This window comes from Vibrio owensii (genome assembly GCF_002021755.1).
Lineage (GTDB): Bacteria > Pseudomonadota > Gammaproteobacteria > Enterobacterales > Vibrionaceae > Vibrio > Vibrio owensii.
Map to the genome: position 1 here is coordinate 634,387 of NZ_CP019960.1, position 57,671 is coordinate 692,057.

Annotated in this window: 50 protein-coding genes and 1 tRNA gene (2 of these 51 only partly in view); 25 read left to right on the forward strand and 26 right to left on the reverse strand. The window is 45.5% G+C overall.

The window, feature by feature from the left end; genetic code table 11:
* The 4 genes from A9237_RS19385 to A9237_RS19400 all read left to right on the forward strand — a co-directional run.
* Nucleotides 1-4,946: the final stretch of a tandem-95 repeat protein gene (locus A9237_RS19385; RefSeq protein ID WP_078609170.1), read on the forward strand. It extends 18,052 nt beyond the left edge of the window; 4,946 of the gene's 22,998 nt are visible here — the last part of the coding sequence; the start codon falls outside the window, past its left edge; it ends in the stop codon at nucleotides 4,944-4,946.
* A gap of 167 nt (nucleotides 4,947-5,113) precedes the next feature.
* On the forward strand, nucleotides 5,114-5,467 hold the full coding sequence (locus tag A9237_RS19390) for a hypothetical protein (protein WP_005375589.1): 354 nt from the start codon (nucleotides 5,114-5,116) through the stop codon (nucleotides 5,465-5,467).
* A gap of 121 nt (nucleotides 5,468-5,588) precedes the next feature.
* Nucleotides 5,589-7,589, forward strand: coding sequence for a HAMP domain-containing methyl-accepting chemotaxis protein (locus A9237_RS19395; RefSeq protein WP_078609172.1), 2,001 nt, complete (start codon nucleotides 5,589-5,591; stop codon nucleotides 7,587-7,589).
* A 300-nt stretch (nucleotides 7,590-7,889) separates the two neighbouring features.
* Nucleotides 7,890-8,369, forward strand: a complete 480-nt coding sequence (locus A9237_RS19400; RefSeq protein ID WP_005388254.1) for a Dps family protein — start codon at nucleotides 7,890-7,892, stop codon at nucleotides 8,367-8,369.
* Between the two features lie 108 nt (nucleotides 8,370-8,477).
* On the opposite strand, the gene A9237_RS19405 is transcribed toward A9237_RS19400, so the two are convergent.
* Nucleotides 8,478-9,092 (reverse strand): HAD family hydrolase, encoded by a 615-nt coding sequence (locus tag A9237_RS19405; RefSeq protein WP_021707668.1) that lies wholly within the window; start codon nucleotides 9,090-9,092, stop codon nucleotides 8,478-8,480.
* A 124-nt stretch (nucleotides 9,093-9,216) separates the two neighbouring features.
* Between A9237_RS19405 and A9237_RS19410 the strand changes: the two genes are divergently transcribed.
* On the forward strand, nucleotides 9,217-10,212 hold the full coding sequence (locus A9237_RS19410) for a S66 family peptidase (RefSeq protein WP_078609174.1): 996 nt from the start codon (nucleotides 9,217-9,219) through the stop codon (nucleotides 10,210-10,212).
* Between the two features lie 28 nt (nucleotides 10,213-10,240).
* Here the strand turns inward: A9237_RS19410 and A9237_RS19415 are convergent, their stop codons facing one another.
* From A9237_RS19415 to A9237_RS27395, 4 genes are all read right to left on the reverse strand, one after another.
* Entirely contained in the window at nucleotides 10,241-11,317 is a 1,077-nt protein-coding gene (locus A9237_RS19415; protein ID WP_050903175.1) for a PQQ-dependent sugar dehydrogenase, read from the reverse strand.
* A 149-nt stretch (nucleotides 11,318-11,466) separates the two neighbouring features.
* Nucleotides 11,467-12,615 (reverse strand): L-threonine dehydrogenase, encoded by a 1,149-nt coding sequence (gene yiaY, locus A9237_RS19420; RefSeq protein WP_005442614.1) that lies wholly within the window; start codon nucleotides 12,613-12,615, stop codon nucleotides 11,467-11,469.
* A gap of 334 nt (nucleotides 12,616-12,949) precedes the next feature.
* Complete coding sequence (elbB, locus tag A9237_RS19425; protein ID WP_078609176.1) at nucleotides 12,950-13,600, reverse strand: isoprenoid biosynthesis glyoxalase ElbB; 651 nt, start codon at nucleotides 13,598-13,600, stop codon at nucleotides 12,950-12,952.
* Nucleotides 13,601-13,612: 12 nt separating this feature from the next.
* Nucleotides 13,613-13,759, reverse strand: a complete 147-nt coding sequence (locus A9237_RS27395) for a hypothetical protein (RefSeq protein WP_163000656.1) — start codon at nucleotides 13,757-13,759, stop codon at nucleotides 13,613-13,615.
* A gap of 129 nt (nucleotides 13,760-13,888) precedes the next feature.
* On the opposite strand from A9237_RS27395, the gene yddG reads away from it, so the two are divergent.
* Nucleotides 13,889-14,791: an aromatic amino acid DMT transporter YddG gene (gene yddG / locus A9237_RS19430; RefSeq protein ID WP_078609178.1), complete on the forward strand. Its 903-nt coding sequence runs from the start codon at nucleotides 13,889-13,891 to the stop codon at nucleotides 14,789-14,791.
* Nucleotides 14,792-15,408: 617 nt separating this feature from the next.
* On the opposite strand, the gene A9237_RS19435 is transcribed toward yddG, so the two are convergent.
* Together A9237_RS19435 and A9237_RS19440 are read right to left on the reverse strand one after the other, a co-directional pair.
* Nucleotides 15,409-16,302 carry a cation diffusion facilitator family transporter gene (locus A9237_RS19435; RefSeq protein WP_078609180.1) on the reverse strand — a complete coding sequence of 298 codons (894 nt, stop codon included), beginning with the start codon at nucleotides 16,300-16,302 and terminating at the stop codon, nucleotides 15,409-15,411.
* A 175-nt stretch (nucleotides 16,303-16,477) separates the two neighbouring features.
* The gene (locus A9237_RS19440) at nucleotides 16,478-17,356 is read right to left on the reverse strand and encodes a LysR family transcriptional regulator (protein WP_009704717.1); all 879 of its coding nucleotides are present in this window, start codon (nucleotides 17,354-17,356) and stop codon (nucleotides 16,478-16,480) included.
* Nucleotides 17,357-17,405: 49 nt separating this feature from the next.
* Between A9237_RS19440 and A9237_RS19445 the strand changes: the two genes are divergently transcribed.
* On the forward strand, nucleotides 17,406-18,104 hold the full coding sequence (locus A9237_RS19445; RefSeq protein ID WP_038882285.1) for a class I SAM-dependent DNA methyltransferase: 699 nt from the start codon (nucleotides 17,406-17,408) through the stop codon (nucleotides 18,102-18,104).
* 63 nt (nucleotides 18,105-18,167) lie between these two features.
* Here the strand turns inward: A9237_RS19445 and A9237_RS19450 are convergent, their stop codons facing one another.
* Nucleotides 18,168-20,138 (reverse strand): acetoacetate--CoA ligase, encoded by a 1,971-nt coding sequence (locus A9237_RS19450; protein ID WP_078609182.1) that lies wholly within the window; start codon nucleotides 20,136-20,138, stop codon nucleotides 18,168-18,170.
* A gap of 221 nt (nucleotides 20,139-20,359) precedes the next feature.
* On the opposite strand from A9237_RS19450, the gene phhA reads away from it, so the two are divergent.
* Both phhA and A9237_RS19465 read left to right on the forward strand, forming a co-directional pair.
* A complete protein-coding gene (phhA, locus tag A9237_RS19460; RefSeq protein ID WP_009704714.1) occupies nucleotides 20,360-21,154 on the forward strand; it encodes a phenylalanine 4-monooxygenase in 795 nt (264 codons plus the stop codon).
* Nucleotides 21,144-21,482 (forward strand): 4a-hydroxytetrahydrobiopterin dehydratase, encoded by a 339-nt coding sequence (locus tag A9237_RS19465; RefSeq protein WP_078609186.1) that lies wholly within the window; start codon nucleotides 21,144-21,146, stop codon nucleotides 21,480-21,482. The genes phhA and A9237_RS19465 overlap by 11 nt, the downstream gene beginning before the upstream one ends.
* A 94-nt stretch (nucleotides 21,483-21,576) precedes the next feature.
* Here A9237_RS19465 and A9237_RS19470 read toward each other — a convergent pair whose 3' ends face one another.
* Complete coding sequence (locus A9237_RS19470) at nucleotides 21,577-23,346, reverse strand: choice-of-anchor I family protein (protein WP_078609188.1); 1,770 nt, start codon at nucleotides 23,344-23,346, stop codon at nucleotides 21,577-21,579.
* 232 nt (nucleotides 23,347-23,578) lie between these two features.
* On the opposite strand from A9237_RS19470, the gene A9237_RS19475 reads away from it, so the two are divergent.
* Nucleotides 23,579-23,923 (forward strand): HopJ type III effector protein, encoded by a 345-nt coding sequence (locus A9237_RS19475; protein WP_078609190.1) that lies wholly within the window; start codon nucleotides 23,579-23,581, stop codon nucleotides 23,921-23,923.
* Between the two features lie 52 nt (nucleotides 23,924-23,975).
* Here the strand turns inward: A9237_RS19475 and A9237_RS19480 are convergent, their stop codons facing one another.
* Entirely contained in the window at nucleotides 23,976-24,284 is a 309-nt protein-coding gene (locus tag A9237_RS19480; protein ID WP_017188880.1) for a cysteine-rich CWC family protein, read from the reverse strand.
* Between the two features lie 159 nt (nucleotides 24,285-24,443).
* Here A9237_RS19480 and A9237_RS19485 point away from each other — a divergent pair, with 159 nt between their 5' ends.
* The 3 genes from A9237_RS19485 to A9237_RS19495 are packed head-to-tail and all read left to right on the forward strand — an operon-like array spanning nucleotide 24,444 to nucleotide 25,642.
* The gene (locus A9237_RS19485) at nucleotides 24,444-25,124 is read left to right on the forward strand and encodes a DUF3313 domain-containing protein (RefSeq protein WP_078609192.1); all 681 of its coding nucleotides are present in this window, start codon (nucleotides 24,444-24,446) and stop codon (nucleotides 25,122-25,124) included.
* Between the two features lie 18 nt (nucleotides 25,125-25,142).
* Nucleotides 25,143-25,358, forward strand: coding sequence for a DUF3820 family protein (locus tag A9237_RS19490; RefSeq protein WP_005433583.1), 216 nt, complete (start codon nucleotides 25,143-25,145; stop codon nucleotides 25,356-25,358).
* A gap of 41 nt (nucleotides 25,359-25,399) precedes the next feature.
* Complete coding sequence (locus A9237_RS19495; RefSeq protein ID WP_020195304.1) at nucleotides 25,400-25,642, forward strand: hypothetical protein; 243 nt, start codon at nucleotides 25,400-25,402, stop codon at nucleotides 25,640-25,642.
* 163 nt (nucleotides 25,643-25,805) lie between these two features.
* On the opposite strand, the gene A9237_RS19500 is transcribed toward A9237_RS19495, so the two are convergent.
* A complete protein-coding gene (locus A9237_RS19500; RefSeq protein WP_078609194.1) occupies nucleotides 25,806-26,144 on the reverse strand; it encodes a cytosolic protein in 339 nt (112 codons plus the stop codon).
* Between the two features lie 510 nt (nucleotides 26,145-26,654).
* Entirely contained in the window at nucleotides 26,655-26,903 is a 249-nt protein-coding gene (locus A9237_RS19505; RefSeq protein WP_005442576.1) for a hypothetical protein, read from the reverse strand.
* Between the two features lie 172 nt (nucleotides 26,904-27,075).
* Between A9237_RS19505 and pcp the strand changes: the two genes are divergently transcribed.
* From pcp to A9237_RS19530, 5 genes are all read left to right on the forward strand, one after another.
* Entirely contained in the window at nucleotides 27,076-27,714 is a 639-nt protein-coding gene (gene pcp, locus A9237_RS19510) for a pyroglutamyl-peptidase I (RefSeq protein WP_078610224.1), read from the forward strand.
* Between the two features lie 176 nt (nucleotides 27,715-27,890).
* Nucleotides 27,891-28,154 (forward strand): hypothetical protein, encoded by a 264-nt coding sequence (locus A9237_RS19515; RefSeq protein WP_009704690.1) that lies wholly within the window; start codon nucleotides 27,891-27,893, stop codon nucleotides 28,152-28,154.
* Nucleotides 28,155-28,218: 64 nt separating this feature from the next.
* Nucleotides 28,219-29,205, forward strand: coding sequence for a CobW family GTP-binding protein (locus A9237_RS19520; protein ID WP_078609196.1), 987 nt, complete (start codon nucleotides 28,219-28,221; stop codon nucleotides 29,203-29,205).
* 165 nt (nucleotides 29,206-29,370) lie between these two features.
* Entirely contained in the window at nucleotides 29,371-30,990 is a 1,620-nt protein-coding gene (locus tag A9237_RS19525; protein WP_078609198.1) for a sensor domain-containing diguanylate cyclase, read from the forward strand.
* Between the two features lie 164 nt (nucleotides 30,991-31,154).
* A complete protein-coding gene (locus A9237_RS19530) occupies nucleotides 31,155-32,447 on the forward strand; it encodes a DEAD/DEAH box helicase (RefSeq protein ID WP_009704686.1) in 1,293 nt (430 codons plus the stop codon).
* Between the two features lie 60 nt (nucleotides 32,448-32,507).
* On the opposite strand, the gene A9237_RS19535 is transcribed toward A9237_RS19530, so the two are convergent.
* From A9237_RS19535 to A9237_RS19545, 3 genes are all read right to left on the reverse strand, one after another.
* On the reverse strand, nucleotides 32,508-35,480 hold the full coding sequence (locus A9237_RS19535) for a DUF6701 domain-containing protein (RefSeq protein WP_078609200.1): 2,973 nt from the start codon (nucleotides 35,478-35,480) through the stop codon (nucleotides 32,508-32,510).
* A 327-nt stretch (nucleotides 35,481-35,807) separates the two neighbouring features.
* On the reverse strand, nucleotides 35,808-36,647 hold the full coding sequence (locus A9237_RS19540; RefSeq protein ID WP_054823800.1) for an arginase: 840 nt from the start codon (nucleotides 36,645-36,647) through the stop codon (nucleotides 35,808-35,810).
* 6 nt (nucleotides 36,648-36,653) lie between these two features.
* On the reverse strand, nucleotides 36,654-37,388 hold the full coding sequence (locus tag A9237_RS19545) for an IclR family transcriptional regulator (protein WP_005442559.1): 735 nt from the start codon (nucleotides 37,386-37,388) through the stop codon (nucleotides 36,654-36,656).
* A gap of 448 nt (nucleotides 37,389-37,836) precedes the next feature.
* Here A9237_RS19545 and A9237_RS19550 point away from each other — a divergent pair, with 448 nt between their 5' ends.
* The gene (locus A9237_RS19550; protein WP_078609203.1) at nucleotides 37,837-39,303 is read left to right on the forward strand and encodes an EAL domain-containing protein; all 1,467 of its coding nucleotides are present in this window, start codon (nucleotides 37,837-37,839) and stop codon (nucleotides 39,301-39,303) included.
* Between the two features lie 4 nt (nucleotides 39,304-39,307).
* Here A9237_RS19550 and modF read toward each other — a convergent pair whose 3' ends face one another.
* A complete protein-coding gene (gene modF, locus A9237_RS19555) occupies nucleotides 39,308-40,756 on the reverse strand; it encodes a molybdate ABC transporter ATP-binding protein ModF (protein WP_078609205.1) in 1,449 nt (482 codons plus the stop codon).
* Between the two features lie 359 nt (nucleotides 40,757-41,115).
* A tRNA-Ser gene (locus A9237_RS19560) sits at nucleotides 41,116-41,206 on the reverse strand.
* 330 nt (nucleotides 41,207-41,536) lie between these two features.
* Between A9237_RS19560 and A9237_RS19565 the strand changes: the two genes are divergently transcribed.
* Nucleotides 41,537-42,217, forward strand: a complete 681-nt coding sequence (locus tag A9237_RS19565; protein ID WP_005440645.1) for a MaoC family dehydratase — start codon at nucleotides 41,537-41,539, stop codon at nucleotides 42,215-42,217.
* Nucleotides 42,218-42,281: 64 nt separating this feature from the next.
* Here the strand turns inward: A9237_RS19565 and A9237_RS19570 are convergent, their stop codons facing one another.
* Nucleotides 42,282-43,109 (reverse strand): phosphate ABC transporter substrate-binding protein, encoded by an 828-nt coding sequence (locus A9237_RS19570; protein WP_078609207.1) that lies wholly within the window; start codon nucleotides 43,107-43,109, stop codon nucleotides 42,282-42,284.
* A gap of 299 nt (nucleotides 43,110-43,408) precedes the next feature.
* Between A9237_RS19570 and A9237_RS19575 the strand changes: the two genes are divergently transcribed.
* Entirely contained in the window at nucleotides 43,409-43,765 is a 357-nt protein-coding gene (locus A9237_RS19575; RefSeq protein ID WP_009704672.1) for a DUF3024 domain-containing protein, read from the forward strand.
* A gap of 38 nt (nucleotides 43,766-43,803) precedes the next feature.
* Here A9237_RS19575 and A9237_RS19580 read toward each other — a convergent pair whose 3' ends face one another.
* Nucleotides 43,804-44,598, reverse strand: a complete 795-nt coding sequence (locus tag A9237_RS19580; RefSeq protein WP_009704671.1) for an AraC family transcriptional regulator — start codon at nucleotides 44,596-44,598, stop codon at nucleotides 43,804-43,806.
* Between the two features lie 72 nt (nucleotides 44,599-44,670).
* Nucleotides 44,671-46,674 carry an exoribonuclease II gene (gene rnb, locus A9237_RS19585; RefSeq protein ID WP_078609209.1) on the reverse strand — a complete coding sequence of 668 codons (2,004 nt, stop codon included), beginning with the start codon at nucleotides 46,672-46,674 and terminating at the stop codon, nucleotides 44,671-44,673.
* A gap of 380 nt (nucleotides 46,675-47,054) precedes the next feature.
* Here rnb and A9237_RS19590 point away from each other — a divergent pair, with 380 nt between their 5' ends.
* A complete protein-coding gene (locus tag A9237_RS19590) occupies nucleotides 47,055-48,980 on the forward strand; it encodes a DEAD/DEAH box helicase (RefSeq protein ID WP_039839623.1) in 1,926 nt (641 codons plus the stop codon).
* Nucleotides 48,981-49,342: 362 nt separating this feature from the next.
* Complete coding sequence (locus tag A9237_RS19595; protein WP_005440661.1) at nucleotides 49,343-50,536, forward strand: acetate/propionate family kinase; 1,194 nt, start codon at nucleotides 49,343-49,345, stop codon at nucleotides 50,534-50,536.
* Nucleotides 50,537-50,631: 95 nt separating this feature from the next.
* Here the strand turns inward: A9237_RS19595 and A9237_RS19600 are convergent, their stop codons facing one another.
* From A9237_RS19600 to A9237_RS27400, 5 genes are all read right to left on the reverse strand, one after another.
* The gene (locus A9237_RS19600; RefSeq protein WP_078609211.1) at nucleotides 50,632-52,788 is read right to left on the reverse strand and encodes a c-type cytochrome; all 2,157 of its coding nucleotides are present in this window, start codon (nucleotides 52,786-52,788) and stop codon (nucleotides 50,632-50,634) included.
* Nucleotides 52,785-53,396 (reverse strand): cbb3-type cytochrome c oxidase subunit II, encoded by a 612-nt coding sequence (locus tag A9237_RS19605; RefSeq protein WP_009704666.1) that lies wholly within the window; start codon nucleotides 53,394-53,396, stop codon nucleotides 52,785-52,787. The genes A9237_RS19600 and A9237_RS19605 overlap by 4 nt, the downstream gene beginning before the upstream one ends.
* Before the next feature lies 1 nt (nucleotide 53,397).
* On the reverse strand, nucleotides 53,398-54,807 hold the full coding sequence (ccoN, locus tag A9237_RS19610; protein ID WP_078609213.1) for a cytochrome-c oxidase, cbb3-type subunit I: 1,410 nt from the start codon (nucleotides 54,805-54,807) through the stop codon (nucleotides 53,398-53,400).
* 15 nt (nucleotides 54,808-54,822) lie between these two features.
* A complete protein-coding gene (locus A9237_RS19615; protein ID WP_020197235.1) occupies nucleotides 54,823-55,185 on the reverse strand; it encodes a c-type cytochrome in 363 nt (120 codons plus the stop codon).
* A 386-nt stretch (nucleotides 55,186-55,571) separates the two neighbouring features.
* Nucleotides 55,572-55,742 (reverse strand): hypothetical protein, encoded by a 171-nt coding sequence (locus tag A9237_RS27400; protein WP_167371692.1) that lies wholly within the window; start codon nucleotides 55,740-55,742, stop codon nucleotides 55,572-55,574.
* 344 nt (nucleotides 55,743-56,086) lie between these two features.
* Between A9237_RS27400 and A9237_RS19620 the strand changes: the two genes are divergently transcribed.
* Together A9237_RS19620 and A9237_RS19625 are read left to right on the forward strand one after the other, a co-directional pair.
* On the forward strand, nucleotides 56,087-56,965 hold the full coding sequence (locus A9237_RS19620; protein ID WP_039975185.1) for a DMT family transporter: 879 nt from the start codon (nucleotides 56,087-56,089) through the stop codon (nucleotides 56,963-56,965).
* A gap of 74 nt (nucleotides 56,966-57,039) precedes the next feature.
* The gene (locus A9237_RS19625; RefSeq protein ID WP_078609215.1) at nucleotides 57,040-57,591 is read left to right on the forward strand and encodes a DUF2301 domain-containing membrane protein; all 552 of its coding nucleotides are present in this window, start codon (nucleotides 57,040-57,042) and stop codon (nucleotides 57,589-57,591) included.
* Here A9237_RS19625 and A9237_RS19630 read toward each other — a convergent pair.
* Nucleotides 57,588-57,671, reverse strand: the final stretch of a protein-coding gene (locus A9237_RS19630) for a hydroxymethylglutaryl-CoA lyase (RefSeq protein ID WP_078609217.1). The gene runs 813 nt beyond the window's last position; only the last 84 of its 897 coding nucleotides appear in the window; its start codon lies off the right edge, out of view; the stop codon is at nucleotides 57,588-57,590. The genes A9237_RS19625 and A9237_RS19630 overlap by 4 nt on opposite strands.

Genomic DNA, 57,671 nt, shown 5'->3' on the forward strand with positions numbered 1-57,671 from the left:
TGATTGCATCTGATAACTTCGAGTCTGGCTCGAACGGTTGGAACGCGAACACCGAAAGTTCACAAGGCTTCGAAACGGGCGACATGTTGGGTCGTATTGGTGGCACTGGTGGTGATGAAGCGGTCAGCAAAACCTACGAGATCCCAAGCGATGTCAACGAAGTGAATATCTCGTTTAGCTTCTACGAAATCGATTCATGGGATGGCGAGTCGTTCCAAATCTTTGTGGGCGGTGAACAGCTAACGACGTTAGAGAACTCAGCGTTCCGTACTCAAGATGGTACGACAACGCTTTACGATTCTGACGGTAACGAAGTAGGTGAAGTGATCCACGGAGCTTCTCAACGTGAAGGCTTCAGTGGTTGGAACGACCAAGCTCACCAAATCAATCTGACGGTTCCTGTCGAGGATGGTGAATTGCAACTTGGCTTCGGTTCAACCTTGAATCAAGACGTTTGGGATGAATCGTTTGGTATCGACAACATCGAAATCACAGTAGCGGACGCGGATTACCAAATCATTGGTACCGAAGATACGCCAGTGCCGCTTGATATCGATGCGGCGTTAACCGATACCGATGGCTCAGAAAACCTCGCTATCTTGATTGAAGATGTGCCAGAAGGCAGCTCGCTATCAGCGGGTGTTGATAATGGCGACGGCACTTGGTCACTACAACCTGGCGAGCTAGAAGGGCTAGAGTTTATTCCTTCTGCGGACTTCAATGGCGATGTGACGCTAACCGTAAATGCAACCTCTACGGATGTGGATACAGGTACAACGGCGACAGCGACGCAAGATGTGACGATTCATATCTCGCCAACCAATGATGCACCAGAAGTAACGGGTGACATCACTGCAGTCACTGCCGAAGACAACAGCATTACGCTAACTCAAGAGCAGTTACTGGAGCACGCTGTTGATATCGATGGCGATGACTTAAGTGCAATCAACCTGAGCACCAATGATGAAAATGCAACGGTTGAAATGAACGAGGATGGCAGTTTCACCATTACTCCGAGCGAGAACTTCTACGGTGACATTGAATTTAGTTACGATGTCACGGATGGCGAAGAAGTGGTTGCTGCTGGTCTCGACTTAACGGTGACACCAGTCAATGACGCGCCAGAGCCACAAGACCAAGCGTTCACCGTGGGTGAGGACGGTCTTCTTACCTTTACCGATGCTGACTTGTTAACAGGCGCGACGGATGTAGAAGGTGACAACCTAACAGTTGAAGGTGTTACTTACACTGGCACGGACGGTGTCCTAACCGACAATGGCGATGGCACGTACAGCTTCGCGCCGAACGAGAACTTCAATGGCGATGTGAACTTTACGTTCGATGTGTCAGACGGTACGGATACGACCTCTGCCAACATTGATGTGAGTGTGACGCCAGAGAACGATCCACCAGTTGCGGGCAGCACGTCTTACACGGTACATGAAGACAACTCGATCACCATCAGTGATGAGCAACTACTGGCTAATTCGTCTGATATCGAGGGTGATGTTGCGATCAGTAGCGTGAGTTACAGTGGCAACGATGGTGTGTTCCAAGACAATGGTGATGGTACGTACACCTTCTCTCCAAACGAAAACTTCAATGGCGAGGTCAGCCTAGACGTTGTGGTTGTCGATGATGAGGGTGCGACAGACTCAACCACTGCGGGTATTACCGTTCTTGAGGTGAACGATCCACCAATCGCAGGTGCGACAAGTTACTCTGTCAATGAAGACGAAGTCATTATCTTCACGGAAGAGCAACTGCTAGCGCAGTCAAGCGATGTGGAAGGCGACGTGAGCCTAGAAAGCGTCTCTTACAGTGGTAGTGACGGCATTCTAACGGCGAATGACGATGGCACTTACAGCTTCGCACCAAATGAAAACTTCAACGGTGGCGTAAGCCTAGACGTAGTCGTCGCTGATGAAGATGGTGCAACTGCGACAACCAACGCGAACATTGATGTATTGCCAGTCAACGATGCTCCGGTATCTGGCGACTTGGCTTACAGCGTCGATGAAGACGGTTCAATCACATTGAGTCAAGAGCAGTTACTGGCTCAAGCGGGTGACGTCGACAGCGATAATCTAGAAGCAGTGAACTTAACCGCGGTAGCCAATGCAACCGTTGTTGAGAACCAAGATGGTAGCTTTACGATTACGCCTGATGCGAACTTCAATGGCGATATCGACCTAAGCTTCGACTTGATTGATAACGATGGTGCGAGCGTGGAAGTGGGCGTTGACCTAACGGTGAACCCAATTAACGATGCGCCGCAATCAACGCCAGTGAATATTGCTGGCACCGAAGATACCACCATTCTTATCACGCAGGACATGTTGCTTGCTAACGCGACAGATATCGACAACACCTACGACGAACTGTCTGCTGTCGACCTAGTGATTGATGAGCAATACGGTGACTTGCTAGACAACGGTGATGGTACTTGGTCATTCACTCCAGCTGAGAACTTCAATGGTGATGTGCCAATGTCGTTCGGCGTCAGCGATGGTGATTTAGTGACGCCGGTTGAAGGCAATCTAAACGTCGAAGCGGTTAACGATGCACCAGAAGCGCCAACCATCCAGATGCAAGGCGAAGAAGATGTGGTCATGGTGATTGACCCAGCTTACATCGCTGATCAAGTTACGGATCTTGATGGTGACGAAATCAGCGTAGAAAGCATCACGGTTCGTGCGCCTGCAAACGCGACATTAACCCAGCAACCAGATGGTATGTACCACTTGGTAACCACTCAAGACTTCAATGGTTTGGTGGAACTGGGCTACACCGCGACGGATGGTGAAGAAGTGGTTGAAGGCTCGTTGAATGTGGATGTTATCCCAGTCAACGATGCTCCATTCAATGTGGGTAATGCCTTTATGGCAACCGACGAAGATGGCGCATTCACCTTCGACGCTGGCGACCTGATGAACTTGTTTGGCGATATCGATACTGAAAACCTAGTCGTATCACGCATTATCACCGCAGAAGGTGAAGATGGTGGTGAGGTAACAGACAACGGTGACGGTACTTGGACATTCACACCGACTGGCGATTTTGCAGGGGTTTCTGACTTGCAAGTTGTGGTAAGTGACGGTGAGTTTGAGACGGTACTTGATGTACCAGTGTTTGTTCGCCCTGTTGCGGATGGCGCAGTCATCACAACCGACCATGATGGTCCGTTAGTGTTCGGTGAGGACGAAACGGGTCACCTAGGCTTGAATGTCGGTCTAATCGACGATTCAGAAACGCTAAGTAACCTAGTGATGACTGGTTTCCCTGTTGGCTTCGAAGTTACGGATGGTGTGAACACCATTACCATTACGGAGCCGGGTCAATACATCGACTTGAACGAGTGGGATATTTCAGACCTGCAAATGACGCCTCCGGCTGACTTTAATGGCGAGTTCTTCGTAACCGTGACCGCAACAACGGTGGATTATGGTGACGAGCCAGAAGAGTTCGAAGATGGCATCGATTCAGGTGACTTCGAAACCCTAGCGGGTGAACCAGTTATCCTAACCGCTGATGACCTAATCGGATTGGCAGAAAACGTAGACGCTGACGCGGGTGATGAAGTGAAATTCGTTCACCTAGCTGATCGCAGCCAAGGTGAGATTGTCGATAACGGTGATGGCACATGGACATTCAATCCAGCACCAGGCTTTACTGGTGAAGCGGATATCGCTTACGTGATTGATAAAGACGGTGTGCTTCATGATGAGCAAACAGGTGTGGTCGTGAAAGAAGACGCGCCACAAGAGAATGCTTCTCCAGAAATCGACAGCATTTCTACCACAGAAATGGCAGCGGATGGCACCTTGTCGTTCACCAATGATGACATGCTATCGACCTTGAGCGATGCAGAAGGCGACAGCTTGAGCATTGAGTCAGTGAGCCTAATGGAAGGTCAAGGTGTGATAGAGACCGATAACCAAGGTAACTACCAATTCACACCAGCAGAAGGCTACACCGGAGATGTTCAAGTTGGCTTCATTGCAACTGACGGTGAAAACCGCATTGAGAGCTTCTTCAATGTCGACATCCAAGGTGAAGGTGAAACCACAACCAGCGAAGGCTACGCACTGGCTGATGATGGTTCACTAACACTAACGGAAGCACAGTTGATTGATGAGCTTGGCATTAGCCCTTCTGCAGAAGTGTTGGATGTCGCCGATGCAAACGATGCTGGTTTCTTTGCGAAATCAGGTGATGAAGAGTGGACATACTGGCCGAACGATGACTTCGATGGCAATTTGGCTATGGATGTTCAGGTCAACGACAACGGTGAAGTATCGACTCAGAATCTGAGCATCCAAGTTGCGGACGATTCAGCGCAAAGCGACGAGCCACAAATCCAAACTGCTCAAGCATCATCAGAGCAGCAAGTCGGCGAAGCGCAACAGCCTGAAGAGCAAGCAGCAAACGGTGCAGACAGTGAAGAGGAGAGCGCAGCTGATGTGACTGCAGCACCAGGCGATACCATTTCTATCTCGGTTCCAGATGAGGTCAGTGGTAACGAATCGGTGGATTATGCAGAAATGTCCGGTCTACCTGATGGTGCATCAGTAAGCAACGCACTGGATAATGGCGATGGTAGCTTCACATTAAGTGGCAACCTGAACCAACCAGTATCGGTTGACTTACCAGAAGGTTACGAAGGTACGAGCGAAATCCAATTCCAAGGTTACGACGAATTGGGCAGCGCGGTAGAAGGTGCGAGTGGCACAGTTGAAGTTGAAGTCGATGATCAATACACCATGCAAGGTTCTGCTCAAGATCAGCAACCAGACATGGCGGGTATGGAATCTGGCGGCAGCGACTGGACAAGTGCAGGAGGTCAAGATCAAGGTGTTGACTTCACGGATGACTCTGGCAGCTTCGACTCAGATACTCAAACGGGTACTGATCAAGGCAACGATTTCGATCAAAGCTCAATGTAACCAGTCCTAGACAAGGGCAGTGTCATTGTTGCCCAAACTAAAGCCATGCAGAGCCTACTTTGCATGGCTTTTTTGTTGGGTTTCTTTCTATGAGCTGTAGAAAAAAACTTGGAAATTGAAAAAAGTATTCTTATCTAATTAAAGAGTGAATTATAAGGAGGAGCGACATGTACCGTTATGTCAGTTCGCCAAAAGCATCGAAGTACATAGTGCCACCACCACAGCATCGTGAGTTGTCGAGTATCGATGTGCCGGAGTCAGAACTAGAGATGCGTGAAATTCTGAACAATTGGTTTGCCGATGGATTGGCGCCCATCATTCAAAATGAAGACAATTACATCTCTGCTAATGAGCAACAGCGCTTTGAACAGCTCAGCCGTACGGTGGGCGTGCTACTGCGTAATAAAGATTACTACTTTGCCACCAAGCGGATTCTCTCGTTGTGGGAGCAAGACTGCTTAGAAACGACTTACGTTAATTATCTGATTTTACGTAGTGAGCGCATACCATACTTCGAATAAGTCCCATTTATTGGCTTGAAATAGTGGTTTACATGGTTTTCTTGGTAACTTTTGATACCCGTATTTAACATTTTTGTAAACATCGTTATATTTAAGGCTCATCGTTGTCAGGAGTTTATGGATGAACCTTACGATATCAGGGAAGTTGCAGCTCAGTTTTGTGCTGCTAGCCGTACTTTTTATGGCATCAGCGGTATTAACGTATCGCAACGTCACCACCGTAGAGCAATACGCCTCTTCGTTACTTAAATCCGATTTACCGACCGTCGACACCAGTCGCGGTATCCAACAGTCCGTTCAAGCGTCGCTGTCTTCTATTCGAGCCTACATGTTGCTAGGTGGCGATGACGAGGCGAGCGCACGTCTGAGTGAGGACGTACGCAATATCATGGCATCTACAGACGAGTCGCTTCCAACTTTGCAGGCGTTGATCTCTGAACAGGATTTTCAAGCGATTCAAAGTCAGTGGGATGCAGTCAAAGTCTCTTTGAACAAGCTGATTGAACTTAGCCACAGTGATGAGAACTTACCCGCGCACAACCTCTTTATTAACGAAGCGGCACCCATTGCAGAAGTGGCACTTGATCAGCTTCAAAGCTTAATCAACGAAGAGTCAGGAAACCCATTTGGTGGAGACAGAAAGCGTCTGTTTAAAGTTTACGCCGACAGTTATACCTCCCTCGCCAATGCACTGTCTGCTTTGCGAGATTTCCTGTTGTACGGGCAGCAAGATCACCTAGACAAATACCACGACTTGATTAAGTACCACAATCAGTCTGTAGCGGAAATCGACAGCAAACTCGACAGACTTACCGATAACGACCAATCACTGTGGTCACTGTTTAAAGAAATGCAGCAACTGTACTTTCCTTTAGCAGAGCAGGTAATTGCATTGCGTCAATCGCCAGAGTGGAACGAATCAAACTTGTTAATGGCGAATGAACTGTTGCCAGCAGCGGATGCACTAGACCAAAGCTTAGAAACGATCGTATTGGCTCAGCAAAGTCGTGCTGATCAAAGTGGACAGGGCATTAATCAGTCGATCAAGAACGTACTCACCACTATGTTGATTGCTGCGGCATTGGTTTTGTTTGCCGCAGTAGCGATTTCAAAATACATGGGCAATACCATTGGTCGCCGAGTGAAAAACTTATCGGAGCGTGCAAAGACGATCGCTTCAGGGGACGTTTCTCAGCCTCCGTTAACTGTTGTTGGGAAAGATGAATTGGCAGACCTTACCGATTCGATTAACCGCATGAACCAATCGTTAGCGAGCATCGTGGCAGGGGTGAGTGAAAAAGCGCACCAAGTGGATACCAGCATGGGAGCTTTGTTGGAATCGGCGCAAGTCACTTCATCGAATGTTGAACAGCAACAGACCAGCATTGTTGAAATGGGAAGCCAATTGGATGAAATCGCTTTAGCCGCGCGTAACACCCTAGATCAAGCCAATCAATCGGTGCAGAAGCTTTCTGATTCAAAAGGTGAGATTGAACAAGGTCGTGATGCTTTAGAGCAAAACAAAGTCACCATGGAAAGCTTACATGGCAGCATTGAAACCGCGAGTACACAAGTCACACGGCTAAGCAAAGAGAGCGAAGCCATTGGTCGAGTTACAGAGGTGATTGAAGGCTTAGCAGAACAAACTAACTTACTGGCATTGAATGCCGCGATAGAAGCAGCGCGTGCGGGTGACCAAGGACGAGGCTTTGCGGTTGTGGCGGATGAAGTACGTATGTTAGCGACTCGCACTACTCAATCGACGACAGAAATCAACGGCATCATCAATGCGATTCAACGCTCGACCAATTCGGTGGTTGAGGAGATAGAACACAGCCAATCACTTGCGGAGCAGGGCGCTGAGCACATTGAAAAAGCGGTAACTCGTTTGCTTGTCACGACCGAGCAAATTGGTTCTTTGAATGAACAAATGGCAGAGCTTGCGGCAGCGGCAGAGCAGCAATCTCATGCGACCAACTCGATCACTGGATTGATGTCCGATATAACTCAATCAGTGGATGAGGTTTCGAATAACAGCCAACGTGCATCAGAGACATCATTGCAAGTAAAAGAGCAAGTTACTGAGCTGAATCAACAGATGGCAACTTTCAAAACGGCATAGATAAGGTTTACGTCTGTTCATCTACTTTTGAACGTTAACCAAATAGTAAAAAAGCCCCAATTCTTTTTACACAAAAAGGATTGGGGCTTTTTGTTGGATGATACGCCGATATTCGTCTACTTGCTCATTGGATTTGGCTATTTAAATCATAGCTAAAACCAAATTTTCTTCACCGAGTCAGAGTCGTAATATGACTCCATCGGCAGCAAATACTGCAAAAGAATTTTTAAACTTTATACCAATCCCGGTAAGAGAATAGTTCGTTACTACGATTGGTATCATCCTTCTAGGAGCAAGATTATGAACAAACAAGTAAGCCTAATTGGTCTAGACAGCGAACAATCAGCACAACTAGCTCAACAGTTAAATCAACTGCTAGCGCATTACCAAGTGTTGTACATGAACTCTCGCGGTTACCACTGGAACATTAAAGGTGCGCAATTCTTCGAACTGCACGTAAAATTTGAAGAGATCTACACTGATCTACAAACAAAAATCGATGAGCTTGCAGAGCGTATTCTAACTTTGGGTCACACGCCAGCGCACGCATTCAGCAACTACTTGGAAGCAAGTGAAATTAAAGAACATCAAAACGCGACTTCTGGTGAGGAGTGTGTACAAGGTCTGGTTCAAGGCTTTAGCGTTCTACTTCTAAAACAGCGTGAGATTCTACAAAACGCGGGTGAAGCAGATGACGAAGGTACAGCGGCATTGATGGGTGACTACATCCGTGAGCAAGAAAAATTAATGTGGATGCTTAACGCTTACCTACAAGGCTAAGCAGCGCATCACCCAAGCAATCCTTGGGAACGCATGAAACAATCGGGAATAAGTCATAAGGGGCACGTTGGTGCCCCTTTTTTTGTTTGCGTATTTTATATGTGTGCTTTATTTGCGTGGTAAGGATTCGAAACGGCTCAATAAATCACTGAGTTCATTAAGCGCCAATGAGGCTGAATCATTGAAGGTTTCTTGATTACCATGATGCACAAGACAAGACGGCATCTGTGCGTTATACGCTGCCTGCAAGTCGTAAAGGTAATCGCCGACATAAAGCACTTCATTAGGCATCAAACGCCACTCTTTCGCTAATACCTGCAGAGACAAAGGGTCTGGCTTGGGCGGGAAGCATTCACGAGTGATGACTCGCTCCACTGAGATTTGGTTGTGCTCGAGTTTGCGCTGCGTGGCGATTTGGCAGTTGCGCGTCACGATAGCGGTTTTGATTTCATTTTGATGCAAGTGGGCGAGCAATTCATGGCAGCCAATCATTGGAGCAGATTGCTCAGCATCAGAAATCTCGTAATCAAATATCACGTTATGAGCGTGCTCTCGATGATGAGGGTGCTCAAGTGCGTCGACAAAATCCAATAGATCTTCACTCTGCGGACAACCTAGCTGCTGTCGCAATTCGCCGAAGTTCATATCAGAACTCACCAAGGTGTTGTCTAAATCAAACACCACAGCTTTAATTTTATCGAGCTGTAAAGGGAATGGAATCATAATGACCTCGTACAACTTAACCGAACTATCGTTTTAAAAAACAAAAGGTTATTGTTAAGTTTAGATTCTTCTGCTTAGATTGTACGAAAATAAATCAACCATGTATCACAAAACAAGGACGCGCATGATCATTCCTAAACCATTACAAAAAGGCGACACCATCGGCTTTTTCTCGCCATCCTCCCCAGCCACGGTATTTGCACCAGCGCGTTTTGAGCGTGCCAAAGCGTATGTGGAATCCCATGGTTACCAGCTAAAAGCAGGCAGCTTAACCGGCAAAACTGACCAATATCGCTCGGGTTCGATTCAAGAGCGAGTAGAAGAATTGAATGCGCTGATTCGCGATCCTGAAGTGCGCTGTATTATGTCGACCATTGGCGGTTACAACAGTAACTCCTTGCTACCTTACATTGATTACGAGGCATTGAAGAAAGATCCCAAGATCATTGTTGGCTATTCGGATGTGACAGCTTTGCTTATGGGCATTTACGCACAAACTGGCATCGTTACTTTTTATGGTCCTGCCTTGGTGGCATCTCTGGGTGAATTCCCGCCACTGGTGGACGAGACCTTCGCTTCGTTTGAGTCGATTGTGAATACGTTAGATGGATTGGCGCATCAATACACTATGCCTCAAGGTTGGACAGATGAATGGATAGAGTGGAGTGAGCAAGACCGCGCAAAGCACACGCTAGCGAACCAGTGGCACTTTAAAGGCGAAGGCAAGATCATCGGACGCTTGATTGGCGGTAACCTCAATACCATGACGGGTATCTGGGCAAGCAAATTTATGCCGAGCATCGAACAAGGCGATATTTTGCTGGTGGAAGATTGCTTGCAGGGCATTGAAACGGTTGAACGTTCTTTTGCGCTGCTCAAGCTCTCTGGTGTGTTTGATAAAGTTGGTGCGGTTGTTCTTGGCAAGCATGAAAAGTTTAACGATAAAGGCACCGGTCGTGCACCTATAGACGTGTTATTAGAAGTACTTAACGGTCAACCACTGCCAATTTTGTATGACTTTGATAGCTGTCATACCCACCCAATGCTTACCGTTCCATTGGGCTCGACCATGACGCTCGATTTTGACAATGAAACGGTGGCAGTGAGTTTAAAGAGCTAGCTTTGTCTGACTAGCTCTTAAGAGAAAACTATTTCTCCTCAAGACGAAATATTTTGCCGCTGTCGGTAGAAAAGTAGATATAACCATCGGGGCTGATGGTTATATCTCTTACTCGCTCACCAAGATTCTCCATCAATCTCATTGATTCGGTGAGCTTGCCATTCTCAATAGAGACCACGTTGATGTGCGCCAGTTTCAATGCACCAGCGAGGATTTTTCCGTCCAACTCTGGGTATTTATCGCCACGGTACAAAATCATATTGCTGGGTGCGATAGAAGGGATGTACACCAACTTTGGATCTTCCATTCCCGGTAACGACTTAGCTTCCCCGACGTCCAACGGTCCCCAATATTCTTTACCATGAGAGACTTTAGCCCAGCCGAAGTTCGCGCCTTTCTTGATTAGGTTAATTTCATCGCCGCCGCGTGGTCCATGTTCAATCGACCACAGCTGTTTTGTTGCTTCGTCGTAAAACATACCTTGTGGGTTGCGGTGCCCGTAACTCCATATCTCAGGACGAGCTTCGGAAGGTTTGAATGGGTTGTCTTGTGGAACCGAACCATCAAGGTTAAGGCGCAGAATACTGCCAGCATGGGTTTGAGTGTCTTGCCCATTATCACGTTCACCACGGTCACCGATTGAGAAGTAAACTTTGTCGTCTACAAATGAAATTCGACTGCCGTAGTGGCGACCCGTGTCGGTGATGGCATCAGCAACAAAGAGATCTTTCCAACCTACAAGCTGATTGTTTTGCAATTGCGCCGTCGCTAACGCCACCGTATTGCCTTTGCTCGTGCGCTTGCTGTAGGTAAAGAAGAGTTGCGGGTTTTGCGTATCGGCATTCGGTGCGAGCGCGACATCCAATAAGCCAGCTTGCCCACTAGTGTTCACATCGGGGACGTTAAATAGCTTTTGAGGTTTGCCTAATGTGATATCCAGCAGCGAAACCGTACCGTTCTTTTCATTGACGATAACGCGTTGGTTATCTAAGAACTCGATTCCCCAAGGGATCTGAAATCCATTCGCCACTTCGTTAGCGCGGTATTCGGTAGCGTTGGCAGAAAAGGATAAACAAGCGAGTAGGGCAGCAGCAATCGTTCTCATGGTTCCTTCCAATATGAATCGTATTAATGCTTAAAAGCTAACACTAAAAGAGAACGTTTTGCAGAGCATGGATTGTATAAGAATGTAAAAAATCCCCGATACGAGATCGGGGATTGAATTAAGGCTAGAGAATTGTTTATGTAGCGAGATTACATCGCTTCTTCGAAGATCTTAGAGATTTCTTCGTGAGTTGCTTGTTTAGGGTTAGTGAAACCACAAGCGTCTTTCAGTGCGTTGTCTGCTAGCGTTGGGATGTCTTCTAGTTTCGCACCAAGCTCTTTAATACCTGCTGGGATACCCACATCTTTCGCTAGAGTAACGATAGCGTCGATTGCTGCCGCTGCACCTGCTTCAGCAGACATGCCTTCTACGTTTACGCCCATTGCTTTCGCTACATCACGTAGACGCTCAGGACATACTTGCGCGTTGTAGCGCTGTACGTGAGGTAGAAGAATCGCGTTACAAACACCGTGTGGAAGGTCGTAGAAACCACCTAGTTGGTGTGCCATTGCGTGTACGTAACCTAGAGAAGCGTTGTTGAACGCCATACCCGCCATGAACTGTGCATATGCCATTTGTTCACGAGCTTCTAGATCTTCACCGTTTTTCACGGCTGTGCGTAGGTAAGCTTGGATAAGCTCAATCGCTTTGATTGCTACCGCATCAGTGATTGGTGTTGCCGCGATAGATACGTAAGCTTCAATCGCGTGAGTTAGCGCATCCATACCTGTTGCTGCAGTTAGCGAAGCAGGTTTAGCTAGCATTAGCTCTGGATCGTTTACTGAGATAAGCGGTGTTGTGTGCTTATCAACGATAGCCATCTTGATGTGACGCTCTTCGTCAGTGATGATGCAGAAACGCGTCATTTCAGATGCAGTACCCGCAGTCGTGTTGATTGCGATAAGTGGCATCATTGGTTTTGCAGATTGGTCTACGCCTTCGTAATCTGCGATTTTGCCGCCGTTAGAAGCAACAAGCGCGATACCTTTCGCACAGTCGTGTGGTGAACCGCCACCTAAAGAGATAACGAAGTCACATTCGTTATCTGTAAGAAGTGCCAAGCCGTCGTTAACGTTGCTGATAGTAGGGTTTGGTTGAGTGCCATCGAACACAACAGTTGCTACGTCGCGTTCTGTTAGTAGATCTTGAACCTGCTTTACTACACCGATTTGGTTAAGAATCTTATCCGTAACAATCAAACCTTTTTTAAAGCCTTGAGATTGGATGCTGTCTGCTGCGTCTTTCAGACAACCAGCGCCCATTAGGTTTACGGTAGGGATAAAAAATGCACTTGTCATATTGGATTGCTCCGTCGTTATTTTTAATAATCTTTCTTAATCTGTCATTTACTCTTGCATACCCCGTTCTTGATTTAGATTGATCTAGGACAAGTTTAACCCCTTAGGGGTATCTTGAGGGCTGAAAGTGTGATGACAGTCTTGTTGCACAGTGAGATGGTGCAACACCTACTTAACGTAGCTGAAATATCTCATTTATCACGCAAACGATTGGCAAAAATAACAAGATTCGTACGGTTTATCTCTCAATTCGACTAAAGTATAAAAAATCCCCATTAATATGTGTTCTATCAATGGGGATTCGTATGGTGTGTTTTAAGCAAACGTTTTCGATTTAGGCGATTTTAACTAACTTATCTACTAGTTTTTCAATGCCTGATGCGGCTTGGTAGATATTCTCCGCTAACATATAAGCTGGTGTTGAAAGCACGTTGTGTTTTTCATCGAAATGGATTTCATCCACCTGACAATTGACGTGCTCACCCCCCATATGACCGAATGCTGCTGCAGTGGCTTCATCATTACCAATGGTTCCTTTTACACCTTGATCATAAATCATCGGGATAATAGTTGGTGCGATGCATAGATAACCTGCAGGTTTGCCCGCTTGAGCGAATGCACGACACGCTTGGGCGACGTGAGTATTAATCGAACATTCTGCGCCTGAGACGGCGAAGTCGGTTAAGTTTTTCGCGGCACCAAACCCACCTGGAAGCAGTAGGGCATCGTATTCATCAACGTTAAGTTTGGCGACATCGTCAATATTTCCGCGTGCAATACGAGCTGATTCGATCAAGACGTTACGTGTTTCATCCATTTCGTCACCAGTTAGGTGATTGATGACGTGGAGTTGGTCAATGTTAGGTGCAAAGCAGTGCCAAGTTGCACCTGCTTTCTCGATGGCGTAGAGCGCCAATACGGCTTCGTGGATCTCAGAGCCGTCGTAAACGCCTGAACCACTTAAAATGACTGCGACTTTTTTCATGATTGGATTCCTTTACTCTGAACGTTCCTTAGATTGTTCTTCATTATCTAGACCATGCGTTTCCGAATGTGTTTCAACGTTTTCACTTTCGTCGTCTTCCTCATAGTAGCGCACAACAAACGGTGTCAGCATGACACTCGAAGGCAGAAAATGTTTCATATCGACTCCAACCGCTTAATAGAGTGGTTTTTATACCGATTTTGGAAAAAGAGTACGTTGAAGCGGATCATTTTTGAGTTAAGCTGCAGTTTCCTTTGGCATTCATGAGCAGTAGGTCACATAGATAACATGCAATCCTATCAGTTTCGTTTCACCCTTTATGGTTGTATCGCCATTCTCTCTTGGAGCTGTTTGCTAGGCATCGCAAGATTGGTGACAGAAAGTTTGGGACCCGTGGGTGGATCAGCCATGCTGTATTCTCTGAGCTCCATTTTTCTGTTGATTGTGGTTGGCATCCCAAAACTGTCGTATTTCTCACCCAAGTATTTGGTTCTCGGTGGGGCTATGTTTGTCTGCTACGAGATCTTCCTCGCGCTGGCATTGGGCTACTCTAATTCTCGTTCTCAGGCGATTGAAGTTTCGATCGTCAATTATCTATGGCCGGCGCTAACCGTGTTGTTTGCTGTATTGGGCAGTAACAAAAAGCCGAACTGGCTACTGTACCCGGCAGTTATGTTGGCATTCATTGGTGTAGCTTGGACGGTCAGTGGTGATAACGGTTTATCACCGACGCAGTTATTGGCGAACATCAGCAGCAATCCGATTGTTTACTTTATGGCATTTGCAGGCGCAGTCATCTGGGCGGTGTATTGCAATCTGACTCAAAGACAACAATCGAAGCACAACGCGATTACTTTGTTCTTTATCGCGACAGCCATCTCTTTGTGGATCAAATACGCCTTTACTGATGAGCCGCCAATGGCATTCAGTTGGGAAGCGATGGGGTACTTAGTGGCTTCTGCTGCTTTAATGGCGGGTGGTTACGGATTGTGGAACATCGCGATTGTTGGCGGCAATATGGTGTTTCTGGCAACCCTGTCTTACTTTACGCCGATTTTCTCTGCTCTGTTTTCTTCGATTATTCTGGGTGTCACTCTAAGCCACAGCTTCTGGCAAGGAGTCGTAATGGTAACGGTTGGTTCGCTGATGTGTTGGCTGGTCACTAAAGAGAAGCGCGAAGCCGCTGGATAAGTTTTCTGTAGGAGAGGGCAAGTTCACAAGCCACAGTTCAATGTACCAACCCCTCCTAACCTCCCCTTGTATTTGGCATCCAAGCTCTCAACACCCCGAGCCAAAGGGGAGGGACTGTTCCTGCATCCGAGAATAAATCCATTGCCCACTATGAGCATTCGCCGGGTCAGTCGAAAAGCGGGTAGCTGAAGTTAGCAAAGAATAGCTCTCCCCCTTAATCGCCGTATTCAAATGCGAAGCAACGTAAGTCAATAAAAGGGGGAGTTGGAGGGGGTTACAAGTTCACAAGTCACAGTTCAACGTACCAACCCCTCCTAACCTCCCCTTGTATTTGGCATCCAAGCTCTCAACACCCCGAGCCAAAGGGGAGGGACTGGTCCTGCATCCGAGAATAAATCCATTGCCCACTATGAGCATTCGCCGGGTCAGTCGAAAAGCGGGTAGCTGAAGTTAGCAAAGAATAGCTCTCCCCCTTAATCGCCGTATTCAAATGCGAAGCAACTCAAGTCGATAAAAGGGGGAGTTGGTGGGGGTTGTAAGAGCATCAATCAAAGCAAGAAAAAAGCTCCCGAGATAGGGAGCTTTTCTTTTGAGTTCTAATGATTCTTGGTGGCGCTCTAATACGCGACGTTCAATTGTAATTGAAGCTTGAATCTGTGCTTCGATAGTCGCTTAGTAAGTTGCTTACGAGTGTGTTCTAGCGTATCAAGCTCTAGTGTATCGTCATCCACATGTACGTCCACATTTACTCGCAGTTCTTGACCAACTTTAGTTACGCCAGCCAGTTTCAATTGGTGCTCAGTTACCTTTTCAATCTCAAGAACGTCTTTACCAACGCTCTGACATAGTTCTTTGCTAGGTGTCATCATTAGCAGTTCACGTAGGGCACCAACTAGCATATCAAACGGTACTTTAAGGAAGTAGAAGCCCATCAACACCATCATCATAGGGTCTGCATAGACCGCGTAGTGTGTATACGGTGTAAGTGATACTAACCAAGCAGCGATAAAACCAAGAGTTACTGCAACACTAAGTAGCGTATCCATTTGCCATTGTTTTTTCTCGGCTTCGATTAAACCTGATGAAAAACGACGGCTTTTCTTCGCCATAAACCACCAAGCGTAACCACAACCAACGACGTTAACCACACCGAAGATGGTTGCGATGGAAGCGTCTACCTCACGACCGCCCGTCATCAACGCTGTTACCGCAGAGAATAATGAGAAAGCAACAACAACTAAAATAACGGCTGCTTTGATAGCGATAACGATAGGTTCAAGTACAGCTTTGCCGAAAGGAAAAATAGATTTTGATGGCTTGCTGATGTAGTAAGAAGCTGCCAGTGACAATAAAGTTAACAGCAGACTGACTAGAGAATATACACCGTCAAATACGATGACGATCGACCCAACAAGCAAGCCAAGTACCATCCCTCCGACTGCAAACCCAGATGCTAAAAGGGCTGAGAAGGTTAAGATACGGTTTTCGTTTTTGCTTGTCCTGTCACACATAAAAGATGCCTTAAATTATTACACCCTTACATTCTTCTCCTTGGGGTAAATTTAAGCAAATGAAAACTGTGTGACATTTAAACGATGAAATGAAGGATTTGATATATTTTATTATTTATCAATTGTTTATGTGAAAATCTTGCTGTCAATTTAATTGACGCTCACTGCAATATGTTTAGAAGTCGAATAAATACTCGCTTAACTTATCGGCCAACCAACTCATTGCTGGGTGTTCTGTTTGTCCATTTGGAACGAACATACAGTAGTCTTCTTGCGTCAAACCATAAGTGTGTTTGATCACTGCAAGTTTCTGATGTCTCAAGTAATGTCGGATCAGTGGCTCTGGCAATACGCCCCATGCATCTTCTTCCAAAATGGTATTCAGCATGTAGTCAAAACTGGAGAAGCCAATGTATCGAGTAGAAAAGGGTTGTAGCTCCGGGTTGTCTTTCTCGTTCAAATACACCATCAACGCTTGCATCTGGTTACGCAAATCTTCGTCTGTGACACGGCGCATCTTACTCAAGCGATGTTCGAAACTGCATACTGACATCATGCGAATTTTGCCTAGAGGATTGTAGACAATATGAGGATCGTCGACACGTTCGTAGTCTACGCCAAATGCAAAGTCGACTTGTTGTGTACTGACTAAATTTGAAAGGTCACCACTGGACGCCAATATTAAGTTGAAGGTTGTCGACGGGAAGCGATTGTTTAGAGTATGAGATAGCTCTTGCCACAGTTCGTCTGGCAGCGAGTCATCACGCGCCACCCAGACCTCAGCATTGAAGCCGTCAGAAACTTGAGCGCAGGTCTTTTTGATTCGCTGTGCGGTTACGAGCAGGTTTTCACAGTCTTTAAAAATCGCTTTCCCTGCTTCCGAGAGTGTTAGCTGATTGCCAGTACGAGTGAATAACTCGACGTCTAGGTCTTTCTCAAGCGCCTTAATTGCCATACTCAGCTTAGTACGATTGCAATCGAGTTGACGCGCAGCCTCCGAGACGGAGCCATACTCGGCAATGGTACAAAAGGCTTCAACTTGCGATAAGTTCATGATTAAAAAAGACCTAAACTGAAATGATGAGAATCGATAGCGTAGACGAATGAACGTACTGACGCCTAGAAAGATTATCGAAAAAAACACGGATTCGCCAGATAAGTCTATGGTGTTTTGGCGTTTTTGCGGTAATCTATGGGGGTTACAAGAAGTGAACATGGAGGCCACGATGGCACAAGATTGGGACGGCTTAGCAAAGAATTGGGAATCTAACCCAGCAACAGATCAATTTGCTCAGTCGGTGTTTGCACAGTTACAACAGCTTACTCAGCTTGATGGCATTAAAGTATTGGATTTTGGATGTGGGACAGGTCAGTTAAGCCAACTATTGTCGCCATCCGCAAAAGAGATTGTGGCGCTGGATGCATCTGAAGCCATGATTGAAGAGCTTGATAAGAAAGAGCTAGAGAATGTAGAACCGGTTGTTGACGCATTGACGCGTGGTCTAGTCGCTCAGCACCCAGCATTCCGTGGTCAGTTTGACCTAGTCGTTGCTTCTTCAGTGTTGGCGTTCATCGAAGACTACGAAACGTCTCTAGAGATTGCTCACTCGCTACTCAACGCTGGCGGCCACTTCGTACATTTTGATTGGATCGCCGATTCAGCAAAAGAAGGCTTCACGCTAGCGAAATCAGAAAACGCACTTATCAAAGCAGGCTTTACTGAAGTAGAAACGAAGAAGGTCTTCGAAATCACATCAGACGGCCACACAATGTCAGTATTAATGGGCGTAGGTCGCCGTTAATCCACGACAAAGAACATAAGAAAAGCGAGCTATTTAGCTCGCTTTTTTGTTTCCTTTGATTTGCTAGACAAACGTGAGTTGTCGAATTTCTTCTAAAACGTCTGGATTCGCAATCGCACCTAAGTTCTCAACTTCCTTTCCATTTATGACTTGTTTGACTGCAAGTTCTACCAACTTTCCTGAGCGTGTTTTAGGAATGTCGCTGATGGCGAAAATTTGGCTTGGCACGTGCCTTGGCGAACAGGACGTTTTGAGACGCGACTTAATCTCTGCTACTAACCTGTCATCTAACGTGACACCTGAAACGGTCTGAACAAACAGCCAAATGTGTTCGTTTCGCTCGATCTCTTTACCAACGGCAATGGAATCGACGATACCTTCAACGGCGTTTACCTGCTGATAAATCTCCGCAGTGCCGATGCGCACACCGCCAGGATTCAACAATGCATCGCTACGACCGTAAAAAACAAACCCACCTTTGGCGCTGCGTTCGATATCGTCACCGTGATGCCAGATATCATCGAACTTGTCCCAATACGCGTTGTGGTAACGCTCGCCGGTATCATTCCAAAAGCCGACAGGGAAGTTAGGCATAGAGTTGGTGCAAACGAGTTCACCGCGCTGTCCATTCACGCTTTGACCCTGTGAGTCGAACACTTGAACATCAATCCCCAAGCCAGCGTACTGACATTCACCACGATAAACAGGCGAGATAGGGTTGCCTAATACAAAGCAGCCACAGATGTCTGTTCCGCCTGAAATAGAAGCCAAGTGCAAATCCTGCTTGATGTGTTGATACACGTAATCAAACTGCTCTGGATAAAGCACTGAACCCGTAGAGCATAGGGTTCTTAAAGCTGGGAGTGAGTAATCTTTGATGGGTGACATTCCGGCTTTTTCTATCGCCTCTAGATACTTGGCGGCAGTACCAAAGAGACTCACCTCGGCGCGCTGAGCTAAATCCCACAGCACACCAGTTGTTGGATAAACCGGGCTACCATCGAAAATCACCAAGCACGCGCCACTCGCTAGAGCAGATACGTGCCAGTTCCACATCATCCAACCACAAGTTGTGTAGTAAAAGACGCGGTCTTTAGGCTGAATGTCTGAATGAAGTTGATGCTCTTTAAGATGATTGAGAATCGTACCGCCAACAGAATGCACGATGCACTTCGGCTTGCCTGTCGTGCCGGAGGAATAAAGCACAAACAGCGGGCTATTGAACTCCACGCGAGTGTAATGCAACGGAGCAGGGGAATACTGATTAATGATGTTTTGCCAATCGTGAGTACAAACATCGCATTCGAACACATGCGGTTTGAGGTAACCGATCTGACATACTTGTTTCAGTCCATCAAGATGATCCGCGATGTGATGGTTCTTCTCTGACATATCGAAAGTTTTGCCGTTGAAGGTATAACCATCGCAGGTGAAGAGAACCTTTGGCTTCACTTGCCCGAAGCGCTCAATAACGCTTTCTACGCCAAAATCAGGGGAGGTGGATGTCCAAGTCGCGCCTAAGCTGGTGGTAGCAAGCATTGCAATAATGGTCTGTGGCATATGTGGTAAATAACCTGCAACCACATCGCCTTGCTTGATGCCACATTCGACTAACCACTGCTGAACACTCGAGACCTCATCACAAAACTGTTTCCATGTGTAAGTCTGTTTGTCACCTCGTTCGTTTTCAAACCAAATCGCCAGCTCATCGGCTTGTTGCTCTGCCAAACTGAGCAGGTTCTCTGCGTAGTTAACTTGAGCTTGAGGGAACCACACGGCATCTCGATTTTGCATTGGTGATTGCCAACGGCTTTCACCTTGTACTTTTACGGTATCGCCTTGCGTGCCAATTAGGTCGCAAAATTGCCAAACCTCTTTCCAGAAATGCTCGTTATGCTCCAAAGACCATTGGTGCAAATCAGAGTAGTTTTTGAGCTCGAAACCTTGTCGATTAATGTGCTCGATAAACTGCGTGATATTGGCTTGCTCGATTCGATCTTCCGTCGGCTGCCAGACTTTGTTGCTCTCGCGCATAGCTCCCTCTATAACAAAGTTTTAACGTTTTCAGTCTGAGGTGAACCAGAACTAAAGTCAAACTCGTTGGAGAAACTAGCTCCTTATGTATATCAATGTGTTAGATGTTAATGTAAAGAAAATGTTACACCTGAATTTTGAGTGGAAAATGGCCGGGGGATTGGAAGGACAAAAGAGTGTAGATAGGCTTAATGTAAAGGATTTGTTAACGGAGATGTGCAATGACTCAGTATCATTCAAAACCCGTCGATCAGGATGGAAGGGTAGAATGGAGCCATGAAGAGGATGCCATTTGGCGCGACTTGGTAACAAGACAAATGAGCGTGATTCAAGACCGTGCATGCAACGCGTATCTGCATGGACTCAAGCTGCTCGACTTACCTCATGATCGCGTGCCACAACTGCCCGAAATCAATCGTGTTTTGATGGAAACAACGGGCTGGCAAGTGGAGCCAGTACCTGCATTGATCGACTTTGATCGTTTCTTCAATTTGCTTGGAAATAAACGCTTCCCAGTCGCGACATTTTTGAGAACGCGAGAAGAGTTTGATTACCTACAAGAGCCAGATTTCTTCCATGAGATTTTTGGTCATTGTGCCATGCTCACCAACCCTGATTTTGCCGCCTTTACCGAGCATTACGGACAGCTTGGACAAGCCGCGACACCAAAGCAGCGAGGGTACCTTGCGCGTCTATATTGGTTTACAGTCGAGTTCGGCTTGGTTCAAGAGGGTAACAAAACCAAGATCTACGGTGGCGGCATCCTTTCATCTCCGGGAGAAACCATCTATTCATTGGAAAGCGACATCGCGATTAGAGACGAGTTTGACCTGCAAACTGTCCTAAGAACCCCTTACCGCATCGATATCATGCAACCGAAATACTACGTGATTGAAGATTTGTCCCAGCTTTTCCAAATTAGCCAACTGAATTTATTGAAGCAAGCCGATCTAGCGATTGAAGCCGGATTGCTTCCACCACTTTTTGAACCAAAGGAACCTGCTCATGTTGAATGAACAAAAATGCGAAGCTTGTAGTATCGATGCCATTGCACTTAGTAAAGAGGAACAACAGTCTTTGCTGCTGCTATTATCAGATTGGCAGGTCATTGAGAGAGATGAGATTCCTCAACTTGAGAAGGTCTATAAGTTTAAGAACTTCAAGCAAGCGTGGGCGTTTAGCAACAAGATTGCTGAGCTTGCAGAAGATGAATTCCATCACCCATCTATCTTGCTAGAGTGGGGCAAAGTGACCATCACGTGGTGGAGCCACTCCATTAAAGGTCTGCATAAGAACGACTTTATCTGCGCTTCGAAGTGCGACGCATTGGCTATTGAAGAGTAAAGCTGAGTGATTATGCTCACTCATTATAAACAAAAGCGCCCGGACTGAAGTTCGGGCGCTTTACTTTTAATTTTGTTCTCTTGAAGAGTGGGTATTAAAGCTCAATTCGAAACACAGATGTCGTGCCTGACACTTCATTACCAACCGCGATAAAGTGTTGTCCGTTACGAGCAAAGTAATTGATTGACTCTGGCGCCAAATCACCTGCTTTTGGATTGTAAGTGTCGTTCGCACACTCGCCGTCTTCCACTTCAGTACAAACGGGTTGGCTGTAATCACGACGGTTTACGAAATGCAGGAATAGCGCTTGCTTCGGGTCTGTGATGTCATAAATCATGATGCCGCCTTGACGCTCCAAACCGATAAACGCGTAATGACGACCATTGATTTGTGCTACTTCAATTGCTTCTGGCTCAATACCTTTGTCATCGCTGCGGTCATCGCCACTGTCATTGTTATCGTTGGTGCTGTTGAAGTTTTTACCTTCATTCATTAGTGCGATGGTTGCGAAATCGTCACCACTATCGAAAACCAACTCACCGTTTTCATCCCAAATAGAGAATGAACGGGCACCAAAGGCTTGAACACTGTCTTGCGCAGAAAGCGTGTGCTCAGGCTTAATCACTTTTAGACGCGCGAGTTGCTTGTTGTCTTTTAGCGCCTCTGCCAGCGGGTGATCTGCTGCGACTTTCAGCTTCTTACCGCGCACCTCATCAACATGGCTTAAACAGGTGCCTTGCTCAGAAGTATATTCATCTGTACCGAGGTAATCGTCTTCATCCCACTTGAAGCCCGCTTGGTCACATAGAGCTTGTGTCGTTTTGAAGCCATACTCACGACCGTCACCTTCGTTGGCAGAGAGGATGTAACTTTTGCCATCTACCGAGTAGCTGTTGAGGGTATCTGGCATGTACAGACCAACCAGTTGAGGGTAGCTCTTAAAGTTGCCAATGATTTTGTCTTTGTTCGAAGCATCCAGTTTTGAATCAGACCAAGATTTCTCGCCCAGACCAACAATTTTCTCTACCGATTTGCTTTCTGGGTTTACGATTGCCATTGCATTGTTCTCTTGCAGTGCAACGTAGATTTTGCCGTTGTCTGCAAAAGTGAGGTATTCCGGTTCTAGATCTTGCGCCACTGTGGCGTTTGGACCAGAGATTCGAACATCAGCAGGTAGTTCAGACTTACGTGCACCATCAAACTCATTGAAACCAATCTGCGTGACTTCTGCTTGTTTTACGCCTTGGCTCAAGTCGATTAATGTGATGCTGCCTTCTGGATCGACACTGTAGTCACCATTTGGCTCACCTTCGTTTGCTGTCGCAATGTATCTGCCATCTTTTGAGAAGCCAACCATGTCTGGCAATGCGCCAGTAGGGAAGGTGGTGATAAGCGACAAATCATCCGAGCGGTACAAGCCAACAATGCCATTCGCCTGCTTATTGCTGTTTTCAATCGCTACAGCGACTAAACCATTAAAGACAGCAACGCTGTTTGCCGCACCAATTTCAACGCCTGCCGCTTCGCCTGCGCTGTTGAGATCGATGAATGCAGTTTGCGTTGGTGCGCCGTTGTCATCCATAGAAAGCACATCGACACGCTTTGCTTGAGCGTTGACCACGTATAGCTTGTCAGTACACGCATCATATTGAACGATTTCTGCTGCCGATGTATCGAATGGTGCGTCAGCGATAGACGTTCCCATAAAGGTCAAACCTTGGATGGATGTCTCCCCAGCAACAGGTGCTACCGATGCTTTACACTGAGCTGCAAACGAAGAGAGAGATTCGTCAGGTTGAGATGAACATGCGATGGCAAGTGAAGATAATGCCAATACGCCTATTGCCTTAAATGGGGTGGTCATGATATTTCCTTATTAAGCAGATACAATGTTGCTCAATGCACCTAAATTAGATATCTATTCATTCACTACAACAGTGAGGAATAGTGCATTGATTGATGTGTTATTAAATAAGGCTCTGAATATATTTATGATTTATGACTCTTATATTGGCTTTTGATGAAAAAAATGTGTCAGTTTTAATCTGAACGTATGTCGAACACTTAAGATGAAAAGACACTAGGAACTAGAAATAATGGAACTTAAAGAATTTTTGGATGCGCTAGCGGCATCACCTGAGAAAGTAGAATTTGAAACGACAATGGCAGCCATTGAGGCAAACTACGCGTTTACGCCAGCGGCTTTTGTGAATGGTGAAACGCAGAATAATGCAGGTGAGAATAACGGCTCGTGCAAGATCTTCGCGTTTGGTCAATTGAATAACCTAAGCAAAGAAGCAACGTTGGCGTGTTTTGGTCGCTTCTACCGAGAAGACGTATTGGCACATCCAGAGAACAACGACCATCAAAACATTCGTAACTTTATGGTGACAGGTTGGGATGGCGTGAAGTTCGAATCCCAAGCGTTAGCGCAGAAATAGCGCGCTAAAAGTCACGATTTCAATGACAAGCCAGTCAGCAAAGAACGACTAACTAGGCGACTGGCTTTTTCTCTAAACACTTACGGCATAAACAAAGCTGTCCCGCTTCTGGCTTGGGTAGATCTCTGGTCTCAATATCAAAGCACCAGCACGTCTCTTTCCCCGCAGCAATATCGCAGTGCGCGTTCGTGCCACACTCAGGGCAAGAGTGGGTTGAATCATTTCCAACCAATTGTTCGATGATCGCGTCTCGTTGAGCATCAGACTTATCTTTCCACTGCACGATTTCTTCCATGGTTCGGTGGCAACCAGAACAGATTCCGCCGTTGTTTTTACAGGCCGCGCGGCAAGGTGACTTCATTATTTTTCTCGTTATACTTTCCAGTAAGCGGCGTACTTTAACATGAAATTGTGCAGCGGGAAGCTCAATACTTGATTCAACAAAGTATCCATTGAGTGAATAAATACTGGTCAAATTTATATGGGATGATAAACTGTATATTCAATTTTAGGAGGCGTCATGTTTAAACCGTATTTTAAGTGCATCACCTTGTCTGTTTTTATCGTTCTTTTGGCTGGTTGTGCCAGAGGTCCACAAGTCGATGAGACGAAATTTACTTCGTATGAGGATTTTCGACCGGGCCCTGAAGGCAGAGTCGATCTAGTGTGGGCAAGAGATGACATTAAAGATGCGCAAACATTAAAAGCCGTTCTAGATAAATACGACAGCGTACTGGTGGATCGTGTTTTTGTGGTGGTGAAAGATGCTGAGTTGGATGATGAGAGCATTAATGAGTTGTCTGAATACATGGTGATGAGGCTCAAAGAGAAGATCTCGACCAATAAACGCATTGTGGATGAGCCAAGTGACTCAACACTTCGTTTGAGTATCGCGATCAGTAATGTGGAAACGCCCAATCCGATCTTAGCGGTAACAAGCTCTGTGCTGCCTTTTGGTATTGGTGTTTCTACAATATCCAAGCTAACAACGGGCGAGCACACCAATGTGGGAGAGGCGACCATTGAATTACTGGTAAGCGACTCTAAAACGGCGGAACCTATCTTTGCGGTGATAGACCGACATGTTGGCGATAAAGATTTGGATAACATTGTTGACGGGTTAAGTGGAGCGAAAGACGCAATCGACTGGTGGGTTAATCGATTATTTGTTACTTTCGACAACCAAGTTACCCAAATCTAGGTCGTTAGACAAAACGCCATGTTAGAAAAAGAAAATTTAATCAAACTCGCTCGAATGCAAATGCCGTTTGGCAAATATGCAGGGCGAGTACTGATTGATCTTCCAGAAGAGTACCTACTCTGGTTTGATAAAAAAGGCTTTCCTGAAGGGGAGCTAGGTGAACTGCTAAAGCTCTGCCTCGCACTTAAAATTGAAGGCTTGGACAGTGTTGTTAAGCCTTTAAAGCGCATGTAGCATGCCACAGAAACTCCCTATTTTTGATTTAAAGAATTACCATGAATTTTGATATTAATGCACTGAAACACCACCAACTGGTCGAAGATGGTCAACTAGAAGGGTGCTACCTTCATCAACCTGCAAAGGGCAGTCAGCAAGATGACAAAGCGGTTTTGGCAGAACGCCAAGCGTTGGAAAAGATGGGGTACAAGGTGATACAGGTTCAAGCGAAAGGCGGGACCACAACGTTTGCCGAAGCGATGCAAGAGTTTGCAAAGAAGACTGGTCACCAGCCTCAGTAATAAGCGGATTCAACCGATTCAATTACCTTCAACTTTTCTCGCAATACCCTCGGTTTCATACAAAAGAGTCAGACTATCAGGCTGACTCTTTTTTCACCCCATTCCTTGCAAGTCATGCTGCTCGCCAGTTAACCGCAGCATTGCCTTTCTTATAGAATTGTTTTCAGTTCATTCGGGTAATAAACGTCTGCTCATCATCCACAAAAGCGACAAATCCGCCGTTATAGATAAACACTCGCCCGCGTCCCTCGACTAAGCATGCTAGCTGTGGGTTTAAATCTTCTTCGTTAGCTTGGCTTTCAAACGTGCCGGTATCCGTGATTACACCGTCGAGTGCAGGCAAATATCCATAAGTCCGTTTGGCTTGATCAATCAGGCTCAATTCACTGTCGATAGAGAAGCAAGAGGGGATCGCACCAGCGTCTTCGATGAATATAGGTTTCAGTTCTTCAAAAGCTGTAATCACCAGCCAGTCGATGCCGTTAACATGATGGATAAACATAGAGTTGCTCGATAATTTTGATGCGGGGATTCTATCATTATAAGTTGCAGAGCGTCGGAGAAATTTGGTTGTTAAAGGCGATAATTCTGCGCAATTTACTGACATTTAGCCTGCCAACTGGAAATACGTTTGCGTCCGACAGTAAGTTGCAACAACAAGTAGATAGATGCCTCTAAAAAAGCCCCGTTTAGTCCAAGGCTGTCAAGCGGGCTAAACGGGGCAAACAGAGCAACTAGGATAACTGCTCTGCGATGGTGTCCGGAAACGAAAATTAGCATCGCTTCCGAGATAAATTCTAGGAGTTTCTAGTCCGGTTTTGTCAGCAAAATGTCACGACTCGATACCATGCTGACAAGCTTATTTTTTATTTTTGAACAATAGCTTATAAAGCAGGCGAGTATTGTAGGAATGCGCTTAATACACTTACAAATGACATAAAAAAACTCGCTATTTAAGCGAGCTTTTTAACTAAAAATATCAACCCATATCAGGGCAGGTCAGAAACGCGAATTAATGTTTGCGTTGTGGGCCGTTACGAACGATGTCTTTACCGTTGTCGTAAACGTGCTGAGAAACCCAGCGACCCATGATGAGTTGGTGTTGGTCACCTAATACAGCGACAAAAGGGCGGCCGTCGGTGTTGGTTGTAGCCAATGCGACACCTGTTACGCCTTCAAGACCCAGTGCGCCACTTTCAATTAGGTGTAGGAAAGCTTCTAGCTCTTCCAATGTTTCGATTACGTGATTATCAATGTTCATCGTCTTCAATCTCTTCGAATTGTCGATATTCAATGGTCGCGTACTCTACCTAAGTTGCTGGCAGAAACCAAGGAAGGATTTGCATACAATAATGCTTGGCGTTATCACGCTAAATTGTTGTAAATTCGAATTCCAATCATACATCGAACAAAAATTACAAAGAGTCACATTGATGAAGAAAGTGTTAATCACCGGTTTTGAGCCATTTGGTGGCGAGTCAGTTAACCCTGCATTAGAAGCGGTAAAACGATTAGAAGGCAAAAAGCTCAACGGTGGTGAAGTGGTGATTTGCCAAGTGCCAGTAACCCGTTATGAATCCATTGACACCGTGGTTAAGGCTATCGAGCAATACCAACCAGACATTGTCATCACAGTAGGGCAGGCTGCTGGACGAGCTGCGATTACACCAGAACGAGTGGCAATCAATGTAGACGACTTCCGTATTCCTGATAATGGCGGTCATCAACCAATCGATGAGCCAGTGGTTCAAGATGGTCCGGACGCTTACTTTACAACGCTGCCCATTAAGGTGATGACAAACGCTTTACAGAACGCGAGTATTCCATGCCAAGTATCAAATACGGCAGGGACGTTTGTGTGCAATCACCTGTTTTATGGTATCCAGCATTACTTGCGTGACAAATCGGTACGTCATGGTTTTGTGCATATTCCTCTTTTGCCAGAACAAGATGCTTCAGGCAATCAGCCAACCATGTCGTTAGATGTCATTGTCGAAGGGTTAGCGCTTTTAGCTCAAGCTGCGATTGACAACGAATCTGACATCGCAGTCACCGCCGGCCAAATTTGTTGATACACAAGCCAACTTCAAACCTTTAGATGAACACCGAGCACCATCAAGCTCGGTGTTTTTGTATCTGTTAAGTCGCTCAAATTTTGTGTGTTATGAAAGGAGTAGCATCGAGCTATAAAGTGAAAAGTCACATGTATTCACTTTGAACTCTCGTTCAATAAAAAAGGCGAACTATCATGAAAAGCAATAGAAGTAAGATCATTGCCCTTTCCTCTGCGGTTGTTTTCGCTTTGGCTATTGCCGCTCTAAAATTCGAAAACACCCTCGGACTACTTCCTATCCTCGTTGCGATTGTCGCATTCTTTACCTGCGTGATTCATACCAGCATGCACCTCTCTGGTGTTAAAAATGCGGATGCATTTGGTTATTACCAACAATCACAACAAACCAAAGCGAAAGCACTGCATAAAGGCTTAGACCCTCGCGATAAAAAGCGTTGAAGCATGTCACATTCTCCGTATACTTTGGCAAAGCATTTAAAGCACAAGCTTGTCGGAGAAAAGCATGTCACATCGAGTACCTACCAACATACTGACGGGATTTCTGGGCGTCGGTAAAACCACAACTATTCTGAACTTACTGAAAAACAAACCAGAAAACGAAAACTGGGCTGTATTAGTGAATGAGTTTGGTGAGATAGGTATCGATGGGGCGATGATGACTGACCAAGGAGCGGTGATTAAAGAAGTTCCGGGTGGTTGCATGTGTTGTACAGCGGGCGTTCCTATGTCTGTTGGTATCACGGCTTTGCTACGTCAAAATCCAGATCGCCTTCTTATCGAGCCAACGGGGTTAGGGCATCCAAAGCAAGTAGTTGCGACGTTAACGTCTGAGCAATATCTGCCTTACGTTGATCTTAAAGCAACGATCGCGCTGGTGGATCCACGTAACCTAAGTGACGAAAAGTACCTTTCAAACAAGAACTTTGTTGATCAATTAGACAGCGCTGATGTGGTTATCGGTAGCAAGGTTGACCTGTGTACCAGCCATGACATTGATGTGTTCAACGATTGGGTAACCGATCAAACGCCTTCTAAAGTGTTCAGCAAACTGATTCATGATGGTGACCTACCAATTGAAGTGTTGGATATCGAACGCGTACACGGCAGTGCATCTTCCCACATTGAAGCTCATCATCACGACCATGCGCATCAAGAGCCACAATTCCAATTGCCTCCTGGTGAAGCCTTTATCCGTAAAGAGAACAAAGGGCAGGGTTACTTTAGCTGTGGTTGGTTGTTCGGCGCAGAATACATTTTCAACTTCGACCAAGTGTTCTCAATGCTGTCTGACCTTACGGCAGAGCGTATCAAAGCCGTAATGAATACTGACCAAGGCTGCTACGCATTCAATGTTGCGAATGGCATCGTATCTGTAAATCAGATGAGTCTAGAAGGGTTTGAATCTCGCATCGAAGTGATTGACTCACAATTGATGCCTTGGGATCAGTTGGAAGCGATCCTACTCAAACTTTGTGGCATTGCTGAATAAGCACGAATGAATATCGAACAAGGCCCGAGCAGATGCTTGGGTCTTTTTCTATAAATTTTCATTGTTGAGACGATAGAAAACTATCATCGTGTCAAATCTATATATATGTGATTTGTATCACTATAATCGCCGGCTTTTCTCATACAACAAGAAACCGGAGACCACTTGAATCCTGCCTTTACTTTCTCTGAATTGAAGTTCTTTTGTTTGCGTTTTGTCGCGATTTTCTTTCTGCTTGTCACCGTATTTGGTGCCATTATCCATTACGACAAGTCCGCGTCAGAAGAAGCAGAGAAGAGCAATATTCGTGTTCAACAAAAAGCGCTTCTAGAGGGCAAGAAACAATACATTGAGTGGGTGATGGGCTCTGTTGTAAGAGAAACCGCTTTGCTCTCCGACATTATGGAAGCAAGACAAGTGTACAACATGGTTGAGCTGCTTCCTGAAGCTAAAAGGGATGTCGAACTGGCGCGATTGAGCACAATCTTGGAGGCCGTTAGTCAAAGAAAAGAAGTGTATGACCAACTTCGTTACTTGGACTTGGAAGGCAATGAAGTGGTTCGTATCAACTTTAATGACGGACATTCTCAGGTTGTACCCGAAGAGCAGCTACAAAATAAACGTCATCGCTATTACTTCAATAAAGCATTGCAGCTAGGTTGTCGAAAAATATACGTATCGCCTTTAGACCTAAACGTCGAGCATGGTCAGATTGAAGTACCGCTCAAGCCTATGATTCGTCTGGCAACACCTGTTTTTGACGAGGAGGGGAGAAAGCGCGGGATCGTTATGGTTAACTATCTTGCGAAGTACCTTATGGAAGGTATGGCGCTGTTTAATCTCGATATGGGCACCAACTACATGCTGCTCAATAAAGACGGTTACTTCTTGTTTAACAAAGAACATCGCGATACCGAATTTGCGTTTATGTACGATCATCGAAGTGATGAGACGATCTACAATAGATTTCCAGATTTGGCGGAACAAATTCGTAATACGCTGTCAGGGCAGATTGAAACTGATAAAGGTATTATGACGATTGAGTCTGTTGGTGCCGTAGACCGCATAAATCCATACTGCTTTCAGGATTATCACGTCAGCGAGAACAGCTCGACGGCATGGAAGTTGGTTTCTTACGTCGATTTCAGTGAAAGGAAAGAAATTGCCAGTTCGCAATACGAGCGAAAATGGCTAATGCAAGTTGGCGTGGTCATGAGCATTATTCTGGCTTACTTTATTGCGCGTTTTCAGCTTCGCGCATTTGTAGACAACCAACGCATTCATCATTTGGCTCATCATGACAGTCTAACGGGGCTTTTAAACCGAGCAGCGTTTCAAGCTGGTGCGACAGAAACCATATCGCAGAGTGTTAAAACCGGGAAGAAGGTTTGTTTGGTCTATCTTGATCTTGATGGTTTCAAGTTCATCAATGATGAATATGGGCATGCCGCAGGGGATAAAACCTTAGAACATGTCGCGTCTGTCATGAATCGTATATTTGGAAGCAAAGCGTTACTCGCACGCTTGGGTGGTGATGAGTTCGCTATCTTGTTGAGCTCTCAAGAGCATATGCAAAACCCAGAGCACTATGCGGCGTCTTTGATTCAATTGATTCAAGACCCAATAGAAGTGTTACCTGATATCTTCCATCAAGTGACAACCTCGATTGGTGGCTGCTACACAAAAGGGCAAGATTGCACCTTAGAAGAGTTAATGCATCAAGCTGACATGGCAATGTACGAGGCGAAGAAGGCAGGTAAAAACCGTTATTTCTTCATTGAATAAGAGAAAACAGAGCTAAAAATATAAGGTGCTGAATCGGGAGACGCATAATTCCCCGAGTTTTTACGCGAACACACGAGAAAAGTGAGATAAATCACTTGAATTCGGGTATAGTGCACGGCTAAATTTTCAAAGCTATCTAGTGGTTTGTTTAAGGAATACGCTCAATGTCATTTTCATCTCAAGGTTTTGCGCCAGAAGTGGTTAAAGCACTGGCAGAATGCGGTTATGAGAAGTTAACGCCAATCCAACAGAAGGCGATTCCAATGGCTCGTCGAGGTCATGATATTTTCGCTACTGCACAAACAGGTACGGGTAAAACCGCGGCCTTCTCTTTGCCAATGATTCAACGTTTGTTGGACAGTGGTCGTAATGCTTCTCGCAAGACAGCACGCGCACTTATCATGGCTCCGACTCGTGAATTAGCAGAGCAAATCGCAGATAACATCAAAGCATACACTAAGTACACGAACCTCTCAGTTGCGGCGATCTTTGGTGGTCGTAAGATGTCTTCTCAGATTTCTGCTCTTGAAAATGGTGTAGATATTCTGGTAGCAACACCAGGGCGTCTAGAAGAGCACATTGAACAAGGTAACGTTTCAGTAGCAAACATCGAGTTTCTTGTATTTGATGAAGCCGATCGAATCTTGGATATGGGCTTTATCAATGCCGTTCGTAAAATCATGCTAGATGTGGATACTGATCCTCAGATCATGATGTTCTCTGCAACAACCTCTACCCAATTGAATGTACTAGCAAGAGATATTCTACGTAAGCCAAAGCGTATCGAAGTCGAGCGTGCGAACACAACAGCACAAACCGTTGCTCACGTACTTTACCCAGTTGATCAAGAACGTAAAACAGAGCTGCTTTCTGAGCTTATTGGTCGTAAAAACTGGAAACAGGTATTGGTGTTTGTGAACTACAAAGAAACCGCAAACGACGTAGTAAAAGAGTTGAAACTCGATGGCATTAAAGCGGTTGTTTGTCACGGTGACCGTGCGCAAAGTGCTCGCCGTCGTGCTCTTGAAGAGTTCAAAACAGGCAAAGTACGCGTGATGGTGGCAACAGACGTCGCGGCGCGTGGCTTGGATATCGAAGACCTACCGCACGTAGTGAACTACGACATGCCATTCCTTGCAGAAGACTATGTTCACCGTATTGGTCGTACGGGCCGTGCTGGTAAACAAGGTCATGCCGTTTCTTTTGTTAACCGTGAAGAAGAACTGACGGTAGTGCAGGTTGAAAACCTAATTCAACAACACATCCGTCGCATTGAGTTAGCGGGCTATGAACCAAAGCAGCGTGAATCTTACATTGAGAAGCTAAACTCTAAACCAGCATTCAAGAACCGCCAAGGTCGTCGTAACAACCCGAACCAATCGGCAACAGACCAAGGTTCAGCGGAGCGTCGCCTAGCCATGGTAAAACGCCTGAAAGCGCGTCGTTCAACTAAGTAACGAACAAATTATAAAAACGCCCCTCACGAGAGGGGCGTTTTTGTTTGTGTTGGTAAGCTTTTAGTTCATTCCAATGAAGTTGGGTTCTCCACGATAAATAATGCGGTCATTCCCACGATGAATTCCGAACGTGACTACTGTCGGTGGGTTATCTTCGTCCGCGTCACTCTTATCCCAATTGTACTTGAGCCAAGGTAAGTTATTGCCTGCACTGCTCAAGTCTAAATGGAAGCGAACTTGCTCTCGTGCTGAATCGACTTGGCTAGCAACGATATCGTAGGTTCTGCCAGCCAGCATGGTGCCTTCACCAGATAGCCTAGTGTTGTCTGGAGCAGAGTTAGACCAAATTGGCGTGCGCGTATGATGCTGCCCATTGGCCGTGGTTGCGCTGTCCTCAAAGTGGGTCACGAAGCGACCGTCTTGCCATACTTCTACGTCCAGCGGAACCTTGATTGTCATGCCTTGATTACCACCAACGTCTTTAAAGTTGAGTCTGCCAAAACGGACATCTGGTTGCTGTTCTAAGATATGGAGATCATCAAAGAAGTGTATTTCGTCGACGACATTTGTGTGAATCAGGCCGATTTCACTCTGTGTTGATTTCGAATCTTTGTTGAATGGACCGTCAGGGTATTTCCCATCTGTTGCATCTTTTTCCCAGCAAGGGCTATTGTCGCAACTCGGATTTCCTGCGGCTTTTTCGATAGTGAAACTGCCAACGCTAGCGTCTCCGACCAAGTTCCATTCGACTGAGTGAGCAGCTGGTGGAATAAAGCGGTCAACGTAGTTACTAAGTTCACCTAAATGAAAATGTTCACGAAGGTTGGCATTGAAATGCACGTAGTTCTGAATATCTTCTTTTTTGGCATTAAGAGCGACCACGTCATAACTTACGCGCTCAAATGGCTGATTCATATAGATGAAGTCTTGCTTTGTTGGGTATGTCCACTTGGCTTCACGCGCCTTGAAGTACTTAGCGTAAAAGCGGCCAACATTTCGATAGCCTGTGTTGACGGTCATATCTAAATATTGGCTGTCCAATTTCGCTTTAATCTTCAAGCTACCAACTTCTTCCCAGTACAAGTCGGAGAAGGTGTATTGATAGTTTTCGCTTTCGGTATGACTGCGAGTGAGTGATAAAGTACTTTCCAATAACTTCTTCGTCTGAGTCGCGGTTTCAGTGGGGGTTTTTTGCTTACTGCTTAAAACGATACTGGCTGCTGGGGCATCTTCCAACATGAAGTTATGGGTGACGTCGGCACTGCAGTAGCTTTCTGTATTAACTTCTCCAGTTAATGAACCACCACTTTGCCAGGCGATCGGTTTCACTGTGAGAGAGAAATGTTCGCCGGCAGCAATAAAGCCCGGTCCACTTTCGGAAGTACCAGAGGCCAGTGCTGTTGAACCATCACAGATGGCTAGCGTCCAAGGTCGTGACTTCACATTAAATGCTCCTTCAACCTTTACCGAACCTTCATCTGGACATTCCTGAAACCCAGTACATTCGAACGTATCGAAGAGCCTGACGGAGAACAAACCTGTTTCATTGGTAATTAAACCATGGCTAGAGAGGCCGTTTTTGAACTCTGCAGAGTAACTGAAGTTTCCTTCACTGCCGCCTACAGGTTTGATGAGAGGATGGGTGACTTGGGGTGTTCCGTCGTAATTTGTCGCAATAATCTGTTCACCCGTTGCAGCACAAGCGAGTAAACGCGTCTTCACGGTCTCTGACTTACCAGCAACAACATGGATTTCATCAAGTGAGCTCAGATCTTCTGCATAAGCTTCGAACATGTATGGCGTAAACATAAACTGTACCGTCTGCGCCTTATTCATGTCATCGATCATGGTAAAACTGAGAGTGTAATTTGAATCGAGTGATATAGCGTCGATATCGTTAGGTATGACTTTGACGACTAACGTACCGTCATCTTTTGAGATGAAATTGGAATCATCAATCTTCTGTTTGCCTTCAACCATCTCAAGTGTGAATAAGTCTGGGTGAGAGAGGGAAGCTAACACCTGAGCACTGGTGACTTCACCATTGTTGGTTGTGGTTACAGTAAACTGAGGTAGTTCATCACCGCACATTAGCGCCATGTCTTCTGTTGGTGTGACAACGAGATCGAAGTCATCTTCAGTCGGCCTTTCAATTGTACAATTAGGAATAATATCGGGCACAGGGCATGCTCTCGAAGGTGTAACGTATGAACAATTAGGTTCTGAGATGCCGCAATAACGGTCAACGTTTCGAATGTTTTCTTCGTGGGCGTTTATGGTGCCGCAGATAGTACCATTTTGAATACTGGTTGCATGAAATGAACTGATGGCTTCTTTTTTCGCAAAGATTGAGCTTGAACCTAAATCAAATAATCCACTTTCACCTTGAGAATTAATTGTTCCGTAAACATCAGCTCCAGATAGTTCAATAGTACTGTGTGAGTTAATGTTGCCAACGATAAAGTTTGAACTCGCATTGATTGAGATTTCATGCCCTATGGATTCGACATCACCACAGACGTTTGTGTTGTTTAGTGTGACAGTACTGCTACCTGATACTTTACCGTTTATTACGTTATAGTCACCAACAGTAGTTACCATGCCCCCAACAGAATTGACCATTCCGTCAATGAGAGTGTTTTCCAGAACAACCGAATATTGCGAGTCTACACTTCCGTAGATTAGTGAATACTCGGCGTTATCCCCAAGGTTATTTTGAGAATTAACACCTACAGATAAAGATCGTAGATTGATTTTTTTTTCTGGGCTGCCAATTGTGTTGTTACCTAATAGAGTAATGTTGCTGAAGGACTTCAATATCGAATGAGAAGAGCCGGGTAATGACGACACGATGCTTGAACCATGAGGTAACAATATACTGGTGGGGCAGTAAAGTGTTCGGCCTGTTTTAGTAAATGAGCTCTGATAGCAAATCTCATTTAAGCTTGTGATGTCAGCCAGGTCGTAAACTTTTGCCTGACCATAAACTGGGAAGAGAAGTGCTGTACCTAAAAGGCTAATAAAGCGCATCATCAAGTATCCTAAATCTAGTGGAACTTAATGGCACCAAGCGAGAGTGAGTAAAGTACTCACAGAAAAGGCATAAGCGTTCTTATTTTGATTTTATGTGTCGCTTACTTATTGAACTGCGGTGCTTTTTTATTCGTATGTCATACCAAGTTCATATGTCAGGTATTAAAGCTTGAATGTGATCTTAGTTCAAGCTTTGAGGCTGAAGTGTGTCGCACTTTTGAGGGAATAAATTGTTAGAAAATAATAAGAAAAGGTGATTTAGAGGTGATAGCTAAAGGTTAGAGATAAAGCCAAATCGGACTATGGCTCTATCTCTTTAAAAACGAACTAAGCGGCGTGGTCAATCAATGGCGCCATTTGGTACAACTCTTCAAGAATTGCTTTGGTTTGCTTCGAGTAAATAAGACGATCTCGATCACCGACTAACTGAATCGCTTTTATCTTTCCTGAAACTAAACACAGCCGAATGGTACGAAGTACCATCTGAATATCCAACGCAGGCGTGCCGTCTAAATTGTTTTTCGTTAATAGTGACGCTAAATCAATCGACATTACGATTTGATCGCAATGATCAAGATAGTTGCCAACATGCTGCTTAAGATGGTTGCGGTAGCGGAAAGTAAACTCTCGGTCCGTTACCCAATCACAACCTTGGTCTTCGGCATATTCCCATGCTTCTTGTTTGGTTTCTTGTTCGCTCACACCTGCGAAAAATAGACGGACATTTTGGTAACGAGACAAGGCAAAATGAAAGGCTGAGCCAATTCGCGGCTCCAGTGTCGCGTTGAGGTTTATTTTATGGCCAATATTGATGATACCTATTTCATCGTTATCACAAACAACGACCGGTAACATCGACAGAATAGCTTCAGTGCAATTTGATAGAACAACCGGAATAGAATGGCGTGACAAAGATAAGCTCAGGGCTTCTTGAAAGTCACCACTATCGATTTGGTGATGAGAAAAATGGCCAAGGTTAGCGGCAGAAACCTGATCATGTTGTTGGTAAAGCCAATCACTGGCATTTTCTAAACTTTGGTCAGCTAATTCAAACGTTCCATGGCTCATCGGGGCTAAATGCTCACATACCGTCATAAAAGAAAAAGGGTAGTGATGGATAGGTTTACTAGCTCGATGAAGTTTGTAACGTTTGAAAAAGCTCAACATGGTGAATTACCTTTCTGGCGGCAACGCCCTCGCTGCCTGCAACACATGCAAAATGATACGCTGCTTATCCTTTTCGACTCGGTGGGCCGGAGCCATCACAGAGACTGCACCAATCAACTTACTTCCTTTCATGACTGGCGCGCTGATGCCAGATACACCAGGATCAATTTCTGATGTACTAACAGCGTATCCGTTCTTACGGATGGTGCTGAGCTCTTGTTCCCACTCGCTGAGACGATGATCTTGCCCAAAATGACGCAAAATTTTCTCGCAACGGCTTTGAGGCATGAAAGCCAGCATCACCTTAGATGAGGCGCCACGAAGCAATGGTTGACTTTGACCCTGGACGTAGCTGCATCGAAGCGCCTGCATACTCTCTTTTTGTCTGACACAAAGCGCACGATAACCAGATGGCACCATATAAGCCGCCATTTCACCCGTTTGTTGAACCAAGCGAGCAAGGATGGTTTCCACCATATCCAAACCGTGCTGAGCGGTTTCATAGCTGTGCATTAACAGCAGGGCGGCAGGACCAACTACAAATGTTTTGTCGTGTACGCTTTCTTCAATCAGGTTCCACTCTTTAAGTAGCTTCAAGTGTCGATAAAGACTGCTCAAAGGCACATTCAGTTGTTCACTGAGCGTTTTCGCAGAGACTGGGAACTGACTAACTGCGACTTGCATTAGCAATTGCAGCGCCTTTTCGTTTACCTGATTAGCGTTGGCTTTGTTTGTCGTCATGAGCGTGTTGTAACGTGATAATGGGTAGGCAACAACTATAATTCTTAATAGCTGAGAAAAGGAAAATAATTAGAAATGGATATTCTCATACAATGAGAAAATAGCCTATTAATGTTTTCATTGCCTGAGTTGGGTGCCAACGGGAATCTCACTGACAAGGTATCCATGTCTCTATGAACGACTTGGGAAGAAGGGAGATAGGCAAATTTTGTGTGAATTTCTCTTCACTCATCTCTATGAAAGCACGAATGTTGATACACTCTGTCTCTGAAATGAGCCATGTATCAATAACTCATTGTTATGTTTGCACCTTTGTTGCTTGTTAACCATACTCAATCTGTAGCGCTGATTAGTGCCTCTGCTTACTCTGGAGTGTTTTAAGTGGTTGATGAGTAAGTGTTAATGGCTTTCTTCTTCCTTGTTCTTAAAGATAAGAGATAACTTCTAGATGATAAATAAAGAGCTTTTGAAAAAAGCCATCATATACTTGCTCCCGTTACCTCTTATCGTCGCGGAGGTGTTCTATTTAGCACATCAAAGCGTCCAGCGAAATCTAGACCATATTCTTGATAAAAACCTCCAAGTTGCGGATGAAATTCTGTTTCAAATAGAGACAGAGAATCGGACCGCTCTGATTAATCCGGAACGTTGTGAAGCGATACAACAAAATTTGATGTTTGAAAGGCACATCGACGAGACCCTGATCGTAAAAGATGGTCAGATTATTTGTTCCTCGAAGCTGGGAGCAATGGAGCGTCCGATGGACAACTATGTCCAGTTATATCGTAAAGGAGAGCTCACTTTAGGCCATATCACAGGCTACCCTGATCAAGTCTTATTTCTGATCACACCAAAAGAGGATGCTCCGGAATACCAAGCCGTTACTGTCGTTGATAGAGACTACTTTGGCGCGACGATTGGCTATCGTAGTGATGTACGTTTAAAGCGTTCGGCCATGTTTGTTGGTAAGGATTCTGCACCTAAAGATGCTTCTATGAAGGGCGAAAATGCCGTGTCGCTCGGCTCCTCAAAGCTGTTTGATTATAAGGCATTGGTGGAAGCCAGTGACTTTTACGTTGAGCAAAAACGCTTTTCTTATATCGTTTCTGCCATTCCTATTTTGCTCGCGTTTTATCTTTTGATCTTCATAATTAATCGCTTTATCGATCCTCAGCGAAGTCTTGTATCCGAACTTAAAAAAGCACTAAAGAAGCGTGAGCTCGTGTTGTATTACCAACCTCAAGTGGATACCAGTACGGGAGAGACGTTTGGTTATGAAGCCTTGATCCGCTGGCCGCATAAACTGCGAGGCTTCATCTCTCCTGATGAATTTGTACCTGCGGCAGAAGAGAGCGGCTTAGTTGAATTGCTTACCGACTTTGTCTTGGATAGGGCGTGTGAGGACTTCTCAAAGGAAAAGTTTGATCATCCGATTCATCTTGGTGTAAATGTCCCTCCGGGTTATTTCACGGGTTCTCATATAATAAGAAAAATTGAAACGATTCATCGCAAGTTGAAAGCGTACAACGTTGACCTCAGCATAGAGATTACCGAGAGGCAATTGATTGATGGCAACGCACGCAACCATATTACAGCGTTAAGGCTACATGGTATTCAGGTGCTCATTGATGACTTTGGTACAGGGCAGACCGCACTGGCGGTGCTTCAACACATGAAGGTCGATTATCTGAAGATAGATAAATGCTTCATAGACACAATTGGCATTGAGAGCGTGAATTCTACGGTATTAAATGCGATTGTGCGTCTAGCAGGGGATTTGCGAGTCGATTTGATTGCCGAAGGTGTAGAAACCCAAGAGCAGGCAGCACATTTAAAAATGCTCGGCGTGAAACTGCATCAAGGGTATTTATACGCCAAACCACTCCCATACGCGGAAGTGGTGGGCAGTAAATAGGGCTTTAATCGATGTAACCCTTGTAGCACTGAGTTTGCTCATCGAACTTAAACTCAAGATAGTTCTGAATGCTATCCAAGCCATCTTCTTGATAGTGGGAAACATAAAGAAGCTGGCTTAGATTCTCTTTAGCAATCAGCTCTAGCGTGTTTTTCACCAGCACTCGTCCCAAGTAGTCCAAGCCTTGGTATGGTTCATCCAAAATCAACAGCGTCGGTTGTTTTACAATGGCTCGTGCAATCAATAGTAAACGTTGTTGCCCGTATTCGAGCTGTTTAAAAGAGGTTTTCTCGTATTGCTCCATGTGGAGAATTGTCAGCCATTCTTTCGCGACGTTGATTTCTTTTTTACTTGGTTGGGAATAGAGACCAATTGAGTCATAAAATCCAGACAAGATTACCTCTAAAGCGCTGCAATTGACGCGATATTGGAGGTGTAATGCTGAAGAAACCATACCAATATGTTGTTTGATTTCCCAAATGGTCTCGCCAGTGCCGCGTTTTTTACCAAAGATGTGGATGTCGTTACTGTAACACTGTGGATGGTCGCCAAAAATCAGTCCCAATAACGTGCTCTTTCCGCAACCATTTGGTCCTTTCACTTGCCAGTGTTGACCTTTATCGATACACCAGTTTAAGTCGGTGAAAATGGTCTTCTCGGTGTATTCGACTTTCCCGTTTTTTAGCTCAAAGATTGGATTATCGAAGTGCGTTGAATGTTGATGCTGACGAATCAACGTCATCATCTCTTCGCTCTGTTTTTCAGACTGGGATTTGATCTGTGCGATGATAGGGTGCTTATCCCAACTCTGTTTGTCCATGGTACTATCGAGTTTGCCACCATTAAACAGCGCAATACGCTCTATCCAGTCAGGCATGTCAGATTCACGAGAGAAGGTAATCAGCATTTGTACTGATTGAGAGAGTGTTTGAAGGTAAGTCGCCAATGACGCGCGGTGAGCGATATCTAAACCAGTGAACGGGTTATCTAGCAGAACGAGGTCAGGCTTGGCCGCAAGCGCTCGGGCAAGCATAACGCGTCGTGTTTCGCCCGTTGAAAGCACTCGAAAGCCGCTTTCAGTTAAGTGTGAAAGGTCGAGATCTTCAATCAGAGTCTGTGTGAAGGCTTCATCTTGGCAGACTTCAAAAATTAATTGGTAAACGGAACTGCCTTGGTCAATACGGTCAAGAAAGTCGGTATCGTCCTTTTCTATCTCCAGTTCCAACAATCGTTGTTGCTCGGAAAGAGAGACCTGAGCAATCTGGCAACCCTCGATGTTCAATTGACCGGATTCAGGCTTGATTTCTCCACACAGTAAGTCACCAAGCATCGAGCCAATATCGCCCTCAGAGCTAAAAATACCCCATGACTGTCGGGCTTCAATCTGCCAATCGTCGATAGAGAGAGTAGAAGTGTTTTCCTTTGCAGTAAGCTGATGAAATTGAATCGGCATTGGGTCTGTCTTCCATGATTTATTGTTATCTTGCTCTTAGTTATAACAAGTCTTGAGTCTGCATAGAACGAATTGATACGTGGATTTTTTCGTCGATTGCGATAAGTGCGGACTTGGTCAGTAAATCTAGAAGAAGGTGAAAGGGAAGAGTATGTAGTGGGGGAGCGCACCACTTAGGACTAAGCAGTTCTGTATTTTACAAGATTCAAAACGACGAAAGCCTGTTGATTTCTCAACAGGCTTTCTAAATGTGGGGGGAGTGCTGGGCTTGCATTCAAGGAGGGATTTGGGCTAATCCCTTTAAAGCACTGAAATACGAAAAAGCCCGCTAATCTCTTAGCGGGCTCTTTACTGGAATGTGGCGGAGAGATAGGGATTTGAACCCTAGATACGCTATTAACGTATGCCGGTTTTCAAGACCGGTGCTTTCAACCACTCAGCCATCTCTCCGTTGCGGGACGTATAATAGGGTGAGGTAGAAACGTTGTAAAGCATTGTTTTAATGAAAAAGAACTGTTTGCTTGTTTTGTGGTCACATCCATAGAGAGGATTGGTACGAAAGAGCATCAAAAAGGGTAGTTGTTACAGTATTTTGTAGAGTATTTACTTTATGTTGTGGTTACTTAATAAAATAGTGTTTTATTGCTATCTTTATGAAAAGTAAGAAGTAAATGACTTTGAGTATACATGTGTTCGCCCGAAAGTATTTGCAACATAGTGTGAGTTAATTCAAAATTAACTGGTATAGCCAGTTGTGCTTGAATTTATCGAAGGGTTTTTATGAAAGTCACGAATCTATTTAAAGACAAAGTTGGTGCGATTTCCGCTCACCAATCAGAGTTTATGAATTGGATGTCTCCAACGCTACGCGATTATTGGGGTGACTTTTTAGGTCGAGCACAAAGCAGCTTTCTTTTTTCTAAAGTACGTGATCATCAACAGCCTGCTGTGAATGAGGAAGTCATTTCTCAACCAGATCCAATTGTCCTAAAACCTGAAGCGCAAGTTCTATTTGATGAGCTAAGCGAGAAAGTGGGCGAAGTGATCCATGTGGGTGATTGGGTTCATGTATCTCAAGAGCGTATAAACCAGTTTGGTTCGGTAACTGAAGATATGCAATGGATTCATACCGATCCAGAGCGTGCTTCAACAGAGTCTCCATTTAAGACTACGATTGCTCATGGTTTCCTTACGTTGGCGCTTTTGCCTAAGTTGACCGATTCTGTTGACCCAGAAAACCCAATGTTCCCAACAGCGAAATTGGTGGTGAACCTAGGTCTGAACCAAGTACGTTTCCCGTACCCAGTAAAAGCAGGCAACAACGTACGTGCATCAAGTACGCTAACTAAAATCACGCCAATCAAGAAAGGTCTTGAGATTGAGCGTGAAATCAAAGTTGAAATTGAAGGCATTCGTCGACCAGGCGCAGTAGTTGTTTCAGTGATTCAATTGCACTTCTAATTGCATTCTAAGATTCAAACAAAAAAGAGAGCCGAATTTGGCTCTCTTTTTTTATGTCTGCGGCTTATTGATTAAAGCTTTTTACTGGTGTGTAGCCGTAGTCTGCAATCGCTTTTTGGCCTTGTTCCGATTTCAGGAACTTCACGAAGTCTTTGCCGGCTTTATCCAGACCATCCACTTTGTACAGTACCAAGAATGGACGCGCCAATTTGTACTTGTGATTAGCGATGTTGCTCGCCGTTGGATCCGTGCCTTCAAACTGAATGGCTTTTATTGAACGATCAACAGAGCCTACCGAGATAAAGCCAATCGCATGTGGGTTATGGTTAACAATGGTTTTCACCATGCTGTTGCTGTTTACCACAAGGTTGTTTGGGTTAATGTCTGAAACCAAACGGTTGTTGATGATCTTGGTAAGACCTAGCAAGCTTTCAAAGCTGTAACGAGAGCCAGAAGAAGCTTCACGTGTTACCACGGCGATAGGTTGATCGTTGCCGCCAACTTGTTTCCAGTTGTCGACTTTACCTTTGTAGATATCAAACAGTTGTTGTTCCGAAAGGTTGGCTACAGAGTTAGTGCGGTTAACAACAACAGCAAGACCGTCATAAGCGATAGGGAATACGTTAAGATCTTCGCCTTTTTCGCTTTCCGTTAGGTAGCGCGAGCTCATGCCAATCTCAACCACGCCTTTGTTCACCATCGTGATGCCTGCGCTTGAGCCAATACCCTGAACGGCAATGTAATCATCAGGGTGCGTTTTATTATATTCTTCAGCCAATACATCCATTACGCGTGCAACAGAGGTAGAACCTGAAATATTGACTTCTTTTGCCATAGCAGAAGGAAGGGACAGAGCCATGGCCAGTAAGGTCGCCACAGAAAGACGTAACATATTTAACTCCATATACGGTATATAGCAGCGCCCATCATATTTCGTTCAGGTTACACTTTTGTGAATGCAGATTGATATCCATAGCGAATGATCGATTGCGCTCGCTTTATGTTGATAACTATCAATAATATCGGGTGGGTGGGTTTTACTGATTTGAAGCGAAAGAGGTGACGCAGTTAGCTTTTCGGCATCAAATGGGATGCTATTCTAGGTTTGAGCGGGCGCATGCCCCGATGGTGATTTCTGCCTCTCTCAGGCACTTGGGTATATACTAAGAACAACATATCAGGAGTACGCTCATGTCCGTGTCTCAAATGGCGACCAGTCGCTTGCACAAGTTGGTTCAAACGCTCTGCGCTAGGCGCAATGTCAATTTGCCGGTCGAAGCGCTAGGGAAGTGCTTATACGAGCCTATAGAGAACGGTGTCGAGCTTTATCATGCGCACTTCTTACTTGATTCACAACACAGTGAATACACGTCTCCCATCGCTAAAATTCTATTTGATGCTAAAACTCAGCTTTGGTGCTTTTATGTGCCGATCTATCGTGAAGAAGAATTGGTCTGGGTACCTTATGAAAAGCTACCGAGTAGTGAAACGCTTGAGGTGCTTCTCGCCGAATTAGAAAGCGACCCTCAAGCGTGTTTCTGGGATTAACAGATTTCTCTACCTGCTAACGCGTAACGTGCCAAGCGTTACTTTGCGATTTGGCTACGAAATTCTTTTGGTGTAATGCTATAAATCGATTTAAACGCAGTACTAAAGTGTGCCGCGCTCTTAAAGCCGGATTCAAATGCAATTTGAGTGATCGATTTCTGCGATACGCGCAGTTGTGTCGCAGCGTGGTTAATACGTTTCACCTTTAAAATGTGCGAGAACGAGAGGTTTTCCGCTGCTAATCTACGTTTTAATGTCGCGATAGACATGCTCATGTGCGTGGCTAAGGCTTCTAGGGTGATGTCTTTCTCTATGTTCTTTTCGATGTACTTAATTGCCTTCTGAGAGGCGGTTAGGCTGCTTGCATCATCAATGATTGACAGAATGTCCGGCTGCACTTCGACCATTAATGAGAGTAGGGCAAGGGCAATATGACCTTGAGCGTACTGGGGCGCTTTATTGTCCGCTAACTCAATTAACGTGTCTTTAAGCTGTGCAATTGATGATTGGCTTTCAGAAGAAAAAGGGTAGAAGCGGCGTTCTTCGGTCTCTGACTGCACATTAGGATGCACAGATTTAAACTCACTAAACAAACCAATATCAAAGACGAGTGCAAGTGCTTTGAAATTGCCTGGTTTGGCTTCAGCACTGCGCAAATCTGCGGAGTTATAAAGCGTAAAGTCTCCTGCGTTTAGTTCAATTTGTTCACCACTAGGCTGATTAATAACGAGTGAGCCTTCTTCAACAACGTATAGGCCGTTGTGTGTAGCGGTGTAGCGTTCACTTTTGCGAGCAGTGAAGTGATTAAAGCGAATGATCTCAATGTTCGGCATATTCGTTCTTATCTTTCTTGTATGACATACAAAAAAGGCGCTCATTTGAGCGCCTTTAAACTTCAATCGGTATTACTCACTCACAGTTTCTTCTGTTTGTGGTGCTGGTTTATCAGCGAATACCTGGGTCGGCTTTGCAACGATGCTGCGGTTCTCTTGGTTTACGTCTGCTAGAACGATTTCCAATGTGTCACCTAACTTGTATACCACTTCTTTGTCGATAGAAATGGTACCGTTGTCGCCGTTACACTCAATTCTTTCTTTATTATCAAGAATCAAGCTACCAGGAATAAAGGCTGCTGCGCCATTTTCGAGAAGTCGGACACGTGCGCCAGCACGATTAATATCGAAAATCTCACCTGTGAAACACGTTTTCTTGTTTGGCTCGTCCGCTAGAGTGCGTGCATATAGCCAATCAGACACGTTTCGCTCGGCAATTTTGTGATGTTTGCGGTGCAGAGCTAGCTCTTCGCCCACTTCATCATCTGGCTTTTGAACAGGTTCTTTGTTCAAAATAACTGCCTTCAGCATGCGGTGGTTGATCATGTCGCCGTATTTACGAATTGGTGAAGTCCAAGTCGCGTAGATATCAAGACCCATAGCGTAATGAGGAAGAGGTTGATTACCTACTTCACTGTACGTTTGGAACTTACGAATACGGTTGTCTAAGTATGACGTCTCTTGCTCACCTAACCAGCGGCGAAGTGCGGCAAAGCCTTCTAGTGTTGCGATAGATTCTGCAGTGAATTCTAGTGTGCCTTCTGGGTTAACCAGTTCAACCACTTCTTCAATCTTCTCTGCTTTTAGGCCTGCATGAGTGTTAAAGACGCCAGTCTCGAACTTTTCACGCAGAGTACGGCCAGCACAGATGTTTGCCGTGATCATCGACTCTTCAACAAGACGGTTTGCGCTACGACGCATGTCAGCGTGGATTGCAACAACGTCGTTGTCTTCGCTTAGTTCGAAACGGTAGTCAGGGCGATCTGGGAACACAACTGCGTTCTTCTCACGCCATTCAGCACGAGCGCGAGAGAAATCGAATAGATCGCGTACAATCGTCGCAATCTCTTCTGATGGTTGCCATTTATCCGAACTGCCGTTTTCTAGCCAGTCAGATACGTTGTCGTATGCTAGACGAGCGTGTGATTTGATGTTCGCTGCAAAGAAGTTGATGTCATCACCAATCACGCCATCTTTACTTACTGTTACTGTACAGCAGATAGCAGGGCGGACTTCGCCTTCAATCAGAGAACATAGGTTATCTGCTAGATCGCGAGGCAGCATTGGGATGTTACGGCCTGGTAGGTAGATAGTGTAGCCGCGTTCGCGAGCGACTTTATCCATATCGTCTTCTGGTGTGATGTACGCTGTTGGGTCTGCGATTGCGATAGTCAGCTCGAAATCGCCAGATTCTGTCTTCTTCGCGTACAGTGCGTCGTCCATATCTTTGGTTGATTCACCATCGATAGTCACGAAAGGAACGTGAGTCATGTCTACACGTTCTAGATCCGCGTCGTCTTTCAGTTCCCAGTTCTCGATACCTGCTGGCTCAGAGTTAGGTAGATCGTTTTGAGCAAGCGTTACCCACCAAGGTGCAATCTTGTCGTTTGAATCGGTAATCTTCTCTGAAATTTCTACAAAGAAAGAGTTATCGCCTTTAAGCGGGTGGCGAATAAGATGCGCGACAACCCAGTCACCTTCAGCAAATTCATCAGGTTTTAGACCTTTCTTTAATTTCGCTTTAAGAGAAAGCTTTTTCAGCTGTGGGTGATCAGGTGCTACGTTTAGCTTGCCTTTGAACATTTTTACTCGGCCAATAAAGCGAGTTACGGCTTGTTCTAGCAGCTCTTGTGGTTCCGCGACTTCGCGTTCGTTTTCTGTGCGGATGATGGCAACCACTTTGTCGCCGTGCATGCACTTTTTCATGTACGCTGGTGGGATGAAGAAGCTGGTTTTACTGTCCACTTCCAGGAAGCCAAAGCCTTTATCTGTTGCTTTGATCGAGCCTTCTTTTTTAGGCAGGTTTTCTTGGATTTGCTGCTTAAGCTGAGCTAATAGCGGATTATCTTGAAACATCTTTTTTTTAACTTACCAATGGAATTGGGCACACTATAATCATTGCGCACTATTATTACTACCTAAAGCACACAAATTCGCTGTGAATTATTGATGAATTGAACAGCTTGTTGGTGCTTTTCTCTCCGGAGAATCGGGGGAGAGGTGGAAATTTATGCGAATAATACCATTAGTGAGAATAAATTGTGATGTAATTCAATTTTTTCTAGCTTTTTTTATGCATTTAAGGAATAATCCGCCTCCCTTAGTCGTCCCTAATGGCTTATCGCGGTTGTGTACTGTGCTAATTCCTGTCTGAATGGATTTAGTAACTGGATGGATCAGTATCGAATTGGAAGAGCATATGGGACTGTTTTTTTGTTTAATTAAGTAGGATCCCAATGCAAGATTCTGTTATTCAATTCAGCGATTTATCTCTGAATGATTCTATCCTTTCTGCTCTAGACGGAATGGGTTTCGTGTCACCAACTCCAATTCAGGCTGCGGCAATCCCACACCTATTGGAAGGTGCTGACGCGCTGGGCAAGGCACAAACGGGTACAGGTAAAACGGCAGCATTCTCTCTGCCTCTTCTAAACAAGCTAGATCTTGATCAACGTAAACCACAAGCAATCGTTCTTGCTCCAACTCGTGAGCTAGCGATCCAGGTTGCGGCTGAAATGAAAAACCTTGGTAAAAACATCAAGGGTCTTAAAGTTCTAGAAATCTACGGTGGTGCATCTATCGTCGATCAAATGCGTGCTCTTAAAAACGGTGCACACGTTGTTGTTGGTACTCCTGGCCGTGTTCAAGACCTTATCAACCGCGAACGTCTACATCTTGACGAAGTAAATACTTTCGTGCTTGATGAAGCGGACGAAATGCTAAACATGGGTTTCGTGGACGACGTAACTGCGATCATGGAGCACGCTCCTGAATCTGCACAGCGCGTTCTATTCTCTGCAACTATGCCTCCAATGCTGAAAAACATTGTTGAGCGCTTCCTACGTGAGCCTGTAACAGTTGACGTTGCTGGTAAGAACCACACTGTAGACAAAGTTCAACAGCAGTTCTGGGTAGTGAAGGGCGTAGAGAAAGATGAAGCGATGTCTCGTCTTCTTGAAACTGAAGAAACTGACGCGTCAATCGTATTCGTACGTACTCGTCAAGACACTGAGCGTCTAGCTGATTGGCTATCTGCACGTGGCTTTAAAGCTGCTGCACTGCACGGTGATATTCCTCAGTCTCTACGTGAGCGTACTGTTGATCACATCAAACAAGGTGTTATCGACATCCTAGTTGCAACTGACGTTGTTGCACGTGGTCTAGACGTTCCACGTATTACTCACGTATTTAACTACGACATCCCATTCGATGTTGAGTCTTACATCCACCGTATCGGTCGTACTGGCCGTGCTGGACGTAAAGGTAAAGCGATCCTTCTAGTTCGCACTAACCAAATCCGCATGCTTCGCACTATCGAGCGCGTAACTAAGTCGTCTATGGAAGAAATCCAACTTCCTCTACGTGACCAAGTTGCTGAAGCTCGTCTAAGCAAGCTAGCAGCTGAGCTAGAAGCTGAGAAAGAGCACAAGTCACTAGACAAGTTCGCTGAGCTAGTAGAGAAACTACAAACTTCTCTAGAGATCGACCCAGCGATGCTTGCTGCAATGCTTCTTAAGCGTCAGCAAGGTAAACGTCCTCTATTCTACATTGGCGAAGACCCAATGGTTGAAGCGATTGAGCGTGATAAGCAACGTCGTAAAGAGCGCCGTGAAGGTGGTCGTGAAGGCGGTCGTAGCTTCAACACTCAAGATTGGGATACTTACCAGCTTCAAGTTGGTCGTGAGCAAGGTGTTCAAGTTAAAGACATCGTTGGCGCTCTAGCAAACGAACTAGGTCTTGGTAAAGGCTCTATCGGTGCGATCAAGCTAGCGCAAGGTCACACATTCGTTCAGCTACCTAAAGCAATGACTTCAGATGCTGCGAACAAGCTAAGCAAACTACGTATCCGTCAACAAGATGTTGGTGCTGTAGTATGTGACTTCGATGACTTCCGCGAGTCTCGTGGTGGTCGCCGTGACGGTGGTCGTCGCGATGGTGGTCGTCGTGATGGCGGCGGTTACCGTGGCAACCGTGAAGGCGGCAACCGTGGTGGTGAACGTCGTGAAGGCGGTCGTCGCGAAGGTGGCTTCCGTGGTAACCGCGATGGTAACCGTGAAGGTGGCGAACGTCGTTTCGATCGTAACCGTGGTGGTGATCACCGTGGTGCGCACCGTGGTGAACGTGGTCACGGCGGCCGTGGTCGTCGCACGCAAGACGCATAATATCTGCACTCTATTGCATTAAAAAATAGTTGAATTTGAAAGCCGAGCATTTAGCTCGGCTTTTTTGTCTCCGCTCTTCTATACTCTACTCATTCAAAAAAATTCGTAATATTTTTGCTTTATTCTTCATTTATTGATGTTTTTAAGTGTCTGATTCCACTTTAGTTGAGTGAGATGATATATTTCACGGCTCAAATAAATTTTAAACTTGCGATAGATCAACAAAAATTACGCAAACGAACAACTAACACTAAAAGATAGTTGAAAGATTAAAAAATTATTGAATAATAGAAGGCACAAACAAGAAGTACGCAGCGCGGAAGCGCAATTACAACCTCTGCTCCACAACAGGAAACTATTTCATGTCTAATTCGTTTGTACTGGTGATCAACTCTGGTAGCTCATCACTAAAATTTGCAGTAATCGACTCTCAATCTGGCGATGCTGTGCTAAGTGGTCTGGGCGAATGCTTTGGTCTATCAGACGCTCGTATGAGCTGGAAATTCAACGGTGAGAAAAAGGAAGTCGCAATCGAAGGCGACGATAGCCATCACAAGATCGCTATTGGTAAGCTGGTAGGTTTAACCGAAGAGTTAGGTCTGGCTCAAGACATCGTGGCTGTAGGTCACCGTATCGTTCACGGTGGTGAGAAGTTCACACAAACTGTTCGCATTACTGAAGAAGTAACCGCTGAAATCGAAAAACTTGCAGATCTTGCTCCACTGCATAACCCTGCAGGTGCTATCGGTATTCGCGCTGCTATCGAAGCGTTTCCAAGCCTTCCTCAGTTTGCTGTATTTGACACTGCATTCCACCAAACAATGCCTCAACGCGCATTCACTGGTGCTATCGCGAAAGAACTTTACACTGATTTCGGCGTACGTCGTTACGGTTTCCACGGCACTAGCCACTACTTCGTAAGCCGTGAAGCTGCGAAGATGATTAACAAGCCAGTGGAAGAATCTAGCTTCATTTCTGTTCACTTAGGTAATGGTGCTTCTGTTTGTGCAATTAACAACGGCGAGTCTGTTGATACATCAATGGGCTTCACGCCACTGTCTGGCCTAATGATGGGCACACGTTGTGGTGACCTTGACCCAGGCATCATTGAGTACCTTCTTAAGAAAGGTTGGTCTCAAGAGAAAGTGTTCAACTCTTTGAACAAAGCTTCTGGCTTCTTAGGTGTTTCTGGCCTAACAAGCGATGCACGCGGTATTTTGGAAGCGATGGAAGAGGGTCACGAAGGTGCAACTCTAGCATTCCAAGTATTTACTTACCGTGTGTCTAAATACATTGCGTCTTACCTTGCTGCTCTTGATTCATTCGACGGCATCATCTTCACAGGCGGCATCGGCGAAAACTCAATGCCAATCCGTAGTGAAATCCTGAAGAACCTTAAACTTCTAGGTTTCGTTGAAGATGTGAAAGGTAACGAAGACGCTCGATTTGGTAACGCAGGTGTTGTTGCTACATCTGAGTTACTTGGTGCGAAAGCACTAGTTATTCCTACCAATGAAGAGTGGGTTATCGCTCAACAGTCGGTGGAACTGCTGTAAAACGGCAAAAATTTTGGGAACTAAGTCAAAGCCCTTTCCGGTTGGAAAGGGCTTTTTTTATGTTTAACGAAACAACATTTTCTTTCGGTGGTGTGTTACTTGATATGTATGTTGTTGTCGCGTCTGTCGTACATCTCCGGTGTGGTGTGTAGGCCGCCTGCGTAACCCGCGTCCTCCAAAGTTTCCCTCACATCACGAACATCAGCAGCTGTGACTGGTGTTTGCTGGTCACCAAGGTGTTTACGCACAAAGGTAATCAACTCTGCCAATCGAGCGTCAGAGAGGATGTCCTCAAAGCTTGCCATTGGCATGAAGTTACGTTCCGGGTCGATGTAAGTTGGTTGTAGGCCACGTACGGTTACCGCAATGGTGTTGAACGGGTCGCTGTGCATGATAATACCGTTGTTCAGGAGCGTTGGTGCTATTGGATCTCGCCCTTTACCATCGTTACCATGGCATGCTCCACATGTTTGCTTGTAGGTGGCATAGATTGGCTCTTGGTAAGCCGCTCCATCAAACCCTTTAGGCTCCAAAGGAACGGCATCTGCGGCGATGAAGTTGTTTACGTCCCCATTGAGCAGATAGTAGGACATGGATTCAACGTCTTCACGAGTCATTAAACTCAAACTGTTTTTGACCACGTCAGCCATCCCGGCAAACGCAGTGCCTTTGTTTGAATGACCTGTGTGTAAGAAGTCGGTCAGTGTCTTTTCATCCCAACCACCCACGTACAGCTCCGTAGACGTAATGTCAGGTGCGTTCCAGCCGTCTATCAAGTTACCTTGGAAGATGCGCTCAGGAATCAATGCTTGCGCAATATTACGCGGCGTATGGCACTCTGAGCAGTGTCCTAAGCCTGCAACCCAGTATTTGCCTTTCTGCCACTTCTCAACGTCTTCCACCGTACCCTCAAGCTCTGAAGGTAGGCTGTAGTCGATAGGGTCGGTGTCCATAAAGACAATGTTCCAGCCAAGGAGACCAAGACGAATGTTCGATGGGAACATCATGTGGTTTTCATCGTTACGACGCGCCACGGCAGGAATAGACTGCATGTACTCCCACAAGTCCGTCATGTCTTGTTCCGTGAGATATTGATAAGAGGTGTAAGGCATCGCCGGGTACAAGTAACCATGTTTGCCTTTACCGTGTACTAGAGCATCACGGAAGTTGTCGTAATCGTATTCACCAATCCCTTCACTGGCGTGAGGGGTAATATTGGTCGAATAGATGGTGCCAAATGGTGTAACAAACGGTAGGCCGCCGGCAAAAGGTTCGCCACCTTCAGCACTGTGACAAGCCACGCAGTCCCCCGCGTGTGCCAGATATTCACCACGCTCGACAGATTGAGCGTTAAGTGCTGCAAGTTTCTGCTCTTCCTCTTCACCAGCTTTGCGGATGTAGGCACCAATCGCGAGGATTTCGTGCTCTGAGAGTTGGTTTTCAAACGCAGGCATCAAGTTGTTCAAACCGTAATTGATGGTGTGTTGAATCTCTTCAATACTGCCGCCATGAAGCCAAACACTGTCTGACAAATCTGGAACACCAGTTTGTTGGTTGGCAAGTGAGCCATCGCCGTGACAAGAAGAACAGTATTGAGCGAATAGGTTTTTACCTAGTTCGATCTTCACCTCAGGTACGTTGCTGTGGCGTTGATTAAGCGACGCAAGATAGTAAGAAATCTTGTCCACTTCGTCTTTTCTCATCACCTCAACCCAGCCGGGCATAGCACCGTTACGGCCTTTTGCGATGGAATGAATGATGGCCTCATCACCTCCTCCGTACATCCATTCTTTGTCGATAAGGTTAGGGAAGTGTTTTTGCCCTTGTGCGTTATCTCTATGGCAGGCCGCGCAATGGGTTTGAAATAACATACGACCGCTACGGACAATATCGGCATCTTGTGCAAGTGTCGCCAAAGAGGTGTCGGTTACTTGGCTGAATTGCTGATCGAGTGTGGTTGATGGCGAGCTAAGTTTGTCGTCCGCTTGGTCATAATTCACCAAGCCTTTCCATTCACCAAGTCCCGGATACAGAACCAAATAGCCTGCTGAGAGTAAAAACGCGACAGTGTAACTAATGAAGAGGAGCTTAGGTGGTGGCGCGTCTTTTTCATCTATCCCATCAAAAGAGGCGATGGTGTGGTCTTGGTCCGCTTTGTGGTTGCTTCGCCAATACTTGACGATAACGCCCACCATTAAGACGAAGAAGATTATGGTGCAGGCAACCGCCCACCAGTTCCAGAATGTGCTCATGGTGCCACCTCCTGTGCTGTATCTTGACCAAGGCTTTGAAGATAGCGGATCAGTGCTTCGCCTTTGGTTTTACCGCGAACTTGCAAGCGCGCATCGGAAATTTCTTGGTCTGTGTATGGAACCCCTAATATGCGTAGTGTCTCCATCTTGTCGCCAATTGCATCGCCCGAGAGTGTTTGTTCGAACAGCCAAGGGTAGGCCGGCATTATGGAGGTTGGAATGACCTGACGGGGATCAATTAGATGCAATACATGCCATTGGTCAGAGTATTTACGGCCAAGGTTGGTCAAGTCCGGACCTGTGCGTTTTGAACCCCATAGGTTAGGGAATTCATAAATGTCATCTGACTCCTTATTTGCACGACCATTACGTTTGGTCTCAGGCTCTAGAGGACGAACCATCTGCGTGTGGCAGACATGACACCCTTCACTGATGTAGATATCGCGACCCGCAAGCTCAATGGCGGTCAAAGGCTTGGCTAAACTGCCTTTGGCGATATCGTCAGTGCGAAGAATATTCGGCACAACCCAAACTGCGAGTGAGAAGGAGGCCACAACCACCGTGGTGATGATCAAGATGACCACTGAGTGAGTAAAGTCTTTGCTCATCTTATGCCTCCTTTGCCACTAACACCGATGGAGAACGCACGGTTTTGTACAAGTTGAATGCCATCAGGAATAAGCCAAGTACAAAGAGTGCGCCCCCAAAGAACCGTAGGAACAACCATGGTGCTTTGAAGTTCATGGCTTCAATAAAGCTGTAAACCAGCTCGCCATTCTCGTTCTGAGTTAGCCACATGTAGCCTTCGCCAATGCCAGCAACCCATAGCGCGATGGCGTATATCGCAACACCAGCATGAGCGAGCCAGAAGTGCCACTTGATCAAACGCTTCGACCACAACTCGGTTTTGTTCCATAAACGAGGGATGAAGTAGTAGAACACCGCAATGCCAGACATGCCTACCCAACCTAATGCGCCGGAGTGAACGTGGCCGATTACCCACTCAGTGTTGTGCGCGAGCATATTGAACCAACGAATCGCCAGTAGAGGCCCTTCAAATGTAGCTAAGCAGTAGTAAAGAATGGCAGAGAAGAAGAACAGGCAAATATAATCAGACTTGAGCTTCTCTTTGTTTTGAAGCAGCGTCATCGCACTGTTGAAAGCGCCAGCCCAAGATGGGAGCCAAAGGATGAGTGACATGATGATGCCGATGTTTTGCACCCAAATAGGCACCGATGAATAAACCAAGTGGTGGGTACCAGCCCAAGTGTAAAAACCAACCAAGCCCCAAAAGTGGATGACAGATAAACGGTAAGAGTAAATAGGGCGGTCTGTGGCTTTTGGTATGAAGTAATAGTTCATACCAATCACACCAGCAGTCAGTAGGAAGCCCACTGCGTTGTGACCCCACCACCATTGCACAATGGCGTCTTGCGCTCCGGCAAAGACGGAATAGGACTTCATCAAAGAGACGGGCATAGCCAGATTGTTCACGATAAAGATCATCGCTATCACTATGATAAAGGCGGCGAAGAACCAGTTGGCGACGAAGATATGGTCAACTTTCCGCTTTGCAATCGTGCCAAAGAACAACACGGCGTAAAGCACCCAGACTAAGACGATCAATAGGTCGATTGGCCACTCTAGCTCAGCGTACTCTTTTGATGTGGTGTAGCCTGCGGGCAAACTGATTAACGCCAAAAAGAGTACCAGTTGCCAACCCCAGAAAACCATCCAAGACAAGCTTTGGTTAAAGAGATTACAGCGTCCGGTGCGTTGAGCGATGTAGAGAGAGGTACCCATCAAAATGTTGACTACAAAGCCGTATATCACGCCGGAAGTGTGTAGCGGTCTGAGTCGACCGAATTGGAAGTATTGAGAATCGAAGTTAAGTACTGGCCAATACAACTGTGCCGCGAGGATCACACCTATGATCATCCCGACGATAGCCCAAACTAACGATGCCAACACAAAATACTTCACAACTTTGGTGTTGTATTGAGTTGCTGCTTGTTCCATAAGAACGCTCCTCGTTTAAGGTTGAGCTTCTTTGCCTAGCTGTGAGTAATAGTGGGCAATGTCTTCAATGTCTTGATCAGAAAGGGCATCGGCCTGCTGTTGCATCAGCACCGCGAGACCACTGGTTCGCTCCCTTGCTTTGTAATCCTTAAGGGAAGAAATCAAATAGGTTTTGTTCTGGCCGCGTAAGTTTGGGTATGCATCAATGGTCGATATGCCATCGACACCATGACAAGTCATACAAACTTTCGCTTTTTCTTTGCCGACTTCGAATTGCTCATCACCTTCTGCAGCAAAGGTGAGGGGAGAGAAGCACACAGCGGCGACGAGAGCCGTCCTCAAAGCTGCGCTCATGTTTTGGGTGTTCTTTAATCTCATCACTGATTCCCTAGTAATTTGAATGCGTGTTTCACTAACTTGGGCGCTGATATTCCAGATTTTCACTGTTATTGGTGGCGTGAATGCACTGGCGTATTTTTTATAGTTGTAGGTTAAAGAGTAAGCAGGTACTGGCAATATCGCTACGTACGAGCCGATTTAGTTGTGAATTTAATTACTAATACGTGTGAGGCTTGTGGATTGGACAAAATCAATCTCAATAAAACTAAAGTGAAAAGAATCGCTTAGCGATACACATGTGAAAAGTGGTGAGTTTTATTGAATTAGAAGCGTTAAGCGGCGGTTTTGGAAAGAAGGCGTGAAATTGAAAACCGCTCATGATTTGAGGCAAGAGCGGTTGTGAAAGAGAGAGTTATAAAAACAAACTAACGTCCACGGTACATCATCATGTCGTAGATATGAGTGATGGAAATTGGGTCAGCCTCGATGCTGCCGATGCGTAATGAAGAGACAAGATTAAATAACGAACCGAGCACCATTGGCGCGATAATAAGTAGGGCGATCAGAATGAAAAAGAGTACGGTTGAGTGTCTCATAAAGCACCTCCTGTCGTCTGTTCTACTGTGTTTTGATTGTAGCATTTTGAACACCAACAGATGATGAGATTATTCCGTATATTATTTGAGCTAAAATCTGATTGTGAGCGTTTTCGTTAACCACATAAACCACAAAAATAATGAAGGGATTTCACAGCAATTTACTCGATGAGAAGCATGTCACAATGTATACTGTGAGCGTTTCGCAAACGTTAACTTCCTCCAATCTAATTACACATCCTGTCAGCATTTGCGATGCAAATATAACTAGCTATCACGCATTAAAATCAATGATAAATAAACCCCTGACGAATCCCTCGCAGGGTCTTTTTTTGTGAGTAATTATGCTTAACTCAGAACGCAAAGCTGCATTCGTGCTCGTCGCTACTACGATGATCGCGGCATTAGGGTGGATCTTCTCCAAAGAAACCATTCAAGGTCTCCCACCATTCGGATTTATCGGTCTGCGATTCACCATCGCGTCACTGTGTTTGTTGCCTCTGTGTATCAAACCACTTCGTGCTGCCAATAAGAAAGATATTTTTGCCGCGGCAGGCGTAGGTGTGCTTTTAGGTGGCGCACTGATGTGTTGGATCTACGCGATTTCAATCAGTGACACGTTAGGTGAGGGCGCATTCATCATGAGTCTGTCAATGCTGTTCGTACCCATTGTCGCTTGGATAATGTTTCGTCAAAGACCTCAACGAATTTTTTGGGTTTCACTGCCGATCGCGATTCTTGGTCTAGGATGTTTGTCTTTGGCTGGTGGTTGGCAACAATCTAGCAGTCAGCTTTGGTTCTTGGGCGCGGCTTTGATGCTCGCTCTGCACTTCAACGTAAACAGCAAGTATTCGCAAAAATTGCCTGTGTTGTTGCTAACGTGTATCCAGCTTTTTGTCACGGGCTTGATTGGTTTGCTGATTTCATCTTTGGTGGAAACGGTGCCAACAGAGGTAAGCACATCAATTTGGATTTGGTTTGCGTTGAGCACGCTTTTGGCTACCAGTTTGCGTTACGTGATGCAAACCATGGGGCAAAAGTTTGTCCAAGCGGGAAACGCTGCACTGATTATGATCCTTGAACCTGTCTGGACTGTGATTCTCAGTGTGATTTGGTATGGCGAAGTGCTGACCTCTAATAAACTCGTCGGTTGTGCGCTTATCTTATTCTCTTTGGTGATCTACCGAACTGGCGGTAAACTCCGCTTTCCAAAACGGGCGTAATACAGTTTATAGAGCCAGCGATTTCACCCTCGTTGGCTTTTCATTCCTTTTCATTTTTAGGCAGGATGCTTTCCATGGCAAACACAGAACATCAAGAGACGCTGGATTCACTCGATAAAATCAGCGTGTGCTTGTATCGCTTTGGTATTACTTTGTTTGCAATGGCGCTGCTTGTTTTTTCGGTTCTTGTCTCTTGTGCAATTTCTAGTTCACTGTTGGTTTACCAAACCTCAGTCATTGCGCTTTGTGTGGCTGGTGCATTATCTGCCGCGAACGTTCACGTTTACAGCAAACACGTACGGGCTGTGATCAGTTGGGCATCTTGGATTGGCTTGGTATTGATGGTGAGTGACTTGGAGTTTCAGCGCACTTGGTTAGGGCTTGGCTTTATCTTTGTGACCTTTTCGGGCATTGCGCTTAAAGAGTCATTTTGCTTTAAAGTGCCAGGCTTGAAGATGGTGCCCGCGTTTCTCGCTGTCGCTACGTTTGCACTGTGGTTTAACCTTCCAATCCTTGCTGCCATTACTATGTTGTTGGCTGGATTAGTTATGGGCTTCCTGTCTATTGCTAAGTGGCGTATGCCGCTGCATTTTGATATCGGTATCAAAGCGAATTACGAGATCTAACGCTGCTTTAACGCCAGCGAGACTTTTGAGGTCGGCTGGCGGTTTAACTCTTCACTGATCATCCATCCGGCTTTGGCAAG

Excerpts from the sequence above, each read along its gene's own strand:
- A9237_RS19395 (WP_078609172.1), top strand. The coding sequence starts at position 5,589 with ATGAACCTTACGATATCAGGGAAGTTGCAGCTCAGTTTTGTGCTGCTA.
- A9237_RS19565 (WP_005440645.1), top strand. The coding sequence starts at position 41,537 with ATGAAAGTCACGAATCTATTTAAAGACAAAGTTGGTGCGATTTCCGCT.
- phhA (WP_009704714.1), top strand. The coding sequence starts at position 20,360 with ATGACTCAGTATCATTCAAAACCCGTCGATCAGGATGGAAGGGTAGAA.
- A9237_RS19450 (WP_078609182.1), bottom strand. The coding sequence starts at position 20,138 with ATGCGCGAGAGCAACAAAGTCTGGCAGCCGACGGAAGATCGAATCGAG.
- rnb (WP_078609209.1), bottom strand. The coding sequence starts at position 46,674 with ATGTTTCAAGATAATCCGCTATTAGCTCAGCTTAAGCAGCAAATCCAA.
- A9237_RS19625 (WP_078609215.1), top strand. The coding sequence starts at position 57,040 with ATGGCAAACACAGAACATCAAGAGACGCTGGATTCACTCGATAAAATC.
- A9237_RS19440 (WP_009704717.1), bottom strand. The coding sequence starts at position 17,356 with ATGAACTTATCGCAAGTTGAAGCCTTTTGTACCATTGCCGAGTATGGC.
- A9237_RS19595 (WP_005440661.1), top strand. The coding sequence starts at position 49,343 with ATGTCTAATTCGTTTGTACTGGTGATCAACTCTGGTAGCTCATCACTA.
- A9237_RS19550 (WP_078609203.1), top strand. The coding sequence starts at position 37,837 with ATGATAAATAAAGAGCTTTTGAAAAAAGCCATCATATACTTGCTCCCG.
- A9237_RS19580 (WP_009704671.1), bottom strand. The coding sequence starts at position 44,598 with ATGCCGAACATTGAGATCATTCGCTTTAATCACTTCACTGCTCGCAAA.
- pcp (WP_078610224.1), top strand. The coding sequence starts at position 27,076 with ATGAAGAAAGTGTTAATCACCGGTTTTGAGCCATTTGGTGGCGAGTCA.
- A9237_RS19545 (WP_005442559.1), bottom strand. The coding sequence starts at position 37,388 with ATGACGACAAACAAAGCCAACGCTAATCAGGTAAACGAAAAGGCGCTG.
- A9237_RS19540 (WP_054823800.1), bottom strand. The coding sequence starts at position 36,647 with ATGTTGAGCTTTTTCAAACGTTACAAACTTCATCGAGCTAGTAAACCT.
- A9237_RS27395 (WP_163000656.1), bottom strand. The coding sequence starts at position 13,759 with ATGAAACATTTTCTGCCTTCGAGTGTCATGCTGACACCGTTTGTTGTG.
- A9237_RS19505 (WP_005442576.1), bottom strand. The coding sequence starts at position 26,903 with ATGAACATTGATAATCACGTAATCGAAACATTGGAAGAGCTAGAAGCT.
- A9237_RS19415 (WP_050903175.1), bottom strand. The coding sequence starts at position 11,317 with ATGAGAACGATTGCTGCTGCCCTACTCGCTTGTTTATCCTTTTCTGCC.
- A9237_RS19490 (WP_005433583.1), top strand. The coding sequence starts at position 25,143 with ATGTTAGAAAAAGAAAATTTAATCAAACTCGCTCGAATGCAAATGCCG.
- A9237_RS19480 (WP_017188880.1), bottom strand. The coding sequence starts at position 24,284 with ATGAAGTCACCTTGCCGCGCGGCCTGTAAAAACAACGGCGGAATCTGT.
- A9237_RS19390 (WP_005375589.1), top strand. The coding sequence starts at position 5,114 with ATGTACCGTTATGTCAGTTCGCCAAAAGCATCGAAGTACATAGTGCCA.
- A9237_RS27400 (WP_167371692.1), bottom strand. The coding sequence starts at position 55,742 with ATGAGACACTCAACCGTACTCTTTTTCATTCTGATCGCCCTACTTATT.
- elbB (WP_078609176.1), bottom strand. The coding sequence starts at position 13,600 with ATGAAAAAAGTCGCAGTCATTTTAAGTGGTTCAGGCGTTTACGACGGC.
- A9237_RS19400 (WP_005388254.1), top strand. The coding sequence starts at position 7,890 with ATGAACAAACAAGTAAGCCTAATTGGTCTAGACAGCGAACAATCAGCA.
- A9237_RS19405 (WP_021707668.1), bottom strand. The coding sequence starts at position 9,092 with ATGATTCCATTCCCTTTACAGCTCGATAAAATTAAAGCTGTGGTGTTT.
- A9237_RS19410 (WP_078609174.1), top strand. The coding sequence starts at position 9,217 with ATGATCATTCCTAAACCATTACAAAAAGGCGACACCATCGGCTTTTTC.
- A9237_RS19570 (WP_078609207.1), bottom strand. The coding sequence starts at position 43,109 with ATGTTACGTCTTTCTGTGGCGACCTTACTGGCCATGGCTCTGTCCCTT.
- A9237_RS19600 (WP_078609211.1), bottom strand. The coding sequence starts at position 52,788 with ATGAGCACATTCTGGAACTGGTGGGCGGTTGCCTGCACCATAATCTTC.
- A9237_RS19590 (WP_039839623.1), top strand. The coding sequence starts at position 47,055 with ATGCAAGATTCTGTTATTCAATTCAGCGATTTATCTCTGAATGATTCT.
- A9237_RS19535 (WP_078609200.1), bottom strand. The coding sequence starts at position 35,480 with ATGATGCGCTTTATTAGCCTTTTAGGTACAGCACTTCTCTTCCCAGTT.
- yiaY (WP_005442614.1), bottom strand. The coding sequence starts at position 12,615 with ATGACAAGTGCATTTTTTATCCCTACCGTAAACCTAATGGGCGCTGGT.
- A9237_RS19495 (WP_020195304.1), top strand. The coding sequence starts at position 25,400 with ATGAATTTTGATATTAATGCACTGAAACACCACCAACTGGTCGAAGAT.
- ccoN (WP_078609213.1), bottom strand. The coding sequence starts at position 54,807 with ATGGAACAAGCAGCAACTCAATACAACACCAAAGTTGTGAAGTATTTT.
- A9237_RS19615 (WP_020197235.1), bottom strand. The coding sequence starts at position 55,185 with ATGAGATTAAAGAACACCCAAAACATGAGCGCAGCTTTGAGGACGGCT.
- modF (WP_078609205.1), bottom strand. The coding sequence starts at position 40,756 with ATGCCGATTCAATTTCATCAGCTTACTGCAAAGGAAAACACTTCTACT.
- A9237_RS19485 (WP_078609192.1), top strand. The coding sequence starts at position 24,444 with ATGTTTAAACCGTATTTTAAGTGCATCACCTTGTCTGTTTTTATCGTT.
- A9237_RS19605 (WP_009704666.1), bottom strand. The coding sequence starts at position 53,396 with ATGAGCAAAGACTTTACTCACTCAGTGGTCATCTTGATCATCACCACG.
- A9237_RS19500 (WP_078609194.1), bottom strand. The coding sequence starts at position 26,144 with ATGTTTATCCATCATGTTAACGGCATCGACTGGCTGGTGATTACAGCT.
- A9237_RS19530 (WP_009704686.1), top strand. The coding sequence starts at position 31,155 with ATGTCATTTTCATCTCAAGGTTTTGCGCCAGAAGTGGTTAAAGCACTG.
- A9237_RS19465 (WP_078609186.1), top strand. The coding sequence starts at position 21,144 with ATGTTGAATGAACAAAAATGCGAAGCTTGTAGTATCGATGCCATTGCA.
- yddG (WP_078609178.1), top strand. The coding sequence starts at position 13,889 with ATGCAATCCTATCAGTTTCGTTTCACCCTTTATGGTTGTATCGCCATT.
- A9237_RS19520 (WP_078609196.1), top strand. The coding sequence starts at position 28,219 with ATGTCACATCGAGTACCTACCAACATACTGACGGGATTTCTGGGCGTC.
- A9237_RS19475 (WP_078609190.1), top strand. The coding sequence starts at position 23,579 with ATGGAACTTAAAGAATTTTTGGATGCGCTAGCGGCATCACCTGAGAAA.
- A9237_RS19575 (WP_009704672.1), top strand. The coding sequence starts at position 43,409 with ATGTCCGTGTCTCAAATGGCGACCAGTCGCTTGCACAAGTTGGTTCAA.
- A9237_RS19445 (WP_038882285.1), top strand. The coding sequence starts at position 17,406 with ATGAACGTACTGACGCCTAGAAAGATTATCGAAAAAAACACGGATTCG.
- A9237_RS19470 (WP_078609188.1), bottom strand. The coding sequence starts at position 23,346 with ATGACCACCCCATTTAAGGCAATAGGCGTATTGGCATTATCTTCACTT.
- A9237_RS19515 (WP_009704690.1), top strand. The coding sequence starts at position 27,891 with ATGAAAAGCAATAGAAGTAAGATCATTGCCCTTTCCTCTGCGGTTGTT.
- A9237_RS19435 (WP_078609180.1), bottom strand. The coding sequence starts at position 16,302 with ATGTGTGACAGGACAAGCAAAAACGAAAACCGTATCTTAACCTTCTCA.
- A9237_RS19620 (WP_039975185.1), top strand. The coding sequence starts at position 56,087 with ATGCTTAACTCAGAACGCAAAGCTGCATTCGTGCTCGTCGCTACTACG.